The following is a 42705-nucleotide window of genomic DNA, read 5'->3' on the forward strand; positions in this document are numbered from 1 at the left end:
TGCTTACAAAATAGACAATGTAAAATGCTTTGAGCAGATCAAACTTAACTTGATGGAATAAAGTGTTCGCGGTAGGAGATTCAACATAACGACAAGATGTGCATTGACGCGAATGTAAAGCTTTACCTGAACAACTATGATGATGACCACATTTTTTACAGCTAAAACCATTTTCCCATTTAAGATCTGAGAGGTACAACAAGCAATCTTCCGAACTTGAAAAACGCTCTTGAAATTCGAATAAGGATAGGCTTTTGAATCTTTGCTCCATAAGTTTATGTATTTATCCCTTGAATTTACTCATATTATTAATATTTACAAAACGCCTAAGTCGAAAATATTATTTATGAAAAAATTATTTGCAGAATTTTTTGGAACGTTTTGGCTTGTCTTTGGCGGTTGTGGTAGTGCTATTTTTGCCGCGGGTTATCCCGATTTGGGTATTGGTTTTGTAGGTGTGGCTTTAGCCTTTGGACTTACTGTTTTAACAATGGCTTATGCTGTAGGCCACATATCGGGAGCTCACTTTAATCCGGCGGTGTCCTTGGGGTTGTGGGCTGGAGGGAAGTTTTCTTCTAAAGATTTGTTAGGGTACATAGTAGCTCAGGTTATTGGAGCTATTGCTGCAGCGGGGGCGTTATACCTTATTGTCTCAGGAAAGTCAGATTTTGTAGATATAGGTAATTTTGCTGCCAATGGTTATGGCGATTTGTCTCCGGGAGGTTACAGTATGGTTTCTGTTTTAATTGCCGAATTTTTATTAACTATGTTTTTTCTATTGATAATTTTGGGAAGTACTTACCCTAAAGCTCCTAAGGGATTTGCAGGTATTGCCATAGGTCTGGCTTTAACGTTAATTCACTTGATTAGTATTCCTATTTCTAATACTTCTGTAAATCCAGCACGATCTACAAGTCAGGCATTGTTTGCAGGAGGTGATTTTACGGGGCAGTTATGGTTGTTCTGGTTAGCGCCAATCGCTGGGGGACTAGTTGCAGGATTTGTACATAAGGTGCTATTTGATAAAGCGTAGTATGGATTGGCTATAAAAAAAGTGCCCTGTCTTAATTTATAAAACAGGACACTTTTTTAGTTTCTATAGATTTACTTTAAATCAATTTCGGCAACTGAGTTTTCTAAAGAAGCCACGGTATTACCTCCTTTGGGTTCTATGGTGATATTTAAACCAAGTGCATCTTCGGTATAAGGAATAGCCCTAAGTTGTCGATCGGTTTCGCTTAAAATTCCTAAACTAACCATTTTTCCCTGTAGTTCTGCCCATATTTGGTAGCACTGCTCTTTTGGTAGTTGTGGTAATGAAACCACATCGATCATAGAGGTTTTTTCCTTGGGATTAATGTAGGCCACTGTTTTTAAATTCTTGGCTCTGCTATTGCCCTGTATAATATATTTATAGGTCTCCGGATCGTTAAGTTGTTTAAATTGATACATGATATCATCCAACTTTTTGTTGTTCATTTCAATATCATCGCGTAAATCAAAAATTTCGTCAACAACTATTTGGTTTTCCTCAGACAGTTTTTTGTTTTGGTTGTAAAACAAATATGAGGTGCCTGCAAAGAATAGGGCAGCTATACTGGCTGCAATACTGTATTTATACCAAGTTTTATATTTGGTTTTTAAAGTTATAACAGGAGTGTCATCAATTTCTTCTAAAATGTTGTTTAAGACACTTTTGGGCGCTTCAACAGCATTGCTTTTTGCAACCACTTCAAGGTTGTATTGCATGGTGTTGTATGTGTTCTGTACTTCCGGGTATTTTGAAATATAAGTCTCCACCATTTCTGTTTCTTCAGAAGTAGTTTCACCTAATAGATATTTTTCTAATAGGCCAGAATTTAGAAAAGTATTTATTTTCGCATTCATGACATTATTCGGTTAAGGATTGTAAATTTTTTTTAGTTCTCGCAATCCAATTTTTAATCTCGATTTAATAGTGCCTAGAGGAATATCTAATTCTTCACTGGCTTCCTGTTGGGTCATCCCTTCAAAAAAGAGGGCGTTAATCACGATTTGATATTTTTCATCTAAGGTTTTTAGATGTGTTTTAATATCCAAAACATCCTGATTGAGCTCGTTTATTGTTATTTTATATACGGGAGAAACATCTATTTGGACTTCTTTTTCGGTTTTGTTCTTTAGGGAGCGCACTTTGTCTATAGCACTGTTGTAAGCTATGCGGTATAGCCAGGTAAATAATTTGGCCTTGCTTGCATCATATTTTTTAGAGTATCTCCAAACCTTAATAAAAGTTTCTTGGAGTACATCCTGAGCTGTATCTTCATCAGAAATCACTTTTTTTATAACACCATAGAGCGAATCGGCATAATTTTCATATAGCAGTGTTATGGCTTTTTTATTGCCACCTTTTAGTAAACGAACTATTTCTTTTTCTATTGAAGATACCAAGTTTATGTATTTTAAATCATAATTAGCTTCGATTTGTAATCTCCCAAAGTTAGAAATTTCTTTATAATATATTTACTTCGGCCTCAAGAGAGATGTCGAATAAGCGTTTAACTGTGTTTTGGATAAGATTTGAAAGCTTTAATATATCCGTTCCACTTGCATTACCATAATTAACGAGTACCAAGGCTTGGTTTTTATGTACGCCATAGTCCCCAAAATGCTTGCCTTTAAACCCAGCTTTTTCTATTAACCAACCAGCTGGAATTTTTACTTCGACATCGGATACTGGATAACTTGGAATGTCATTGAAGTTTTTATATAATTTTTGAAAATGCGTTTTGCTTATAACCGGATTTTTAAAAAAACTACCACTATTGCCTATAATTTTAGGGTTAGGTAGTTTACTTTCCCTTATTTCAATAACAGCTTTTGAAACATCTTGTATGGTAGGCTTGGTAATATTCATTTCCTCAAGTTTTGCAGAAATGCTGCCATAGCCAATATTTACCTTGTGGTGGCGTTTTGTTAGTTTAAAAGAAACACTTGTTATTATATATTTTCCTTTAGCTTCATTTTTAAAAATAGAATTTCTATAACCAAAATTGCATGCCGTTTTCAAAAATGTTTGAAATGTTTCTGTTTCTAAAGAAAGAGCTTCGCAGGATACAAAACTGTCTTTTAGCTCTACACCGTAGGCTCCTATATTTTGAATAGGGGCTGTTCCAACATTACCGGGAATTAAAGATAAGTTTTCCAACCCGCCAAAATCATGCGCTAGGCACCATTGAACAAAATCATGCCAGTTTTCACCTGCATAGGCTTTAACGATAACAAAATCATCATCTTCTGATACAATCGAAATGCCCTTAATATTAACGTGCATAACCAACATTTCTTGGTCTTTTGTAAGCAAGATGTTGCTACCCCCCCCCAGAATGAGTTTTTCAGGGTAATCTTTGAGGGCTAAAGCCTGTTCTAGATCGTTAATATTGGAAATAGATGTAAAATGCTTTGCGTTTACATCAATGCCAAAGGTATTGTATTGTTTTAAGGATATGTTATGTTTAATTTGCACTAGTCTTTATATACCTTTAATGCTTCTCGTAAAATTTTAACTGCTCTAATCAGGCTTTCTTTATTAAGTACGTAAGCAATTCGTATTTGGTTTATGCCAACTCCTGGGGTAGAATAGAATCCTCCAGCAGGTGCTACCATAATGGTTTCATTATCAATACTAAAGTGTTCTAAAAGCCATTGTGCGAAATCGTCAGAATTTTTAACAGGGAGCTCAGCAATACAGTAAAATGCACCTTTAGGTTTTGCTACTTTTACCCCATCTATTTTTTGTAATTCAGAAATTAGGGTATTTCGTCTGTCCACATATTCTTCAATAACAGCGTCAAAATAACTTTGTGGTGTTTCCAGGGCTGCTTCACTAGCAATTTGTGCTAAAGTTGGAGGACTTAAACGGGCTTGGGCAAATTTTAAGGCTGTTGCTATAACCGTTTTATTTTTAGAAACTAAACAGCCTATTCTGGCACCGCACATACTGTAGCGTTTAGAGACCGAATCGATCATTATTGCATGTTCTTCTAAACCGGCTTCCTGCATAACGGAATAATGTGTGTTGCCGTCGTAAGCAAACTCACGATATACTTCGTCTGCAATTAAAAACAAGTCGTGTTTTTTAACGATTTCTGAAAGCTTTTTAATTTCTTCCTTCGAATATAAGTAACCTGTTGGATTTCCAGGGTTACAGATTAAAATAGCCTTTGTTTTAGGAGTGATTAGTTTTTCGAATGCCTCAATTGGAGGCAATGCAAAATTATCTTCAATTTTGGATATTACAGGAACTACTTTTACCCCTGAAGCTGTTGAAAAACCATTGTAATTTGCATAAAATGGTTCAGGAATTATAATCTCGTCATCAACATCCATAATGCTCCCAAAAGCAAAAAGTAGTGCTTCGCTCCCACCTGTGGTTACTATTATATCATCATGTTTTACTTGTATATCATGATTAAGGTAATAAGAAGCAATCTTTTGTCTATATGCTTCAGAGCCCTCAGATCTGGAGTAAGCTAATACATCTATAGTGCTATCTTTTACTGCCTGTAAAGCAATTTTTGGGGTTTTAATGTCTGGTTGCCCAATGTTTAAATAATATATAGATTTCCCCATTTTTTCAGCTTGTTCCGCATAAGGAACAAGCTTGCGTATTGGAGATTGCGGCATCAATTGCCCTTTTTTGGATATTGTCGGCATCAGTATTAGTTTTAAGTTGCAAAGTTGATAAAAAAAGTTGGTAACTTTATCTTAAATTTTTTCTAAAAAACACTAGAAAACGGGGATTTTATCAGAAAGAGTTGTAACTTCATGTAGTAAAAGTTTTATATTCGTTTATGAAGAAAATCATTGGAGCTATTTTTTTACTTCTCTTATTCGGTAATCTTTCTTTTGCCCAGAACAGGTTTGTTATTCAAAATAAAAAGCAAACCGATAAAATAAGATTTGAATTAATAAATAATTTGGTTGTTATACCTGTTGAAGTTAATGGGGTTACCTTGTCTTTTATATTGGATACAGGAGTAAGTAAACCGATCATTTTTAATTTTTTAAACATGTCGGATACTTTAAAAATTAAGGAAACAGAGCGTATGTCCTTAATGGGGTTGGGTGAAGGAGATTCGATTCAAGTATATAAGTCTAAAAATAATGTTTTTAAGGTTGGAGAAGCTGTTAAGTTAAATCAGGATGTATATGCCGTTATAGATTCTAATTTAAATTTTGGCCCTAGATTGGGAGTATCTGTTCATGGTATTTTAGGATTCGATTTGTTTAAGGATTTAGTAGTCGAAATAAATTATTCAAGGCAATATGTTCGATTGACCGAACCAGAGGCATATCAGTATAAGGTGTGTAGAAATTGTGAAAGATTAAATATTGAATTCTATAATAGTAAGCCCTATGTAAATGCTAAAGTAAAGATCAATAAAAAAACCATACCCGTTACATTGTTAATAGATTCAGGGGGTAGTGATGCATTGTGGCTATTCGAAGACAAAACATTAGGGATAACTTCGGGAGATGTGTTTTTTGAAGATTTTTTAGGGCATGGCTTAAATGGTAGCGTGTATGGGAAACGCTCTAAAATTGAGAGGTTTGCCCTAAACAATTATGCGTTCAAGGATATTAACGTAGCTTATCCAGATTCTGCATATATTAAATTTGCAAGAATGTTTAAGGGGCGCAATGGTAGTATTGGTGGTAGTATATTAAAACGTTTTAATACTACCATAGATTATCGCAATGCCTTGATTACACTAAAAAAAAATGCATCGTTTAAAGAGAAATTCAGCCATAATAAAAGTGGGATTGAGTTAGCGCACAAAGGTGTGCAAATTGTAAAAGAGATTAAATATGATAAAGAAGGAGTAAAGGTAAACGATGATGATAACTACTATAGTATTATTGATTTTAAAAAGAATTATAACATCGTTTTAAAACCATCTTATGAGATAGCAGAGTTAAGGAAAGACTCACCGGCGCATAGGGCAGGTTTAAAAAAAGGGGATGTGGTTATAGCTATTAATGGTAAACGAGCCTACGAGCTTCCGTTGCAAGAATTAATACATATGTTTTATGGCGAGGATGGTAAGCGTATAAAATTGAAAATAGTTAGAGGTGGTAGGGAGACTTTAGTTTTTAACTTTCAGTTAGAAGATGCATTTAAATAAAAAGCCTGAATCCAATTAATGGTTCAGGCTTTACTAGTAAAGTGATTATTGTTTTATTGTTGTACAAGACTTTTTTCTTTCTTTTGTAGTACGCTCTCTTTACTTGGGTCTACAACCAGCCCCTTAATTTTTAAAGCTACAGTTGGTGTTTCTGCATTAGAAATTACTGTTATTGTTTTTCTAATGGGATTAACTCTGTTCGTGTCATATTTTACTTCAATTTCTCCTGTTTCACCAGGTAGAATTGGCCCTTTAGGCTTTTTAGGAACAGTGCAGCCACAACTGGATTTTACATCAGATATAATAAGTGGTGCATCTCCTGTATTGGTAAACTCAAAAACTCTTACGCCATCAGCGCCTTTTTCAATTGTACCGTAGTCGATGGTATCAGTTTTAAACTCGATTTTAGCGACTTTATTTTGCGCATTAACAGATAAACTAATTAATCCGATAAATAAAAGTGTAAATAAATGTTTCATTTTCTTATGTTTTAAATTTTTTAATTGTAAATGCAACTCATACAGTAATATTACCAGATGGATAATGTAATATTGGCTATGTATAATTCATTAAGTTAGGTTAAAATTCAAAGGTAAACATACTTACTTTTTTAGCAATCTGCAAAAATAATAGATGTAATGCAGGAATGTTCCTAAATTATAGGTGTTAAAATTATATGGTGCATTGCTGGAGTTTTAGGTTAATGATTTTAAAATTAAAGAATATTCATTTTTTTTGAAACCCTTTATTGCTTTCACAGAAACAGAAATATAAGTACTTTTGCACTTCAAAACTCAAAAATTGTTCCAAAGTATGCAAGTTCCATCAAAATATGATGCTACTCAGGTAGAAGAAAAATGGTATGAATACTGGATGACCCACAATTATTTTCATTCAGAACCAGATGAAAGAGAACCTTATACAATTGTAATTCCGCCACCTAACGTCACGGGTGTATTACACATGGGACACATGTTAAACAATACCATTCAAGATGTGTTAATTCGTCGTGCGCGATTACAAGGAAAGAATGCGTGTTGGGTACCTGGTACAGATCATGCTTCTATTGCTACAGAAGCCAAAGTTGTCGCTAAATTAAAAGAGCTGGGTATCGATAAGAATAGCTTATCCCGTGAAGCGTTTTTAGAACATGCATGGGAATGGACGCACGAATATGGAGGGGTAATTTTAGAACAACTTAAAAAACTAGGTTGTTCATGCGATTGGGATCGTACCAAGTTTACTATGGACGACGATATGAGTGAAGCTGTAATAAAAGTATTTGTTGATTTGTACAACAAAGGCTTGATTTATAGAGGATATCGTATGGTTAATTGGGATCCGGAAGCAAAAACAACACTGTCTGATGAAGAAGTTGTATACGAAGAGAAGCAAGGCAATCTTTATTATTTAAACTATAAAATAGAAGGTAGCGATGCTATTTTAACCATTGCAACCACACGTCCTGAAACCATTTTTGGAGATACCGCTATATGCATTAACCCTAATGACGAACGTTTTTTTCATCTTAAAGGGAAGAACGCAATTGTACCTATATGCAATCGCGTGGTTCCTATTATAGAAGATGACTATGTCGATATGGAATTTGGTACAGGTTGTTTAAAGGTAACACCTGCCCATGACGAAAATGATAAGGCTTTAGGGGATAAACACAATTTAGAAGTAGTCGATATTTTTAATGACGATGCAACTTTAAATAGCTATGGTTTGCATTACGAGGGACAGGATCGTTTTGAAGTTCGTAAAGCAGTAGCAAAGGAGTTAGAAGAAACAGGTGTTTTAATAAAAACAGAGACACATATAAATAAAGTTGGAACATCGGAGCGTACAAAAGCGGTAATTGAACCAAGATTAAGCGACCAATGGTTCTTAAAAATGGAAGGCTTGGTGAAACCAGCTATCGAAGCGGTTTTGGGTAATAATCCAGAAATTAAATTGTTTCCAAAGAAATTTGAAAACACCTATCGCCATTGGATGGAAAACATTCGAGATTGGAATATATCGCGTCAGTTACTTTGGGGACAACAAATACCAGCTTATTATTATGGTGATGGTAAGGAAGATTTTGTTGTAGCTGAAACTATTGAAACGGCTTTAGAGTTAGCAAAACAAATAACAAATAACCAACAACTAACAAGTAATGATTTAATTCAGGAAACCGATGCCTTAGATACGTGGTTCTCGTCGTGGTTATGGCCTATGAGCGTGTTTGATGGTATTCGTAATCCAGATAACGATGATATAAAATACTATTATCCAACAAACGATTTGGTGACCGGGCCGGATATTTTATTTTTCTGGGTAGCCCGTATGATAATTGCCGGTTACGAATATAAGGACGAAAGACCATTTAATAATGTGTACTTGACAGGGTTGGTACGTGACAAGCAACGTCGAAAAATGAGTAAGTCATTGGGTAATTCACCCGATGCGTTAAAACTTATTAATGATTATGGAGCCGATGGAGTGCGTGTTGGTTTATTGTTAAGTAGCGCAGCAGGTAACGATTTAATGTTTGACGAAGCGCTGTGTCAGCAAGGAAAAGGGTTTGCAAATAAAGTATGGAATGCCTTTAGATTGATTAATGGTTGGGAAGTTGCCGATATAGAACAACCCGAATCATCTAAGATAGCCATCGATTGGTTTGAAGCTAAGTTTCAAAAGACCTTAGGGGTCATTGAAGACCATTACAGTAAGTACCGTATAAGTGATGCACTTATGGAAACCTATAAACTTATATGGAACGATTTCTGCTCATGGTTTTTAGAAATGATTAAACCAGGATTTCAACAGCCTATCGATAAGAAAACATACAGAGCAGTTATAGATGCTTTAGAGAATAACTTGAAACTGTTGCATCCATTTATGCCATTTTTAACAGAAGAAATTTGGCAGCATATTACAGAAAGGAATCCAGAAGAAGCCTTAATAGTAGCCAAGTGGCCAAAAGCGAAGCAAGTAAACGATACATTGATTACAGAATTTGAATTTGCTTCTGAAGTAGTTTCTGGTATACGTACCATCAGAAAACAAAAAAATATAGCCTTTAAGGATGCTATTGGATTTTCTGTAATTAATAATGAAAATACCTCCAGTACTTTTGATGACATTATTGTTAAAATGGGCAACCTTAAGAGTATTGAATACGTATCCGAAGCGGTAGAAGGAGCTTTAACTTTTAGGGTAAAGTCTAACGAGTACTTTGTGCCAATGGTTGGAACAATTGATGTGGAAGCTGAAATTAAAAAAATAACAGAGGAGTTAAGCTATACTGAAGGATTTCTGAAATCTGTACAAAAGAAGTTATCTAATGAACGTTTTGTGTCAGGAGCTCCAGAAAAGGTCGTAGCAAGCGAAAAAAAGAAAGAAGCAGATGCCTTGGCAAAAATTGAAATGCTTAAGGCTAGTTTGGAAAGTTTGAATTAAAGATAATTATTGTAAAGCATATAGATAGGGCGGATTGATATCCGCCTTTTTTATTGAGTAAACTTTTCATAAAAATCGCTAACCCTTATTTATGGTTGTTTCTGTCTTATGAATAGATAATTTTTATGAACAGATAAAAACTATCAATAAAAATTATCGCTAAGAATGTTGTAAATTGTAGGGGCTTATTAACTTAAAACCTCTAAAACAATGGAAAATAACCCGCATTCTAGCAACGGTGTAAATAGTGAAAGTAAATGCCCTTTTAGTGGAGGCGCTCCCAAACAATCTGCGGGAGGCGGAGCCAGAAATCATGATTGGTGGCCAAACAAATTAAATGTAAATATCTTACGCCAACATGCTTCCTTGTCTAACCCAATGGGAGAACAGTTTAATTATGCAGAAGCCTTCAAAACGCTGGACTATAATGCTTTAAAAAAAGACCTTAATGATTTGATGACCGATTCACAGGATTGGTGGCCTGCAGATTTTGGTCATTATGGTGGCTTGTTCATTCGTATGGCTTGGCATAGTGCAGGAACCTATCGTATAGGAGATGGGAGGGGAGGAGCAGGATCTGGACAGCAACGTTATGCTCCGCTTAACAGTTGGCCAGATAATGCCAGTCTTGACAAAGCACGCAGATTATTATGGCCTATTAAGCAGAAGTACGGTAAAAAGATTTCATGGGCAGATCTTATGATTTTGGCAGGAAATGTTGCCCTGGAATCTATGGGATTTAAAACCTTTGGCTTTGGTGCAGGGCGCGAAGATGTTTGGGAGCCAGAAGAAGATGTGTACTGGGGTTCGGAAACTTCTTGGCTGGAAGATAAACGGTATTCCGGGAAAAGAGATCTTGAAGATCCGTTGGCCGCTGTGGTGATGGGACTTATTTATGTAGATCCAGAAGGACCTAATGGCAATGGTGATCCGCTTTCTGCAGCTGTAGATATTAGAGAAACGTTCAAGCGCATGGCAATGAATGATGAAGAAACGGTGGCTCTTATTGCTGGAGGACACACGTTTGGGAAAGCACATGGTGCTGCAGATCCAGGAGTGTATGTTGGGGCAGAACCAGAAGCAGCACCCATTGAGGAACAAGGTTTTGGATGGAAAAATAGTTTTAAATCAGGAAAAGGCCCCGATGCCATTACAGGTGGTCCAGAGGTAACATGGACGCAAACGCCGACAAAATGGAGTAACCACTTTTTTAAGAACCTATTTACTTACGAATGGGAGCTTACTAAAAGCCCTGCAGGAGCAAAACAATGGGTTGCCAAAGATGCTGAAGCTACCATCCCTGATGCTTTCGATAGCTCTAAAAAACATAAACCTACCATGTTAACCACCGATCTGTCTTTGAGGTTTGATCCAGAATATGAAAAAATATCCCGACATTTTTATGAAAACCCTGATGACTTTGCAGATGCTTTTGCGCGTGCTTGGTACAAGCTAACACATCGTGATATGGGACCGCTTTCACGTTACCTTGGTCCCGAAGTGCCAAAAGAAGAATTGCTATGGCAAGATCCGATTCCCGAAGTAGATCATGAGCTGATTAATAGTGATGATATTGCTGATTTAAAAGGAAAAATTTTAAATTCAGGGCTTTCAATATCCGAATTGGTTTCAACCGCTTGGGCTTCAGCATCAACATTTCGTGGCTCAGATAAACGAGGGGGGGCTAATGGAGCACGCATCCGATTAGAGCCTCAAAAAGATTGGGAAGTAAATAATCCCAAGCAATTGGCTAAAGTGTTGCGTGTATTAAAAGGTATTCAGGTGGAGTTCAATAATGGAAAAAAGAAGGTTTCTATTGCTGATCTTATTGTCTTAGGAGGTATAGCTGCTATCGAACAGGCGGCACAACGCGCTGGGTATAATGTAGAAGTGGCATTTAATCCAGGTAGAATGGATGCCTCACAAGAGCAGACAGAAATAGAGTCGTTTGCTTATCTTGAACCCTATGCTGATGGTTTCCGTAATTATCGTAGAACCGAATTTTCAGTTACAACAGAAGCTTTGTTGGTAGATAAGGCGCAGTTGTTAACGTTAACAGCACCAGAAATGACAGTACTTGTTGGAGGAATGCGAGTTCTTGATACTAATTTTGATGGAGCTAACCATGGTGTTTTTACCAAGCAAAAAGAAGTACTTACTAACGATTTCTTTGTAAATCTATTAGATATGGGAATTGAATGGCAAAAGAGTTCTAGTTCTGATGAGCTTTTTGAAGGGCGAGACCGAAAAACGGGTACTCTTAGATGGACTGGGACACGAGCAGATCTTGTATTTGGTTCCAATTCAGAATTGAGAGCACTTGCCGAAGTGTATGCTAGTGATGATGCTAAAGAAAAATTTGTTAACGATTTTGTAAAGGCTTGGGAGAAAGTAATGGATCTTGATAGGTTTGATTTAGCGTGACAGATTACTTTTGTAAATTTTGTGGCAGACGATCTGGAATAGGTCGTCTGTTTTTTCGATTTAAGTTATTATTTTTTGGGATAAGTAAGATTCTTTATAAAAAAAATGCAGGCGTCAGACCTGCATTTAGAACAATATGGGCTTTACTATGTCGGGTTATTTTTTTATAGCAACTAAATGGTTTTTCCAATTAGTAGGTACATTATTCAGCTCATATATATTTAATCCTCCTTCATGAGTTTTGGCAATAGAGGATTGAGATAATGTTTCATTTAAAAACTCCGTGTCTAATTTATACATGGCTCCAGTTGCAGGGTCTACTATTAACAACCCAATTGCTCCACCAATTAGAATATTTCCGAAGTACCATCCGTCTAACTTGAAGTGTACAGGTACGGTTTTTGTGTCATAACCATTTTTTTCAAATTTAACCTGATATCTTGCTTTCGAGAAATAACCGTTACCTGCTTTAAGTTTTAGTGTAGCTGGTGTGTGTCCTTGATATACTTCAACACCTTTTTTGTCTGTAATAGTAATTTTTGCTTCAGAAGGGGGGCTATTTATAGAAATTGGATAGCTGCTTTTGCTAACAATACTGGCGCAGCTTGTGGTTAAGATAATTGTTCCTGTCAATAAAATGGAAGTGATTTTTTGTTTCATTAAGTTTAAAAGTTTTGTTAATCAACCTACTCTTTAAAAAGTTAGGTTGATTTCGATTATATTATTTGCCCATATCAATACACTATGTTTTGGCGAATGTAATAGTAAATTACTTACAACACAATAGGAAAAATGACTTTACATTCTTTTTTCGTACTTAAAAGTTGAAATATCTTTCAAAATATATCAAAAAGATTTATTTCTTTTTCTATTTTAGTAAAATGCAAGAAGATTTCCTACATTATTTATGGAGGCATAAAAAGTTTGAAACAACTAATTTAACGACTACAAGCAACGAAGTGGTTAATGTAATAACTACTGGTGTGCACAATACAAATGCCGGCCCCGATTTTTTTAATGCGCAGTTGCGCATAGGAGAGCAAGTTTGGGCGGGTAATGTAGAGATTCATGTTAAGGCCTCCGATTGGTATTTGCATAATCACGAACAAGATAATGCTTACGACAACGTAATTTTACATGTAGTTTGGGAGCATGATACCGAGATTTTTAGAAAAGACAATACGGTCATTCCAACCTTGGAATTAAAGCACTATGTGCCTATAGGTATATTAAACAAATATAAAAGCTTACTTACTAATAAAAATAAATGGATTAATTGCGAGCAAGATTTTGCATCGGTCGATCATTTTACACTGACCAATTGGTTGGAACGTTTGTATTTTGAGCGTTTGGAAAGAAAATCGGAAACAATAGAAGCGCTTTTAAGATCTTCAAAAAACGATTGGGAAGCCGTTTTGTTTAAAATGTTAGCCAGAAATTTTGGGCTCAAGGTAAACGGAGAAGCCTTCTTTAGTTTGGCTAAATCAGTTGACTTTTCTGTGATTAGAAAAGTTCAGGGTAAGCAGTTTGCTTTAGAGGCTTTGCTATTTGGGCAAGCAGGTTTGTTGGATTTTGATGTTGAAGAAGGCTATTATTTAGAACTTAAGAATGAATATCAGTTTTTAAAACGTAAGTTTAGTTTGAGTAATAGTAAAGTACCAGTACAGTTTTTTAGATTAAGACCGCACAATTTTCCAACCATAAGATTGTCGCAATTAGCCAGTTTGTACCATGAGCATCAGCAACTATTTTCTAAAGTTATGGCACTTCAAGATTTGGATGCATTTTATGAATTGTTTAAGGTCGCTGCTTCATCGTTTTGGAATACACATTATACGTTCCATAAAACATCTAGAACTGCCTCTAAAATATTAACGAAGCCGTTTATGGAGTTACTGTTTATAAATACAATATTGCCGCTTAAATTCTGTTATGCAAAACATAATGGGCAAACAGTTGATGTAGAGATAATTACTGCAGCGAGAAGAATTGCCTCAGAAAAGAATAGTATTGTAGAAGCGTTTAATAATTTAAAGACTGTATCAAGTTCGTCAATGGAATCTCAGGCGCTTATTCAGCTAAAAGAAGCATATTGTTCTAAAAATAAGTGCTTGCAATGTGCCGTAGGCAATGCTTTAATCATTAAATAAAATGCTTAAATTGCAGCATGAATATTTTTTATAAACCATTACTTTTTTTTCAAAAACATGGCTATTATGTTTGTCAGCGTATAGCCGATCGTTTTGGTATTCGCGCAAAAGTGGTAAGAACTTCGTTTATATATTTAACCTTTGTAACCTTAGGATTTGGGTTTGCATTGTATTTATTTATTGCCTTTTGGATGCGTATCAAGGATTTACTTTATACTAAACGCTCATCAGTCTTCGATTTATAAACTATGAATCCATTAATAAAATTTTTTAGGACCAAGATCTATACAGCTGTTCTTTTGCTAGTGATCTTGTTGATAATTGGTGTGGTAGGTTTTAAGTCGATGGACGAAAACTACACTTGGGTTGATTCTCTTTATATGACGGTAATAACAATAACCACTGTCGGATTTCAAGAAGTTCACCCATTGGACGATATGACCAAAGTGTTCACTGTTTTTTTAATTTTAACCAGTGTCTTTATTTTGGGTTATGCCTTGAGCGTGATTACCGAATATATTTTGAGTAAGAATGACTTTGAAGAATTAAAACAAAAAAACATGCAAAAAACGATAGACAGCTTAAAAGGCCATGTCATAATCTGTGGTTATGGTAGAAATGGGAGGCAAGCGGCTACTAAATTATTGGCTTATAGTAGACCTTTTGTAATAATTGAAAAGAATAAAGAATTGCTGGATAAAATAGATGGCGAATTGATGCCTTATGTGTATGGAAATGCCAGTGATGATGAGGTTCTTATACAAGCTGGTGTGGAAAGAGCGTCCTGTTTGATTTCTGCATTGCCCAATGATGCCGATAACTTATTTATTGTACTGTCTACAAGGCAAATAAACAAAGACATAAATATTATTAGTAGAGCTTCTTTAGAAACATCGTACGGCAAGTTAAAGTTGGCAGGAGCCAATAACGTTATATTGCCAGATAAAATAGGTGGGGATCACATGGCCTCTTTAGTTGTCGTTCCTGGGTTGATGGAGTTTGTAGACAATCTGTCTATTGTGGGGAAATCGAATATAAATATAGAAGAGATTCCAGTAGAAAAATTATACACTACCAAAGGCACGAAAACAATTAGGGATTTAGATTTGCGCAAGCGAACAGGTTGTTCCGTTATAGGGTATAAAGATGAAAATGGGGACTATATTGTAAATCCTGAAGCAGAATTAGAATTAGCAGCAAAATCTAAGATTATTGTTTTAGGCCGTCCAGAGCAAATACAGCAGCTTAATTCAGAATTTAATATTAAATAATCAAGTTCTATTTTAACGGTATATGTTTTACAGAATCAATTTTTTTTAGCATCTTGCCGATTTTAAGTACAAATTTTTAATAAAACGTATAAATTTTAGATAATTATGAAGAAATACCTTCTTTCAATATGCACTTTAGTGTTTCCAATTTTAACATTTGCTCAAGAGTCAACATCCGAAAAAATAGATAGAGTTTTTAAAGATTATACAGGTTGGTTTGTAGAAGGTATATTTTACGAAATTCCATTCTCAGAAGAATATAGAATACCATGGGTACTTATTGTTTTAATAGGAGGTGCTATATTTTTTACTGTCTATTTTAAATTTATAAATATTACAGGTTTTAGAACAGCTTTAAAGGTTGTTGAGGGTAAATATGAGGATATAGAGAAGCATGGTGCAGATACATTATATGGAGATCCAACACCTAATGAAGACCATAATATAATAGAAACCCTAAGAGACGATAGTGCGCATGGAGAAGTATCTCACTTTCAGGCATTAACAGCAGCTCTGTCTGCAACAGTAGGATTAGGAAACATTGCAGGTGTAGCGGTAGCTTTATCAATAGGGGGGCCTGGAGCTACGTTTTGGATGATTCTTGCTGGTCTGCTGGGTATGGCTTCAAAGTTTGCAGAATGTACGCTTGGGGTGAAATACAGAGATGTTGGAGAAGACGGTACAGTGTATGGTGGCCCTATGTACTACTTAACAAAAGGGCTTAAGGAAAAAGGAGTAGGTGGTTTTGGAAAAGTGTTGGCCGTACTATTTGCCATTTTTGTTATTGGTGGATCTTTTGGTGGAGGAAATATGTTTCAAGCGAATCAAGCAGCTGCACAGTTCATTAAGTTATTTGAATTTGAAAGTTCCAATGCAGGGATGTATTTTGGAATGGTTATGGCTGTTATTGTAGCTATAGTAATTATTGGAGGAATTAAGCGTATTGCTTCGGTAACAGAAAAAATAGTGCCTTTTATGGCTGGAATTTATGTATTGGCAGCACTTATAATTTTAGGAGCTAACTGGAGTTTAATAGATGATGCGTTCGGTTTAATTTATGAAGGAGCCTTTTCAGGTTTGGGAATAGCAGGAGGTCTTGTTGGTGTTATGATACAAGGAATTCGTCGTGGGGCATTTTCTAATGAAGCTGGTGTAGGGTCGGCAGCAATCGCTCACTCTGCTGTACGTACTAAGTATCCTGCCAGTGAAGGAATTGTTGCTTTATTAGAGCCGTTTGTAGATACCGTTGTAATCTGTACCATGACGGCATTAGTAATTGTTATTACAAATTTTGACGGAAACTTTATGGAATATGGAGTGCCAATTAAAGAAGGGGTAGAGCTAACAGCTGTGGCTTTCGATAGTGTGATACCACATTTTTCGATTGTTTTAACCGTAGCCGTTATTTTGTTTGCTTTTTCAACGATGATATCTTGGTCTTATTATGGTATGCAAGGATGGGTGTTTTTATTTGGAAAAGGAAAAGTGTCCGATCTAGTTTATAAAATCTTATTTTTAGTTTTTGTAGTTGTAGGTTCGTCTATTAGCTTAGGTGCTGTTATTGATTTCTCTGATGCAATGATTTTTGCAATGGTAGTTCCAAACATTATTGGAGTTGTTATTTTAGCGCCGGTAATTAAGCGGGAGTTGAAAAAATACTATGAAGCAATTAATCTAAAACATGATGCTTTAGAGGAAGGGGCAGAAGACCTTAACAAGCATATGTAGGTATTGGCCATGAAACGAGCATTAAGAAATTTTAAAAATTACTTCACAAAAGGAAATGTTTAAAATTTTTAATGAGAGAACGAGTGTAAGGAGTGGTTGCACACGTTCTCAATTTTATAATTACAATAAAATCAATTAATTACTAAAATTTAAACGTGTGAGAAATTTTAAATCCCATTTCGTTTTTTCCAGAGCGCAACGAAATGGGATTTTTTTATTGGTACTTGTTATTGTTGGCTTGCAATGTCTTTGTTTTTATCTGGATTTTTCTTCTAGTTCAATGCATGAAAACGAATATAGCGTTAACTTCCAAAGCTATACCAACGAAGTTGATTCGTTACGGCATGTCAAACAGGTAGACAAGCCTAAAATATATCCCTTTAACCCTAATTTTATAACCGATTACAAAGGCAGTATTTTAGGGATGAGTAATAAAGAAATTGATAGGCTGTTGGCATTTAGAAAAGAAAATAAATGGATCAATTCGGCTAAACAATTTCAAGACGTTACGCACATATCCGATTCGCTTCTAAATACTATGGTGCCGTTTTTTAAGTTTCCAGAATGGGCCGTCAAATCCAAACCTAAAAAAGAGGTTAATTATGAAAGCAGTAGCACAACTAAAACATATGCTCAAAAATTAGATTTGAATACAGCAACATCGCAACAGCTTCAAAAGGTAAATGGCATTGGTAAGGTACTTTCAGAACGGATAGTGAAATACAGAAATGGCTTTATTGGAGGTTTTATAGCCGATGTGCAACTACAGGATGTTTATGGTTTAACGCCGGAAGTTATAGAGAGGATTACAAATGAGTTTACAGTAAAAACACCAAGAAGGATTCAGAAAGTGGCTTTAAATATTGCAACCGTAGAAAATTTGGTAACAATTCAGCATATAGATTATGATTTAGCTTATCAAATTGTAGAGCAAAGACAATTAAGGGAAGGTTACGAGTCTTTGGATGAATTAACAAAAGTTAAGGGCTTTCCTATAAATAAAATCGAGATAATTAAATTATATTTGTCGCTTGATTAAAATAGCAAATTAATTGCTTAGGGCTTCATTGGGTAGTTAGTGGATATAATGAAGGTTCTAAGAGTAAATTAAGCTAAACTAAAACACAAATAAATTTTATTAGATGCGTAGTATGTACTTCACCGAAGAGCATGAACTTTTTAGAAAGAGTCTTCAGGATTTTCTAAAAAAAGAGGTTGTTCCTTATGTTGATGCTTGGGAGAAAACAGGAATAATAGATCGGTTTATTTGGAAGAAGTTTGGAGATATGGGTTATTTTGGAATAGCTTATCCAGAAATTTATGGAGGAACTGATTTAGATTTATTTTATACGGTTATCTTTTTAGAGGAACTTCAAAAGATTAATTCGGGGGGATTTGCTGCGGCTATGTGGGCACATGCTTATTTAGCAATGACGCATCTTAACAAGGAAGGTAACGATAGTATAAAACAACGCTATTTAACACCGAGTATTGCAGGCGATAAAATAGGATGTTTGTGTGTTACCGAACCCTATGGTGGGAGTGATGTAGCAGGTATGCGAACTACGGCTGTAAAAGAAGGTAGTAATTATATAATTAATGGTTCGAAAACATTTATTACTAATGGTGTTTACTGTGATTATATGGTTGTAGCAGCTAAAACAAATCCGGAGTTGGGAAATAAGGGTGTGAGTATATTTGTTGTAGATAAAGAAACACCCGGAGTAACGGCCACTAAACTAGACAAGTTAGGATGGAGGGCTTCCGATACGGCTGAAATAGCTTTTAACAATGTTGTGGTTCCAGAATCGAATCTTATGGGAGAATCAGAGAAAGGTTTCCAGTATATTATGCAGCATTTTGCTCTAGAGCGTTTAATAATGGGAGTTAATGCGCATGCACGGGCCGAATATGCCTTAGACTATGCACAGCAATATATGTCGGAACGTCAAACTTTTGGGAAAGCTATAAATCAATACCAAGCATTACGACATAAGTTTTCGGATCTCTATAGCTTTATGGAAGTTTGTAAGGAGTACAATTATTCGGTAGCTTACAAATTGGATAAAGGGATTTATGCTGTAAAAGAAGCAACTATTTCTAAATTGCAGTCAACTAAAATGGCCGATGAGGTTATTTATGAATGTCTACAGTTTTTGGGCGGTTATGGTTATATGGAGGATTATCCAATGGCTAGACTGTTAAGAGATAGTAGATTAGGGCCTATAGGAGGGGGTACTTCGGAGATACTAAGGGAGATTTTAGCTAAAATTGTTATAGATAAAAAGGAGTACAAACCAGCTACTTAAAATAATTTATAATTCAGAATTTAAAAATTCAAAATTATTTTTATATTTGCAGCCTGAAATTCTAAAAGAGAGGAGGTTAAGACACTATGTTAATAATACCAATTAAAGAAGGAGAAAATATAGATAGAGCGCTAAAGCGTTTTAAACGTAAGTTTGATAAAACTGGTGTGAAACGTCAGTTGCAAACGCGTAAGCAATTTACAAAGCCATCTGTTGAGCGTAGGGCACAAATCCAAAAAGCGCAATACATTCAGACATTAAGAGATGCAGAAGACATATAATATAGTCGTTTCTGTATTTTATAGAATAGATTCCCGCAATTAGCGGGAATTTTTTTTGTGATTAATTTAAAACTCAATAAAACTTTGTACTTTTAGAGACTGTTTAAAATTCGTTTTTGAAATTTGTTATAGGTCATTTTTTTTGCCAATTAAGGCTTTAAAACCGGAGTTTAGCAGCGCTAAATGAGGATTTTCATAACGAAAAGTGGTGAAAAAAGGGGCATAACAAAACCAAAAGGTGGAATTTAAACAGTCTCTTAATGTTATTCCAAATTTAGTAATTTGTCTATCTAATTAATATAGTATGTCTTTTAAGTCTTTTACAGATTATTTGTTACTTGAAAAAAACTACTCAACTTTAACTGTAAAAGCGTATCTAAATGACTTGGAAGATTTTGCCGAATTCGTTTTTAATGAATACGAAATGAAGGAGGTGCAACATGTTAATTATTCTCAAATAAGAACTTGGATCGTGTCATTGGTTGAAAGCTGTCTTTCAAATAGAAGTATTAACAGAAAGGTGTCTGCTCTTAATACATATTATAAGTTCCTTTTAAAAACAGACACTATTAAGTTGAACCCTTTGTCAAAGCACAAGGCTTTAAAAACAAGTAAAAAGGTGCAGGTGCCTTTTTCAGAATCAGAGATAACGACCGTTTTAGATGGTTTTGTAGATGAAGATGATTTTGAAAGCATGCGTAATAAATTAATTGTAGAATTATTTTATTCCACCGGAATCCGTCGTATTGAATTAATACAGTTACAATTAACTAATATCGATTTAGACAATAAATCGTTAAAGGTTTTGGGAAAGAGAAATAAAGAGCGTATTGTACCGTTATTAGAAACAGTTCAGCAAACGATCCGTAAATATTTAAAATTGAGACAAGGATTGAATTCTATTTTGGATGCCGACTATTTGTTTGTTACAAAAAAGGGCGTAAAAATATATGAAACACTTGTGTACAGAATAATAAATGATTATTTTAGTAAAGCATCTTCAAAGGTGAAAAAGAGTCCACATATATTAAGGCACTCTTTTGCAACACATTTGCTTAATCAAGGTGCCGATTTAAATGCAGTTAAAGAGCTTTTAGGGCATGCAAGTTTAGCAGCAACACAAGTATATACGCACAATAGTATTGCTGAGCTCAAAAAAGTATATGTAAACTCGCATCCAAGGAGTAAAAAAAGAGAGTAAATTGCCTCATGGTATGCTCACAAGTCATTAGTATAGAAGAAGTATTTTGATTTAGAGGCAAACGTGATGCATTTGAATTTCTATTAACGAGTAGAAAATTTTGTCTAACCAAAAAACAAGAGTATGAAAGTAAACATGCAATCAGTTAATTTTAATGCAGATCAAAAGCTGATAGATTTTATTCAAAAACGTATGGATAAGTTGGATTTATTTTATGATAAAGTCATCAAATCAGACGTTTACTTAAAAGTTGAAAATACAAGCGATAAAGAGAATAAAATTTTTGAGGCAAGAGTAAGTGTGCCTGGTGATAGTTTTGTGGTAAAAAAACAATGTAAAACCTTTGAAGAAGGGGCAGATATAGCAGCAGCATCTCTAGAAAGGCAGCTAAAAAAGCGAAAAGAGAAATTAAGAGCGCATTTATAGTAAAAAATTCTAAAAAATGTTTTGAATAAAAAAATAAATATATACATTTGCAGTCCGTTAGAAATAGCGGGCTTTTTTTATGTGGAAAAAAGCAAAGAAAAGCCGATATAGCTCAGCTGGCTAGAGCAGCTGATTTGTAATCAGCAGGTCGTGGGTTCGAGTCCCTCTATCGGCTCTTGAAATTTTGAAAAAGTAAGTGTGATAACAATTTATTTGAAGTTAAAAATAACTTTAAAATTAGTGTAGTTTTAATAGCATTTCTTTTTCTTTTTTATAAATACGTTCTTTAAAGAATTGAAAAACAAAAGTTAATTTGGGGAGATACTCAAGCGGCCAACGAGGGCAGACTGTAAATCTGCTGACTATGTCTTCGCAGGTTCGAATCCTGCTCTCCCCACTTTTTAAATTTTGAATTCGTAATTTTGAATTCAAAATGATTTGCGGGAGTAGCTCAGTTGGTAGAGCGTCAGCCTTCCAAGCTGAATGTCGCCGGTTCGAACCCGGTCTCCCGCTCTAAAAAGTTCATTGATTGAAACAGGTTTATTAAAAGTATCCTTGTTTATTAAAAATGATAGGAGTAGGGTGAGAAGTTTATGCTGAGCTTAGTCGAAGTAAAACTGGTATCCCGCTCTAAAAATTTACGAGCTATGAGTTGCGATTTGCGAAGTCGTAAATCAAAATCGGCAATCGTAAATGAAAAGCCGGTGTAGCTCAGGGGTAGAGCGTTTCCTTGGTAAGGAAGAGGTCACGGGTTCAATTCCCGTCATTGGCTCTATTAAAGAAAATAGAATACACTAATATTATTATATAACTAAGATTAAATTATTTTAAAAACATGGCAAAGGCAACTTTCGATCGTTCAAAACCACACTTAAATATTGGTACAATTGGACACGTAGATCACGGTAAAACAACTTTAACTGCTGCTATTACTAAAGTATTAGCTGATGCAGGTTTATCAGAAGCGAGAGATTTTGATCAAATTGATAACGCTCCAGAAGAAAAAGAAAGAGGTATTACAATTAATACATCTCACGTAGAATATCAAACACAGAACCGTCACTATGCTCACGTTGACTGTCCAGGTCACGCGGATTACGTAAAGAACATGGTAACTGGTGCAGCTCAAATGGATGGAGCAATCTTAGTAGTTGCTGCTACTGATGGTCCTATGCCACAAACTCGTGAGCACATCTTATTAGGTCGTCAAGTAGGTATTCCTCGTATCGTTGTTTTCTTAAACAAAGTAGATATGGTTGATGATGAAGAGCTTTTAGAGTTAGTAGATATGGAAGTTAGAGATTTATTAAACTTCTATGAGTACGATGGTGACAATGGTCCTGTAATTTCTGGTTCTGCTTTAGGTGCACTTAACGGTGAACAAAAATGGGTGGATACTGTAATGGAATTAATGGATGCATGTGATAGCTGGATTGAAGAGCCTGTTCGTGATATGGATAAGCCTTTCTTAATGCCAATCGAAGATGTATTCTCTATTACTGGTCGTGGTACTGTTGCAACTGGTAGAATTGAAACTGGTGTTGCTAACACTGGAGATCCTGTAGAAATTATTGGTATGGGAGCTGAGAAATTAACATCTACTATTACTGGTATCGAAATGTTCCGTCAAATATTAGATAGAGGTGAAGCTGGTGATAATGCTGGTATCTTATTAAGAGGTATTGAGAAAACTCAAATCTCAAGAGGTATGGTAATTACTAAGCCAGGTTCTGTAACACCACACAAAAACTTCAAAGCTGAGGTTTATATCTTGAAAAAAGAAGAAGGTGGTCGTCACACGCCTTTCCATAACAACTACCGTCCACAGTTCTACGTACGTACAACTGACGTAACAGGAAACATTTCGCTTCCTGATGGTGTTGAAATGGTTATGCCTGGTGATAACTTAACAATTACTGTAGACTTAATCCAGCCAATCGCAATGAATGTTGGTTTACGTTTCGCGATCCGTGAGGGTGGTAGAACAGTAGGAGCAGGTCAGGTAACTGAAATTTTAGACTAAATTAAGTTTAATGATATAGCTTAAGGTATCCCGTTTATCGGGATGCCTTTTGACTTATATTTACGGGTTTAGCTCAGTTGGTAGAGCACTGGTCTCCAAAACCAGGTGTCGTGAGTTCGAGTCTCGCAACCCGTGCAAATTAAGAACAAAAAGAATGGCAGGAATTGTAAATTATATAAAAGAATCTTTTGGAGAGCTAAAGAACAATGTTACTTGGCCTACATTGGCAGAAGGACAAAGCTTAACTGTTTTAGTTGCTGTTTTTTCAATTATATTTTCTCTTGCTATATGGGGTGTCGATTCTGTCTTCAGCAAAGTCATAGCATTTTACTTTGAGTGGATTAACTAACAGTTAAAAAAGGGTTTTATGTCTGAGGAAAGTGGAAAAAAATGGTATGTTGTTCGAGCTGTAAGTGGTCAAGAACATAAAATTAAGACATATATAGAGAATGAAATTGCTCGTTTAGGTCTTCAAGATTATGTAGATCAAGTATTGGTTCCAACAGAGAAAGTGATTCAAATTCGCAATGGCAAGAAAATAAGCAAAGAGAAAGTTTATTTTCCTGGCTATATTATGATTCAAGCCAATTTAACTGGTGAAGTACCTCATATTATCCGTTCTGTAACGAACGTAATAGGTTTCTTAGGAGAGACTAAAGGGGGAGATCCGGTGCCGTTAAGACAGTCTGAAGTTAACAGAATGTTGGGTAAAGTAGATGAGTTGTCCGTAGAAGAAACTACAAACGTGGCAATACCATTTACTAAAGGAGAAACAGTTAAAGTTATTGATGGGCCATTTAATGGGTTCGATGGTACTATTGAAAATATAAATGAAGAAAAGCGTAAGCTTGAAGTAATGGTGAAGATTTTTGGAAGAAAAACACCATTGGAATTAAGTTATATGCAGGTTGAAAAAGTATAATAATTGTTACACTATATAAATGATGCGTTTTAAAGCTTCCAAAAAAATAAAGCGTGTCAAACTAAATTATTAAAAATGGCAAAAGAATTAGGTAAAGTAGTTAAGTTACAAGTTCGGGGAGGTGCAGCGAATCCGTCGCCACCGGTTGGACCCGCTTTAGGTGCTGCTGGAGTTAACATTATGGAGTTTTGTAAGCAATTTAATGCTAGAACTCAAGATAAAGCTGGTAAAGTATTACCAGTGGTTATCTCTGTTTACAAAGACAAGTCATTTGACTTTGTAATTAAGACTCCTCCAGCTGCAGTACAATTATTAGAAGCGGCCAAGTTGAAGAAAGGTTCAGGAGAACCAAACCGAAAAAAAGTAGCTAAAGTTTCATGGGATCAGATCAAAACTATAGCAGAAGATAAAATGCAAGATTTAAATGCGTTTACTATCGAATCTGCTATGAAGATGGTAGCTGGTACTGCAAGGTCTATGGGTATAACCGTGACTGGAAACGCACCAAATTAATCTATTAAAGACATTAAAGAATGGCAAGATTAACAAAAAAGCAAAAAGAGGCTTTAGCAAAAATAGAAAAGGGAAGAATTTATTCTCTGGATGAAGCATCAGCATTAGTAAAAGAGATTACAAATACAAAATTTGATGCATCTGTAGATATCGCAGTGCGTTTAGGTGTTGATCCTAGAAAAGCAAATCAAATGGTAAGAGGCGTAGTGTCACTTCCTCATGGTACTGGTAAAGATATGAAAGTATTGGCATTGGTAACACCAGATAAGGAAGCTGAGGCTAAAGAAGCTGGAGCAGACTACGTAGGTTTAGACGAATATCTTGATAAGATTAAGAACGGATGGACAGACGTTGACGTAATTATTACCATGCCAAGCGTTATGGGTAAATTAGGACCCCTAGGTAGAATATTAGGACCTCGCGGTTTAATGCCTAACCCCAAAACAGGAACGGTAACTATGGATGTTGCTAAAGCGGTTAGTGAAGTAAAAGCTGGTAAAATTGACTTTAAAGTTGATAAAACCGGAATCGTTCACGCAGCCATAGGAAAAGCATCATTCTCTGCTGAGAAAATTGCAGGTAATGCAAATGAATTATTACAAACATTAATTAAATTAAAACCAACTGCTGCTAAAGGTACTTATGTGAAAAGTATTTTCCTTTCAAGTACAATGAGTCCAAGTGTTGCTGTTGATCCTAAAATTGGTTAATTAGTTAAAAACTTTTATTATGACAAGAGAAGAAAAATCACAAGTAATTGAAGAGTTAACTGCAGAATTAGCTAATAATGCAAATATCTATTTAACAGATATTTCAGGATTAAACGCAGGAACTACTTCAGATTTACGTCGTGCTTGTTTTAAAGCAAACGTAAAATTAGCAGTTGTTAAAAATACATTACTTGAAAAAGCAATGGAAGCATCAGACAGAGAATTTGGTGACCTTCCTACAGTTTTAAAAGGTAATACATCTGTGATGTATTCCGAAACAGGTAACGTACCGGCTAAATTAATTAAGACCTTCCGTAAGAAATCTGAAAAGCCTTTGTTAAAAGGAGCATTTATTGAGGAAGCGGTTTATATTGGTGATGACCAGTTAGACATGTTAGTGGATATCAAATCTAAAGAAGAATTGATAGGTGAAATTGTAGGATTACTACAATCTCCTGCTAAAAATGTTATTTCTGCACTTAAATCAGGTGGAGGAACATTAGCTGGTATCATTAAAACACTATCTGAAAAAGAAGGATAGTATTAAATAGTACGCACTTTTATACAATTATATTACAATTAAAAATTTATTAAAACGATAGAAAAATGGCAGATTTAAAAGATTTCGCAGAACAATTAGTTAACTTAACAGTAAAAGAAGTAAATGAGTTAGCTACTATATTAAAAGATGAGTATGGTATCGAGCCTGCTGCTGCTGCTGTAGCAGTTGCTGCTGGTCCTGCTGCTGCTGGTGAAGCTGAAGAAGCTCAAACAGAATTTGATGTAATCTTAAAAGCAGCTGGTGGTTCTAAATTAGCTGTTGTAAAATTAGTTAAAGAATTGACTGGTTTAGGATTAAAAGAAGCTAAAGAATTAGTTGATGGTGCACCTAGCGCAATTAAAGAAGGTGTTTCTAAAGACGAAGCAGAAGGCTTAAAATCATCATTAGAAGAAGCTGGAGCAGAGGTTGAGCTTAAGTAAGCTTAGCAACCAAACAATACAAAGGTTTAGGTCTGAAGATTAATACTTCAAGACCTAAACCATTTTGCGTATATAACAATAATATACGCCAACATTATTTTTTTTAATCAAAATTCCGTCCATTGATGTTATCAACACAAGCTGAAAGATTAAATTTCTCCTCTATTGTAAATAGAACCGAATATCCAGATTTCTTGGACATTCAGATTAAATCCTTCCAGGATTTTTTCCAATTAGAAACTAAATCTGAAGAAAGAGGTGATGAAGGCCTGTATAACACCTTCATGGAAAACTTCCCAATTACTGATTCTCGTAATCAATTTGTTTTAGAGTTTTTAGATTACTTTGTAGACCCACCACGTTACGCGATTGATGAGTGTATAGAAAGAGGTCTAACTTACAGTGTGCCATTAAAGGCAAGGTTAAAGTTATACTGTACAGATCCCGAACATGAGGATTTCGAAACCATTGTTCAGGATGTGTATTTAGGTACGATACCTTACATGACTCCCAGTGGAACATTTGTGATAAATGGAGCAGAGCGTGTTGTTGTATCGCAGTTGCATCGTTCTCCAGGTGTGTTCTTTGGCCAGTCATTCCATGCTAATGGAACAAAATTATATTCGGCAAGGGTAATTCCTTTTAAAGGATCTTGGATTGAATTTGCAACAGATATCAATCAGGTAATGTATGCTTATATCGATAGAAAGAAAAAGTTACCTGTTACCACGTTGTTTAGAGCTATAGGTTTTGAACGTGATAAAGATATTTTAGAGATTTTTGATTTAGCTGAGGAAGTTAAAGTATCAAAATCTGGATTAAAGAAATGTTTAGGAAGAAAGTTAGCAGCACGTGTACTTAACACATGGCATGAGGATTTTGTTGACGAAGACACAGGAGAAGTAGTATCTATCGAGCGTAACGAGATTATTCTTGATCGTGATACTGTTTTAGACAAAGAAAATATTGAAGAAATTATTGAGGCAGATGTGAAAACCATTCTCTTGCATAAAGAAAGTGCAGAGCAAGGCGATTATGCCATTATTCACAATACGCTTCAAAAAGATCCAACAAACTCAGAAAAAGAGGCTGTTGAGCATATCTATAGACAATTACGTAATGCGGAGCCGCCAGATGAGGAAACTGCACGTGGTATTATAGATAAACTATTCTTTAGTGATCAACGCTACTCTCTAGGAGAAGTTGGTCGTTATAGAATGAATAAAAAATTAGGTCTTGATATTGAAATGGATAAGCAAGTGCTTACCAAGGAAGATATTATTACCATTATAAAATATTTAATAGAGCTTATAAACTCTAAAGCTGAGATCGATGATATCGATCACTTATCAAACCGTCGTGTACGTACAGTAGGTGAACAATTATCGCAACAGTTTGGTGTTGGTTTGGCTCGTATGGCACGTACCATTCGTGAGCGTATGAACGTTCGTGACAATGAAGTGTTCACACCAATCGATTTGATCAATGCTAAGACCTTGTCTTCTGTGATCAATTCATTCTTTGGTACAAACCAGTTATCTCAGTTTATGGATCAAACGAATCCATTAGCAGAGATTACACATAAGCGTCGTTTATCGGCTTTAGGCCCAGGTGGTCTATCCCGTGAAAGAGCTGGTTTTGAGGTACGTGACGTACATTATACACATTATGGTCGCTTATGTCCTATTGAAACGCCTGAAGGACCGAATATTGGATTAATTTCATCACTTTCAGTGTATGCTAAGGTGAACTCTATGGGATTCATAGAAACACCATACCGCCCTGTTGAAAATGGTGTGGTAGACATTAAAGGTGATCCAGTATACTTGAGTGCAGAAGAGGAAGAAGAAAAATTAATTGCACAGGCAACCGTAAAAGTTGATGAGGAAGGGAAAATATTGCATGACAAGGTTATTGCCAGAATGGAAGGTGATTTCCCGGTTATCGAACCAACGTCCATTCATTATACTGATGTAGCACCTAATCAAATTTCATCTATCTCTGCATCGTTAATTCCTTTCTTAGAGCATGATGATGCAAACCGTGCGTTAATGGGATCTAACATGATGCGTCAGGCAGTTCCATTATTACGTCCTGAAGCACCGATTGTAGGTACAGGATTAGAGCGTCAGGTAGCATCAGATTCGCGTGTATTAGTTAATGCCGAAGGAAACGGTGTTGTAGAATATGTTGATTCTAGGGAAATTAGAATTAGATACGATCGTACCGAAGATGAAGCTAAGGTAAGTTTTGATAGCGACCTAAAAATATATCAATTAGTTAAGTTCAGAAAGACAAACCAAGGAACTTCTATTAACTTAAAGCCGATTGTTGAAAAAGGCGATAAAGTTTATAAAGGACAAGTGCTTTGTGAAGGCTATGCAACCCAAAAAGGAGAATTGGCCTTAGGTAGAAATATGAAGGTAGCATTTATGCCTTGGAAAGGATATAACTTTGAGGATGCAATTGTAATTTCTGAAAAAGTAGTTCGCGAAGACATTTTTACATCTATTCATATCGATGAATATTCTTTAGAAGTGCGAGATACAAAATTAGGTAATGAAGAGTTAACAAACGACATTCCTAACGTTTCTGAAGAAGCAACCAAAGAGTTAGACGAGAATGGAATGATTCGCGTTGGAGCAGAAGTAAAACCAGGAGATATTCTTATTGGTAAGATTACACCAAAAGGAGAAAGCGATCCAACACCTGAGGAAAAATTATTGCGTGCAATATTTGGAGACAAAGCAGGTGATGTAAAAGATGCTTCATTAAAAGCTTCACCATCTTTAAATGGTGTTGTTATTGAAAAGAAATTGTTCTCACGTGCTGTAAAAGATAAGCGTAAGAGAGCACAAGATAAAGATGATATCTTAGCGTTAGAAGCACAATACGATAGAAAGTTTGATGATTTAAAAGATGTTTTAATCGAAAAGCTATTCGCTATCGTAAATGGAAAAACTGCTCAAGGTATTTACAATGATTTAGGAGAAGAGGTATTGCCAAAAGGCAAGAAGTTTACACTTAAGATGTTAAATGCTGTCGATGATTATGCGCATTTAGTATCTGGAAAATGGACAACCGATGATCACACAAATCAACTTGTAGCGGATTTAATTCATAATTATAAGATTAAAGAAAACGATTTACAAGGTGCTTTAAGACGTGAAAAGTTCACTATTTCGGTAGGGGATGAATTACCATCTGGAATCATTAAACTTGCCAAAGTTTATATAGCCAAAAAACGTAAACTTAAAGTAGGTGATAAAATGGCGGGTCGTCACGGTAACAAAGGTATTGTTGCACGTATTGTTCGTCAGGAAGATATGCCGTTCCTTGAAGATGGAACACCGGTAGATATCGTTCTAAACCCACTTGGTGTACCATCTCGTATGAACATTGGTCAGATTTATGAAACTGTTTTAGGTTGGGCAGGTCAAAAATTACATCGTACCTTTGCAACACCTATCTTTGATGGTGCTACCATAGACCAAATTAACGAATTAACAGACGAAGCTGCAATTCCTAGATATGGTCATACCCACTTATACGACGGAGGAACAGGAGAGCGTTTCGATCAGCCAGCAACAGTTGGTGTTATCTATATGTTGAAATTAGGACATATGGTTGATGACAAAATGCACGCACGTTCCATTGGACCTTACTCATTAATTACGCAACAACCACTAGGAGGTAAAGCACAATTTGGTGGTCAGCGTTTTGGTGAGATGGAAGTTTGGGCACTTGAGGCGTATGGAGCTTCAAGTACGCTTAGGGAAATTTTAACTGTAAAATCTGATGATGTTATTGGACGTGCCAAAACATACGAAAGTATTGTTAAAGGTGAGCCAATGCCAGATCCAGGGTTACCAGAGTCATTCAATGTATTAATGCATGAATTAAAAGGTCTTGGATTAGACATACGATTAGAGGAGTAAAAAATAGTTGACAGTGACAGTGTCCAGTTGATAGTTTATGTTAACTGAACACTGAGACTGAGACTGAAAACTTAAGAAAATGGCAAGAAAACAAGATAAGAATACAGTAAAGAGATTTAATAAAATCTCCATAGGTTTAGCATCACCTGAGTCTATTTTGGCTGAGTCTAAAGGTGAGGTTTTAAAACCTGAAACTATCAACTATCGAACTCATAAACCAGAAAGAGATGGTTTGTTCTGTGAGCGTATTTTTGGTCCTGTAAAGGATTATGAGTGTGCCTGTGGAAAATATAAGCGTATACGTTACAAAGGCATTGTATGTGATCGATGTGGAGTAGAAGTAACCGAGAAGAAAGTACGTCGTGATCGTGTTGGTCATATTAATTTGGTGGTGCCTGTTGCACACATTTGGTATTTCCGTTCGTTACCAAACAAGATTGGTTACATTTTAGGTTTGCCATCTAAAAAACTGGATATGATTATTTACTACGAACGTTATGTAGTAATTCAACCGGGTATAGCTAAAAATGAAGAAGGAGAACCGTTGCAAAAAATGGATTTCCTTACAGAAGAAGAGTATTTAAATATTTTAGATGCACTTCCTCAGGATAATCAATATTTAGACGATAATGATCCTAATAAGTTCCTTGCAAAGATGGGAGCTGAATGTTTAATTGAATTATTATCTAGAATAGACCTAGAGTCCTTATCATACGAATTACGTCATAAGGCAAATACTGAAACATCAAAACAACGTAAAACTGAAGCTTTAAAACGTTTGCAGGTAGTTGAAGCTTTACGTGAGTCTAACAATAACCGTGAGAACCGTCCAGAATGGATGATTATGAAGGTTGTTCCAGTTATTCCACCAGAATTACGTCCGTTGGTACCATTAGATGGTGGTCGTTTTGCAACATCAGATTTGAATGATTTATACCGTCGTGTAATTATAAGAAACAATCGTTTAAAGCGACTTGTAGAGATTAAAGCTCCAGAAGTTATTTTGCGTAATGAAAAGCGTATGCTACAGGAATCTGTAGATTCGTTATTCGATAATACACGTAAATCGTCTGCAGTTAAAACAGATTCTAACAGGCCTTTAAAATCACTATCAGATTCACTTAAGGGTAAGCAAGGTCGTTTCCGTCAAAATTTATTAGGTAAGCGTGTTGATTATTCTGCACGTTCGGTAATTGTCGTTGGACCAGAATTAAAATTATACGAATGTGGATTGCCAAAAAATATGGCTGCAGAATTATACAAGCCTTTCGTAATTAGAAAATTAATTGAAAGAGGTATTGTAAAGACTGTAAAATCTGCAAAGAAAATTATAGATAAAAGAGAGCCAGTGGTTTGGGATATTTTGGAAAACGTTCTTAAAGGACATCCAGTATTACTAAACCGTGCGCCTACATTACACAGATTGGGTATACAAGCATTCCAGCCAAAACTAATTGAAGGGAAAGCTATTCAATTACACCCATTAGTATGTACGGCCTTCAACGCGGATTTTGATGGTGACCAAATGGCGGTTCACTTACCGTTAGGACCAGAGGCTATTTTGGAATGTCAATTATTAATGTTGGCATCTCACAATATTTTAAACCCGGCCAACGGATCACCGGTAACAGTACCTTCTCAAGATATGGTACTGGGGCTTTATTATATGACCAAACTGCGTAAATCCACACCAGAGCTTGCTGTTAAAGGAGAAGGTTTGGTTTTCTATTCACCAGAAGAAGTTGTTATTGCTTTTAACGAAAAGCGTGTAGATTTAAATGCTTCTGTCAAGGTAAGAACATTAGATATTAATGAAGAAGGAAAACTAGCGCCGACAATTATTGATACTACAGTAGGTCGTGTGTTATTTAATCAAAAAGTACCGCAAGCTGCCGGATTTATTAATGAGGTATTAACAAAGAAATCGCTGAGAGATATTATCGGCAGAATTCTTAAGTTTACTTCAGTACCAGAAACGGCTGATTTCCTTGACGAAATTAGAACATTAGGGTTTAATTTTGCATTTAAAGGAGGATTGTCATTTAGTTTAGGTGATATTATTATTCCGCCGGAAAAACAAGGCATGATAGATAAGGCCAATGGTTTAGTTGATGGGATTACTGGCAACTATAATATGGGACTTATTACCAACAACGAGCGTTATAATCAGGTTATTGATATTTGGACATCAACGAATGCTGAATTGACCGAGTTGTCTATGAAGCGTATTCGTGAAGACCAACAAGGATTTAACTCGGTGTTTATGATGCTTGATTCTGGAGCACGTGGATCGAAAGAACAGATTCGTCAGCTTACAGGTATGCGTGGTTTGATGGCAAAACCTAAAAAATCGAATGCTGGTGGTGGAGAGATTATCGAAAACCCGATTCTTTCTAACTTTAAGGAAGGGCTTTCCATTTTAGAATACTTTATCTCTACACACGGTGCGCGTAAAGGTCTTGCAGATACCGCTCTTAAAACAGCTGATGCAGGTTATTTAACACGTCGTTTGGTAGACGTATCTCAAGACGTTATCATTAATAGTGATGATTGTGGTACGCTAAGAGGTGTTGAAGTTGAACCATTAAAGAAAAATGACGAGGTAGTAGAAACTTTAGAAGAAAGAATTGTTGGACGTGTTTCTTTAAATGATGTATACCATCCACTTACAGATGAGTTGTTAGTTGCTTCTGGACAATTAATTGAAGATGATATAGCTAAAGCTATTGGTGAATCTCCAATAGAAACTTTAGAGGTACGTTCGCCATTAAGTTGTGAGGCTCTTCAAGGTATTTGTGCTAAATGTTACGGTCGTAATTTAGCTACTGGTAAGATGGTGCAAATGGGAGAAGCTGTAGGTGTTGTAGCTGCGCAATCTATTGGAGAACCAGGTACACAGTTAACACTTCGTACATTCCACGTAGGGGGTATTGCAGGTAACATTTCTGAGGAGAATAAATTAGCAGTTAAGTTCAACGGTATTGCCGAAATAGAAGACTTAAAGACTGTTAAGGGACAAGATAGTGAAGGAAATGAGATAGATGTTGTAATTTCCCGTACCTCAGAACTTAAACTTACAGACAAGAAAACAGGTATTACTTTAAGTACCAATAACATTCCTTATGGTTCGACTTTATACATTAAAAATGGAGCTGAATTAAGTAAAGGAGATGTTGTTTGTTCTTGGGATCCATATAATGGTGTAATTATTTCAGAATTTGCTGGTAAAGTAAAATATGAAAATATAGAGCAAGGTGTTACGTATCAAGTAGAAATTGATGAGCAAACAGGATTCCAAGAGAAGGTAATCTCTGAATCTAGAAATAAAAAACTTATACCAACACTCCATATTGAAGACGCTAGCGGTGATACTATACGTTCATACAACTTACCTGTGGGAGCACACTTAATGATTGATGATGGTGATAAGATTACTGTAGGGAAGATTTTGGTTAAGATACCACGTAAGTCTGCTAAAGCGGGCGATATTACGGGAGGTTTACCACGTGTAACAGAGTTGTTTGAAGCACGTAACCCTTCTAACCCAGCAGTTGTAAGTGAAATTGATGGTGTTGTATCTTTCGGAAAGATTAAGCGTGGTAACCGTGAAATTATCGTAGAATCTAAATTAGGTGAAATTAAAAAGTACTTGGTTAAATTATCAAATCAAATTCTTGTACAAGAAAATGATTATGTTAAAGCGGGTATGCCTTTATCTGATGGATCGATTACACCTAATGACATCTTAAATATTAAAGGACCTTCAGCGGTTCAGCAGTATTTGGTGAATGAAGTACAAGAAGTATATCGTTTACAAGGTGTTAAGATTAATGACAAGCACTTTGAGGTTGTTGTTAGGCAAATGATGCGTAAAGTTCGTATTATTGATTCTGGTGATACTATTTTCTTAGAAGATCAATTAGTTCATAAAGCAGATTTCATTAAAGAAAATGATGAAATTTTTGGCATGAAAGTTATCGAAGATGCAGGAGATTCTGCTAAACTCAAAGCAGGTCAGATAATTTCACTAAGAGAATTAAGAGACGAAAACTCGATATTGCGTAGAGAGGATAAGCAATTGGTTGTTGCAAGAGAAGCACAACCGGCAACTGCTACTCCTATATTGCAGGGTATTACGAGAGCGTCACTTCAAACAAAATCATTTATCTCTGCGGCTTCCTTCCAGGAAACTACAAAAGTACTTAATGAGGCAGCAGTAGCAGGTAAAGTAGATCATTTAGAAGGCTTAAAAGAGAATGTTATTGTAGGACACAGAATTCCAGCTGGAACAGGTATGCGTCGTTATAATAATATCATTGTAGGCTCTAAAGAAGAATTTGATGAAATGATGCAAGTAAAGCAAGAGTTAAATTATAATTAGTAATTAACATTCCCGCAATTAGCGGGAATGTTTTTTTATTGTATATTGTAGTTATGGCAGAAGAAAATAATAAACAAAAGCAAGGTCAAATTAACATTGAATTGGATGAAAAGGTAGCCGAAGGGACTTATTCTAATTTGGCTATCATCAATCATTCGGTTTCAGAATTTGTTGTAGACTTTGTAAATATTATGCCAGGAGTACCTAAAAATAAGGTTAAGTCCAGGATTATATTAACGCCTCAGCATGCAAAGCGCTTGTTAAAGGCTTTGGGAGATAATGTAGCTCGATTTGAAAGTGCCCATGGTGAAATTAAGGATTACGAGCAACCACCTATACCTTTGAATTTCGGTCCCACAGGACAGGCATAGTATTAAATGTAGAGCCTAAGAGTTAGGGGCAGGGTTGCTCGAAATACTTCGTTTAGCAACCACCTATACCTTTGAATTTCGGTCCCACAGGACAGGCATAGTATTATGTAGAGCCTAAGAGTTAGGGGTAGGGTTGCTCGAAATACTTCGTTTAGCAACCTATACACTTGAATTTGGACCAATCGGTCAAGCATAAAATAAAAAAGCCCTTTGAAATAATTTCAAAGGGCTTTTTTATTTAGACTAACTAGCCTGTATTTTTTTGTTTAAATGGTATTTTAAAGCACCAGAAGGACAACGTTTAATTTGGTTAATTATGCGTTGGGTTTCTGTATTGTCTAAATTTATCCATGGAATAATTGATTTGCTAAATACATTGGATAGTTCTTTAGCACAAATTCCGGATAGCACACATTTGCAAGGGTCGTAGGTTACAGTAATTTCATCATTACTAAACTCTTTGGCGTTAACTTCCATAACTAATCATTTTGGGGTTACGATTATAATAAAGATAAATGATTATTATAAATAACTCCAATATTATCGATTAAACATAAAAATATCACGGTTACTGCATTGCTTTTTAATGTATTGAGCAAGTGAAAGCTAGCTAATGAAGATTAATTTTAAAATTATTAATTAAATTCAGAAGTAAAATGAAACTTTATGCTTGGATACTTTTGTTGGGTCATTTGCAAAGAAAAAGGTGAATCAGCTAAAAAGACTAACTGTTCTTGTTTATCCTTAGCTAAGAAGCGTTGTTTTACCCTTACAAATTCATTGTATTCTTCAGGTTTGGATCCATTAGGATCTATCCAACAGGCTTTATAAACATTCAAGTTTTCGTATCTACATTTTGCTCCGTATTCGTGTTCCAAACGGTATTGAATCACTTCATACTGTAAGGCACCAACAGTTCCTATCACTTTTCTACCGTTTAATTCTAGCGTAAACAACTGTGCTACACCTTCATCCATTAATTGGTCAATGCCCTTATAAAGTTGTTTTGACTTTAAAGGATCGGCATTATTGATGTATCTAAAATGCTCTGGTGAAAAACTAGGTATACCCTTGTAATTTATAGCTTCTCCTTCGGTAAGTGTATCACCTATTTTAAAGTTCCCTGTATCGTGAAGCCCAACAATGTCTCCAGGATACGATATATCGACAATTTCCTTTTTTTCAGCAAAAAAGGCATTAGGGCTGGAAAACTTTAGTTTTTTATTATGTCGAACATGTAAGTAAGGTGTATTTCTCTTAAATGTACCAGAAACAATTTTAATAAAAGCCAAGCGATCTCTATGGTTAGGATCCATATTGGCGTGGATTTTAAAAACAAAGCCGCTAAACTTATCTTCATTAGGATTTACAATACGTTCTTCACTTTGTTTTGGCCTTGGTTTTGGTGCAATATCGATAAAACAATCCAGTAGTTCGCGAACACCAAAATTATTTAAGGCAGATCCGAAAAAAACAGGTTGTAGGTCTCCATTTAAATAATCTTCTCTATTAAAGGCTGGGTAGATGCCTTCAACAAGTTCGATTTCCTCCCTTAAGGTCTCTGCGGCGGTATTACCAACAAGCGTGTTAAGTTCTGGCGATTGTAAATCGGATATTTCAATAGTTTCTTCAATATCCTTTCTACTGTCACCACTAAAGAGATTGATGTTCCTTTCCCAAATATTATATATCCCCTTAAACTCATAGCCCATACCTATAGGGAAACTTAAGGGCACGACATTTAAACCAAGTTTTTGCTCAATTTCATCTAAAAGGTCAAAGGCGTCTTTACCTTCCCTATCCATTTTGTTAATAAACACAATCATTGGAATGTTACGCATACGACAAACTTCAACCAATTTCTCTGTTTGTTCCTCAACACCTTTGGCAACATCAATAACAACAATAACACTATCTACAGCCGTTAAGGTTCTAAAGGTATCTTCAGCAAAATCTTTATGCCCAGGCGTATCGAGAATGTTAATCTTTATGCCGTTGTATTCAAAAGCTAAAACCGAAGTGGCAACCGATATACCACGTTGGCGCTCAATCTCCATAAAGTCACTAGTGGCCCCTTTTTTTATTTTATTACTTTTTACGGCACCAGCTTCCTGAATGGCACCTCCAAAAAGAAGTAATTTTTCGGTTAAAGTTGTTTTACCGGCATCTGGATGGGAAATGATTCCAAATGTACGTCTGCGTTGTATTTCTTTTATTAAACTCATAAATAATTGTGCAAATGGGTTGCAAAGATACTATTATTAACTGCAATATATATACAAGAGGATGTGGGTTTTTAAATTTGTATCTAGAATAATGAATTTTAAAAATTAACTTGGTATTTTTGTGTCATTATGGAAGAAGAAAAAGTAATCCTTGTTAACGAGAATAACGAACAAATAGGTTTAATGCCTAAAATGGAAGCTCATGAAAAAGCATTGTTGCATCGTGCTTTTTCCGTATTTGTTTTTAATGATAAAAATGAATTAATGCTGCAGCAACGTGCGTTTAACAAGTACCATTCTCCTGGGCTTTGGACCAACACATGCTGTAGCCATCAACGTGATGGAGAAACTAACATTGAAGCAGGAAGAAGACGTTTACGGGAAGAAATGGGGTTTACTGTAGACTTGACAGAGTCAATTTCCTTTATTTATAAGGCACCTTTTGATAATGGCTTAACCGAACATGAATACGATCATGTTTTGTTGGGAAAGTATAACGGCGCTCCTAAAATAAATTTGGATGAAGTGGCAGCTTGGAAATGGATGCCATTAGAAGAAGTTAAAGCAGATATAGCTTTACATCCCGAACTATATACAGAGTGGTTCAAGGTTATTTTTGATAAGTTCTATACGCACATTAATATTGCTTAAAATGGAAGTAACTGTTAGCAGAAAGGCACATTTTAATGCAGCGCACCGGTTGTATAGAAAAGATTGGAGCGATGAAAAAAACAATACAGTTTTTGGTAAATGCAATAACCCTAGTTTTCATGGTCATAACTATGAGTTGATAGTGAGTGTTACGGGTGAGATTGATCCAGAAACAGGTTATGTTATTGATGTGAAAATTCTAAAAGAAATTATTAAAACAGAGGTGGAGGATGCTTTCGATCATAAGAATTTAAATATAGATGTCTTGGAGTTTAAAAATTTAAACCCAACAGCAGAGAACATAGCTGTTGTAATCTATAACAAAATAAAACCTCAATTAGCATCTCATTTAAAATTAGAGATTACACTTTTTGAAACACCCCGCAATTTTGTAAGCTATTCGGGCAATTAAAAAAGAATAAAATATAAATATGAAATGAGCCATAACAAATCTTGATACCCACCGAGATGATTATTGGCGAATTACATCTGACCTATGAAAAACAATAAAATTTAAACAGATGAAATGAGCCATAACAAATCTTGATATTCACCGAGATGATTATTGGCGAATTACATCTGACCCATGAAAAGCAATAAATATAAACAGATGAAAAATACATTATACCCCATTAAGTTCACACCTATTTTAAAAGATAAAATTTGGGGAGGACAAAAGTTGAAGAACTTGTTAAATAAAGAATCAAACTTGCCCAATATTGGTGAGAGCTGGGAAATAAGTGATGTGGAGGGAGATACATCAGTTGTGTCTAATGGCGGTTTGAAAGGACAATCCTTAAAATACCTTCTAGAGAATTTCAAATCAGATTTAATAGGAGAGAAGAACTATAAACAGTTTGGAAATAAATTTCCTTTGTTGATTAAATTTATCGATGCCAGAGAAGATTTATCGATACAGTTACACCCAAATGATAAACTAGCAGCTGAGCGCCATAATTCTTTTGGGAAAACTGAGATGTGGTATACCATGCAAGCCGATGAAGGAGCTAATCTAATTGTAGGGTTTAATCAAAAAATGACGCGAGAAACGTATTTAAAGCATTTAGAAAGCAAAACGCTTACCGATATCTTGAATTTTGACAAGGTGAAAGCAGGAGATACTTATTTTATAGAAGTTGGAAGGGTACATGCTATAGGAGCAGGAGTTATGGTTGCCGAAATACAGCAAACAAGTGATATTACGTATAGAGTATATGATTGGGATCGTGTTGATGACCAAGGGAACGAGCGAGAGTTACACAACGACTTGGCTATCGATGCTTTTGATTTTGATATGGAAGATAATTTTAGAGTAAACTATTCTAAAACAGAAAACCAATCTAATGAAATGGTTAGTTGTCCTTATTTTACAACAAGTTATTTAGAAGTAACAGAAACGCTTAAAAGAGAAAACGATCACGATTCATTTATGATTTATATTTGTGTTGAGGGCGAAGCAGAAATAAAAACAGAAGCAGCTACTGAGAAGATAAAGAAGGGGGAGACACTGTTAATGCCTGCAGCAATAGAGAATTTTGAAATTAGTGCAGCTAGTGCAAAGTTATTAGAGGTTTACGTATAAAAAAATCCCAAGCGTTATACTCGGGAATTTTATTTAGCAAGCTGTTTTGTTTTGCTGAAAAGTATACTTTTCTAAAGGAAAACCAAATAATGCAGTGCAAATGGTTTCATGACGATTAGAAGCTTTTTTAGCTTTTGTTACCATAATATTTACCAAATATCCGTTAGCATCTTGCTTTACTAATTGAGTTTGTATGGTAAGATTGTCGTTTAAAAATGCGTTTTTATGCATTTTAAATTTGTAGTCGGTAAACTCAGGAATAGCATGTAAATAAAATTCTTTAACGGGCATCAATGCAGCCGCTTTAATTCTATTGTATAATATATTCGGAAGCAAGAACCCGTTTGGATTGCTTACTTTTTTTGTTACTGTAAAAGTTGTGTTTATATGTGTTATCGTGTTCATTGTTTTAAGTTTTAGGGGTATTGAAAAAGATGGATAGGCCTGTAGTTGTAGTACGTGTTAAATAAGACGTAGTAGCAATTGTAAAAACTAATAAAGCGTTGAAGGATGTTAAGTTTGAAGGATTTCATTGTTTTCATGATTTTAAAAATTTAATTGTTAAATAAAAAAAAGGTGCTTTTTTTAAAAAGCACCTTTTCTGTTTATAGTTGTAATATATTTTACATTTATTCAAGATGCATAAAGGGATGTTTAGTTTTAAACATAACAAGAATTGCCGATTTCCACTGTTGCGAAATACGGTTGCAATTTTGTTTATATAAGACCTTTAATACATTCATAGGTGTAAAACTAGGAATTAATTTTTTATTTAGCTAATATTTAAATTAATTATGCCTAATTATATTTAGGATTAATGTAATTTTGTCGCAAATAAAATACAATTTAGTTATGGCAAATAAAAGAGACCTTAAGAAAGACATTAATTATGTATTAGGTGATATTATTGAGGCAGTTTATGTTTGGGAATATACAAATACAGATAAAGATACCAAAGCGAGTTCGGCTATTATAGATGAGGCTATCGAAACTTTTGACGATTTAATTGCTAAGGTTAACAATAGAAGTGTAGAGGATAAAAAGGCTCATTTTAAGGCAATTAATCAGGAACTTGAAGTTAAAGGAAAAGAACTAATTGAAAAGGTTAATAAATTAGGTTAATTTTTTTAGGCAGTTTTTTTGCAAATATTGTTTTTCATTTTATATTTGCGCCCGATTAAAGTGCCGATGTAGCTCAGCTGGCTAGAGCAGCTGATTTGTAATCAGCAGGTCGTGGGTTCGAGTCCCTCCATCGGCTCTAAAAGCAAAAAAGTCCAGTTTTTATTAGCTGGACTTTTTTTATGAAAAAGAAGTATCAAGTCGATAATACTACTAGGTGCCTTTGTCTTTTTATTATTATGGAAAAGTTATCCTATTTACTTTTTATGGCATCAATATAAGATTGCAATTCTTGTCCGTATTTAGAAGCCTTTATTTTGGGAGTTAAAGAGTTGTTAATTGTGTCAAGATAGTTAACTTTAGCATCATAAATTTCTGTAAGTGCTAAATATGGAGCCACTTCACTGTCTTTGTTGTTAATAGCGAAATTTACAGTGTATAAATATTTGCGTTTTGTAAGGTTGTTAAATAAACTGCCAATGTTGTTTATTTTACTGGAATCACCATTTTTCTGAGCTTCTAAGTTTTCTTTTATTAAATCTAGGTTTTTACTGTTTAATCGTGCTATAATCGCTTGGTATTCTTCTAGAGTTTCTTGTTGGCTACATCCTTTAATTTTAGCATCGTAATTAAAGTTTTTTAATGTCGTATTAACTTCTGTGATACCTTTATCGGCAAAAAACACAATGCGGTTGTCTTCATTACTGTTCTTGTCTAAGTACAAAAAGAACACTTCAGGGGATTCTATGGCACTGTGCAATTCAAATGTTGGATCGCCATTAATGTGAAGTGAGTCGATTGTTATAAGTGTGGAATCTTGTATTTTCTTGAGGTATACTGTTCCTTTTTTTAGTCCTTTTATGCTACCCTTAACGGTTAAGTCGTGTTGGGTTTTAGAACATGATGCGATAACGATTACAGCGAAAGCTAATATTAATTTTTTCATCTTCAATCTACTTTTTAAGAACGCAAATATGCTAATAAAAATTGAGAATTATCCGGTTGTTGAAGCTAATTCCATTAAAATGGTACATGCAATTGCGGAAATAGTACCTATGGCATATCCAAATACAGCAAGTAGCACACCTACTGTTGCCAATGAAGGGTGGAAAGCCGAAGCAACGATTGGGGCAGAAGCAGCACCTCCAACATTAGCTTGACTGCCAACAGCTAAGAAAAAATAGGGTGCTTTAATAAGTTTAGCTATTAAAATCAATAGTCCGGCATGAATGCTCATCCAAACAATCCCGATAGCTATTAAGCCTACATTGTCGAAGATGAGTTTTAAATCCATTTTCATACCTATGGATGCTACCAATATGTATATGAATATACTACCAATTTTGCTAGCACCAGTTCCTTCGTAGTTTCTAGCTTTAGTATAGGATAGTAATATGGCAATTATGGTCGCAATACTTATCATCCAAAAGAAACTAGACTCTAGAAATGTGAACATGTTTCTGGTTGTAGCATTTTCGATAGAAGCAATATTTTCGCTAAAGAAGGGAGTAATATAGCCAGAAAACAGGTGTGCTATGCTTACAGCTCCAAAGGCTATGGCAAGCATAATCATATAATCTGTTAATGAAGGATGTTTTTTGATGCCTTCAGTAAATGATGAAACCTTTTCTTTTAAATCTTCAATAGACTTAGTATCTGCTTTTAACCATTTGTTGATCCTTTGTCGTTTTCCGATACCTATCAATAAAATGGCCATCCATATATTGGCCACAATAACTAAGTGTTCATGTGGTCTGTAAGACCAAATAACTAAGTGTTCATGTGGTCTGTAAGACCAAACAAGAACACCGTGTTGACTGAACCGGTTTTGGTCGGTTAGCCTACTATGGGGATTGCCTTGTTTTTTGTGAAGGCTTCTTCGGGA

At 35.3% G+C, this 42705-nt stretch carries 39 protein-coding genes and 6 tRNA genes; 33 read left to right on the plus strand and 12 right to left on the minus strand.

What is annotated here, in order from left to right:
- The coding region (locus JF259_RS15620; protein ID WP_199116646.1) for a transposase at window positions 1-271 on the minus strand (271 nt) is incomplete at its 3' end.
- A gap of 75 nt (window positions 272-346) precedes the next feature.
- Here JF259_RS15620 and aqpZ point away from each other — a divergent pair.
- Window positions 347-1033 (plus strand): aquaporin Z, encoded by a 687-nt coding sequence (aqpZ, locus tag JF259_RS15625; protein ID WP_199116647.1) that lies wholly within the window; start codon window positions 347-349, stop codon window positions 1031-1033.
- Between the two features lie 71 nt (window positions 1034-1104).
- On the opposite strand, the gene JF259_RS15630 is transcribed toward aqpZ, so the two are convergent.
- From JF259_RS15630 to JF259_RS15645, 4 genes are all read right to left on the minus strand, one after another.
- Complete coding sequence (locus JF259_RS15630; RefSeq protein WP_199116648.1) at window positions 1105-1887, minus strand: anti-sigma factor; 783 nt, start codon at window positions 1885-1887, stop codon at window positions 1105-1107.
- 12 nt (window positions 1888-1899) lie between these two features.
- Window positions 1900-2430 carry an RNA polymerase sigma factor gene (locus JF259_RS15635; protein WP_199116649.1) on the minus strand — a complete coding sequence of 177 codons (531 nt, stop codon included), beginning with the start codon at window positions 2428-2430 and terminating at the stop codon, window positions 1900-1902.
- A 61-nt stretch (window positions 2431-2491) separates the two neighbouring features.
- Window positions 2492-3505: a UDP-N-acetylmuramate dehydrogenase gene (murB, locus tag JF259_RS15640; RefSeq protein WP_199116650.1), complete on the minus strand. Its 1014-nt coding sequence runs from the start codon at window positions 3503-3505 to the stop codon at window positions 2492-2494.
- A complete protein-coding gene (locus tag JF259_RS15645) occupies window positions 3505-4695 on the minus strand; it encodes a pyridoxal phosphate-dependent aminotransferase (RefSeq protein WP_199116651.1) in 1191 nt (396 codons plus the stop codon). Before JF259_RS15645 ends, murB begins: the two co-directional genes overlap by 1 nt.
- Window positions 4696-4832: 137 nt before the next feature.
- On the opposite strand from JF259_RS15645, the gene JF259_RS15650 reads away from it, so the two are divergent.
- Window positions 4833-6167 carry an aspartyl protease family protein gene (locus tag JF259_RS15650; RefSeq protein WP_199116652.1) on the plus strand — a complete coding sequence of 445 codons (1335 nt, stop codon included), beginning with the start codon at window positions 4833-4835 and terminating at the stop codon, window positions 6165-6167.
- A gap of 53 nt (window positions 6168-6220) precedes the next feature.
- On the opposite strand, the gene JF259_RS15655 is transcribed toward JF259_RS15650, so the two are convergent.
- Complete coding sequence (locus tag JF259_RS15655) at window positions 6221-6646, minus strand: DUF1573 domain-containing protein (RefSeq protein WP_199116653.1); 426 nt, start codon at window positions 6644-6646, stop codon at window positions 6221-6223.
- A gap of 334 nt (window positions 6647-6980) precedes the next feature.
- Here JF259_RS15655 and JF259_RS15660 point away from each other — a divergent pair, with 334 nt between their 5' ends.
- Both JF259_RS15660 and katG read left to right on the plus strand, forming a co-directional pair.
- Window positions 6981-9614 (plus strand): valine--tRNA ligase, encoded by a 2634-nt coding sequence (locus tag JF259_RS15660; RefSeq protein WP_199116654.1) that lies wholly within the window; start codon window positions 6981-6983, stop codon window positions 9612-9614.
- A 210-nt stretch (window positions 9615-9824) separates the two neighbouring features.
- Complete coding sequence (katG, locus tag JF259_RS15665; RefSeq protein ID WP_199116655.1) at window positions 9825-12038, plus strand: catalase/peroxidase HPI; 2214 nt, start codon at window positions 9825-9827, stop codon at window positions 12036-12038.
- Between the two features lie 156 nt (window positions 12039-12194).
- On the opposite strand, the gene JF259_RS15670 is transcribed toward katG, so the two are convergent.
- On the minus strand, window positions 12195-12698 hold the full coding sequence (locus JF259_RS15670) for a peptidase associated/transthyretin-like domain-containing protein (protein ID WP_199116656.1): 504 nt from the start codon (window positions 12696-12698) through the stop codon (window positions 12195-12197).
- A 164-nt stretch (window positions 12699-12862) separates the two neighbouring features.
- Between JF259_RS15670 and JF259_RS15675 the strand changes: the two genes are divergently transcribed.
- The 24 genes from JF259_RS15675 to JF259_RS15790 all read left to right on the plus strand — a co-directional run bounded on the left by JF259_RS15675 (window position 12863) and on the right by JF259_RS15790 (window position 35243).
- A complete protein-coding gene (locus JF259_RS15675; RefSeq protein WP_317192098.1) occupies window positions 12863-14188 on the plus strand; it encodes a DUF2851 family protein in 1326 nt (441 codons plus the stop codon).
- 17 nt (window positions 14189-14205) lie between these two features.
- On the plus strand, window positions 14206-14433 hold the full coding sequence (locus JF259_RS15680; protein ID WP_199116657.1) for a PspC domain-containing protein: 228 nt from the start codon (window positions 14206-14208) through the stop codon (window positions 14431-14433).
- Window positions 14434-14436: 3 nt separating this feature from the next.
- The gene (locus tag JF259_RS15685; protein WP_199116658.1) at window positions 14437-15459 is read left to right on the plus strand and encodes a potassium channel family protein; all 1023 of its coding nucleotides are present in this window, start codon (window positions 14437-14439) and stop codon (window positions 15457-15459) included.
- 105 nt (window positions 15460-15564) lie between these two features.
- A complete protein-coding gene (locus tag JF259_RS15690; protein ID WP_199116659.1) occupies window positions 15565-17187 on the plus strand; it encodes an alanine/glycine:cation symporter family protein in 1623 nt (540 codons plus the stop codon).
- A 157-nt stretch (window positions 17188-17344) separates the two neighbouring features.
- Window positions 17345-18226: a ComEA family DNA-binding protein gene (locus JF259_RS15695; protein WP_317192100.1), complete on the plus strand. Its 882-nt coding sequence runs from the start codon at window positions 17345-17347 to the stop codon at window positions 18224-18226.
- A gap of 103 nt (window positions 18227-18329) precedes the next feature.
- A complete protein-coding gene (locus JF259_RS15700; RefSeq protein ID WP_199116660.1) occupies window positions 18330-19496 on the plus strand; it encodes an acyl-CoA dehydrogenase family protein in 1167 nt (388 codons plus the stop codon).
- Window positions 19497-19582: 86 nt separating this feature from the next.
- Complete coding sequence (gene rpsU, locus JF259_RS15705) at window positions 19583-19777, plus strand: 30S ribosomal protein S21 (RefSeq protein ID WP_199116661.1); 195 nt, start codon at window positions 19583-19585, stop codon at window positions 19775-19777.
- A 304-nt stretch (window positions 19778-20081) separates the two neighbouring features.
- Window positions 20082-20978 (plus strand): tyrosine-type recombinase/integrase, encoded by an 897-nt coding sequence (locus tag JF259_RS15710; protein ID WP_199116662.1) that lies wholly within the window; start codon window positions 20082-20084, stop codon window positions 20976-20978.
- Window positions 20979-21101: 123 nt separating this feature from the next.
- On the plus strand, window positions 21102-21404 hold the full coding sequence (gene hpf / locus JF259_RS15715; protein ID WP_199116663.1) for a ribosome hibernation-promoting factor, HPF/YfiA family: 303 nt from the start codon (window positions 21102-21104) through the stop codon (window positions 21402-21404).
- Between the two features lie 101 nt (window positions 21405-21505).
- Window positions 21506-21579 (plus strand) — tRNA-Thr (locus JF259_RS15720).
- 140 nt (window positions 21580-21719) lie between these two features.
- Window positions 21720-21801: transfer RNA gene (locus JF259_RS15725), tRNA-Tyr, on the plus strand.
- Window positions 21802-21844: 43 nt separating this feature from the next.
- Window positions 21845-21917: transfer RNA gene (locus JF259_RS15730), tRNA-Gly, on the plus strand.
- Window positions 21918-22104: 187 nt separating this feature from the next.
- Window positions 22105-22176, plus strand: a tRNA-Thr gene (locus JF259_RS15735).
- A 63-nt stretch (window positions 22177-22239) separates the two neighbouring features.
- Window positions 22240-23427, plus strand: coding sequence for an elongation factor Tu (gene tuf, locus JF259_RS15740; protein WP_199116664.1), 1188 nt, complete (start codon window positions 22240-22242; stop codon window positions 23425-23427).
- A gap of 62 nt (window positions 23428-23489) precedes the next feature.
- A tRNA-Trp gene (locus tag JF259_RS15745) sits at window positions 23490-23562 on the plus strand.
- 19 nt (window positions 23563-23581) lie between these two features.
- A complete protein-coding gene (secE, locus tag JF259_RS15750; protein ID WP_199116665.1) occupies window positions 23582-23776 on the plus strand; it encodes a preprotein translocase subunit SecE in 195 nt (64 codons plus the stop codon).
- Between the two features lie 18 nt (window positions 23777-23794).
- A complete protein-coding gene (gene nusG / locus JF259_RS15755) occupies window positions 23795-24349 on the plus strand; it encodes a transcription termination/antitermination protein NusG (RefSeq protein ID WP_199116666.1) in 555 nt (184 codons plus the stop codon).
- 75 nt (window positions 24350-24424) lie between these two features.
- Window positions 24425-24862, plus strand: coding sequence for a 50S ribosomal protein L11 (gene rplK, locus JF259_RS15760; protein ID WP_199116667.1), 438 nt, complete (start codon window positions 24425-24427; stop codon window positions 24860-24862).
- Between the two features lie 20 nt (window positions 24863-24882).
- Complete coding sequence (rplA, locus tag JF259_RS15765) at window positions 24883-25572, plus strand: 50S ribosomal protein L1 (protein ID WP_199116668.1); 690 nt, start codon at window positions 24883-24885, stop codon at window positions 25570-25572.
- A gap of 19 nt (window positions 25573-25591) precedes the next feature.
- On the plus strand, window positions 25592-26113 hold the full coding sequence (rplJ, locus tag JF259_RS15770; protein ID WP_199116669.1) for a 50S ribosomal protein L10: 522 nt from the start codon (window positions 25592-25594) through the stop codon (window positions 26111-26113).
- Window positions 26114-26178: 65 nt separating this feature from the next.
- The gene (rplL, locus tag JF259_RS15775) at window positions 26179-26553 is read left to right on the plus strand and encodes a 50S ribosomal protein L7/L12 (protein WP_199116670.1); all 375 of its coding nucleotides are present in this window, start codon (window positions 26179-26181) and stop codon (window positions 26551-26553) included.
- Window positions 26554-26678: 125 nt separating this feature from the next.
- Window positions 26679-30491: a DNA-directed RNA polymerase subunit beta gene (gene rpoB, locus JF259_RS15780; RefSeq protein WP_199116684.1), complete on the plus strand. Its 3813-nt coding sequence runs from the start codon at window positions 26679-26681 to the stop codon at window positions 30489-30491.
- 79 nt (window positions 30492-30570) lie between these two features.
- A complete protein-coding gene (gene rpoC, locus JF259_RS15785; protein ID WP_199116671.1) occupies window positions 30571-34872 on the plus strand; it encodes a DNA-directed RNA polymerase subunit beta' in 4302 nt (1433 codons plus the stop codon).
- 53 nt (window positions 34873-34925) lie between these two features.
- Window positions 34926-35243 carry a DUF3467 domain-containing protein gene (locus tag JF259_RS15790; protein WP_199116672.1) on the plus strand — a complete coding sequence of 106 codons (318 nt, stop codon included), beginning with the start codon at window positions 34926-34928 and terminating at the stop codon, window positions 35241-35243.
- A gap of 243 nt (window positions 35244-35486) precedes the next feature.
- Here JF259_RS15790 and JF259_RS15795 read toward each other — a convergent pair whose 3' ends face one another.
- Window positions 35487-35720: a (4Fe-4S)-binding protein gene (locus tag JF259_RS15795; protein WP_199116673.1), complete on the minus strand. Its 234-nt coding sequence runs from the start codon at window positions 35718-35720 to the stop codon at window positions 35487-35489.
- A 158-nt stretch (window positions 35721-35878) separates the two neighbouring features.
- A complete protein-coding gene (locus tag JF259_RS15800; protein ID WP_199116674.1) occupies window positions 35879-37468 on the minus strand; it encodes a peptide chain release factor 3 in 1590 nt (529 codons plus the stop codon).
- Between the two features lie 129 nt (window positions 37469-37597).
- Between JF259_RS15800 and idi the strand changes: the two genes are divergently transcribed.
- From idi to JF259_RS15815, 3 genes are all read left to right on the plus strand, one after another.
- Window positions 37598-38119, plus strand: coding sequence for an isopentenyl-diphosphate Delta-isomerase (idi, locus tag JF259_RS15805; protein ID WP_199116675.1), 522 nt, complete (start codon window positions 37598-37600; stop codon window positions 38117-38119).
- A 1-nt stretch (window position 38120) separates the two neighbouring features.
- Entirely contained in the window at window positions 38121-38531 is a 411-nt protein-coding gene (locus JF259_RS15810) for a 6-pyruvoyl trahydropterin synthase family protein (protein WP_199116676.1), read from the plus strand.
- Between the two features lie 198 nt (window positions 38532-38729).
- A complete protein-coding gene (locus JF259_RS15815; protein ID WP_199116677.1) occupies window positions 38730-39701 on the plus strand; it encodes a type I phosphomannose isomerase catalytic subunit in 972 nt (323 codons plus the stop codon).
- A 33-nt stretch (window positions 39702-39734) separates the two neighbouring features.
- Here JF259_RS15815 and JF259_RS15820 read toward each other — a convergent pair whose 3' ends face one another.
- On the minus strand, window positions 39735-40106 hold the full coding sequence (locus JF259_RS15820; protein WP_199116678.1) for a hypothetical protein: 372 nt from the start codon (window positions 40104-40106) through the stop codon (window positions 39735-39737).
- Window positions 40107-40553: 447 nt separating this feature from the next.
- Between JF259_RS15820 and JF259_RS15825 the strand changes: the two genes are divergently transcribed.
- Together JF259_RS15825 and JF259_RS15830 are read left to right on the plus strand one after the other, a co-directional pair.
- A complete protein-coding gene (locus tag JF259_RS15825) occupies window positions 40554-40823 on the plus strand; it encodes a hypothetical protein (RefSeq protein WP_199116679.1) in 270 nt (89 codons plus the stop codon).
- A gap of 62 nt (window positions 40824-40885) precedes the next feature.
- Window positions 40886-40959: transfer RNA gene (locus JF259_RS15830), tRNA-Thr, on the plus strand.
- Window positions 40960-41073: 114 nt separating this feature from the next.
- Here JF259_RS15830 and JF259_RS15835 read toward each other — a convergent pair.
- Together JF259_RS15835 and JF259_RS15840 are read right to left on the minus strand one after the other, a co-directional pair.
- Window positions 41074-41766 carry a DUF4369 domain-containing protein gene (locus tag JF259_RS15835; RefSeq protein WP_199116680.1) on the minus strand — a complete coding sequence of 231 codons (693 nt, stop codon included), beginning with the start codon at window positions 41764-41766 and terminating at the stop codon, window positions 41074-41076.
- A 48-nt stretch (window positions 41767-41814) separates the two neighbouring features.
- Window positions 41815-42705 (minus strand): DUF819 family protein (locus tag JF259_RS15840; protein WP_199116681.1); only part of this gene is annotated, 891 nt, incomplete at its 5' end.

It is taken from the genome of Snuella sedimenti (assembly GCF_016428595.1).
Lineage (GTDB): Bacteria > Bacteroidota > Bacteroidia > Flavobacteriales > Flavobacteriaceae > Snuella > Snuella sedimenti.

Bases quoted from the DNA above. Each gene is read 5' to 3' on its own strand.
- aqpZ (WP_199116647.1), top strand. From the start codon at position 347: ATGAAAAAATTATTTGCAGAATTTTTTGGAACGTTTTGGCTTGTCTTT.
- JF259_RS15630 (WP_199116648.1), bottom strand. From the start codon at position 1,887: ATGAATGCGAAAATAAATACTTTTCTAAATTCTGGCCTATTAGAAAAA.
- JF259_RS15645 (WP_199116651.1), bottom strand. From the start codon at position 4,695: ATGCCGACAATATCCAAAAAAGGGCAATTGATGCCGCAATCTCCAATA.
- JF259_RS15650 (WP_199116652.1), top strand. From the start codon at position 4,833: ATGAAGAAAATCATTGGAGCTATTTTTTTACTTCTCTTATTCGGTAAT.
- JF259_RS15655 (WP_199116653.1), bottom strand. From the start codon at position 6,646: ATGAAACATTTATTTACACTTTTATTTATCGGATTAATTAGTTTATCT.
- JF259_RS15660 (WP_199116654.1), top strand. From the start codon at position 6,981: ATGCAAGTTCCATCAAAATATGATGCTACTCAGGTAGAAGAAAAATGG.
- katG (WP_199116655.1), top strand. From the start codon at position 9,825: ATGGAAAATAACCCGCATTCTAGCAACGGTGTAAATAGTGAAAGTAAA.
- JF259_RS15670 (WP_199116656.1), bottom strand. From the start codon at position 12,698: ATGAAACAAAAAATCACTTCCATTTTATTGACAGGAACAATTATCTTA.
- JF259_RS15680 (WP_199116657.1), top strand. From the start codon at position 14,206: ATGAATATTTTTTATAAACCATTACTTTTTTTTCAAAAACATGGCTAT.
- JF259_RS15685 (WP_199116658.1), top strand. From the start codon at position 14,437: ATGAATCCATTAATAAAATTTTTTAGGACCAAGATCTATACAGCTGTT.
- JF259_RS15690 (WP_199116659.1), top strand. From the start codon at position 15,565: ATGAAGAAATACCTTCTTTCAATATGCACTTTAGTGTTTCCAATTTTA.
- JF259_RS15700 (WP_199116660.1), top strand. From the start codon at position 18,330: ATGCGTAGTATGTACTTCACCGAAGAGCATGAACTTTTTAGAAAGAGT.
- rpsU (WP_199116661.1), top strand. From the start codon at position 19,583: ATGTTAATAATACCAATTAAAGAAGGAGAAAATATAGATAGAGCGCTA.
- JF259_RS15710 (WP_199116662.1), top strand. From the start codon at position 20,082: ATGTCTTTTAAGTCTTTTACAGATTATTTGTTACTTGAAAAAAACTAC.
- hpf (WP_199116663.1), top strand. From the start codon at position 21,102: ATGAAAGTAAACATGCAATCAGTTAATTTTAATGCAGATCAAAAGCTG.
- tuf (WP_199116664.1), top strand. From the start codon at position 22,240: ATGGCAAAGGCAACTTTCGATCGTTCAAAACCACACTTAAATATTGGT.
- secE (WP_199116665.1), top strand. From the start codon at position 23,582: ATGGCAGGAATTGTAAATTATATAAAAGAATCTTTTGGAGAGCTAAAG.
- nusG (WP_199116666.1), top strand. From the start codon at position 23,795: ATGTCTGAGGAAAGTGGAAAAAAATGGTATGTTGTTCGAGCTGTAAGT.
- rplK (WP_199116667.1), top strand. From the start codon at position 24,425: ATGGCAAAAGAATTAGGTAAAGTAGTTAAGTTACAAGTTCGGGGAGGT.
- rplA (WP_199116668.1), top strand. From the start codon at position 24,883: ATGGCAAGATTAACAAAAAAGCAAAAAGAGGCTTTAGCAAAAATAGAA.
- rplJ (WP_199116669.1), top strand. From the start codon at position 25,592: ATGACAAGAGAAGAAAAATCACAAGTAATTGAAGAGTTAACTGCAGAA.
- rplL (WP_199116670.1), top strand. From the start codon at position 26,179: ATGGCAGATTTAAAAGATTTCGCAGAACAATTAGTTAACTTAACAGTA.
- rpoB (WP_199116684.1), top strand. From the start codon at position 26,679: ATGTTATCAACACAAGCTGAAAGATTAAATTTCTCCTCTATTGTAAAT.
- rpoC (WP_199116671.1), top strand. From the start codon at position 30,571: ATGGCAAGAAAACAAGATAAGAATACAGTAAAGAGATTTAATAAAATC.
- JF259_RS15790 (WP_199116672.1), top strand. From the start codon at position 34,926: ATGGCAGAAGAAAATAATAAACAAAAGCAAGGTCAAATTAACATTGAA.
- JF259_RS15795 (WP_199116673.1), bottom strand. From the start codon at position 35,720: ATGGAAGTTAACGCCAAAGAGTTTAGTAATGATGAAATTACTGTAACC.
- JF259_RS15800 (WP_199116674.1), bottom strand. From the start codon at position 37,468: ATGAGTTTAATAAAAGAAATACAACGCAGACGTACATTTGGAATCATT.
- idi (WP_199116675.1), top strand. From the start codon at position 37,598: ATGGAAGAAGAAAAAGTAATCCTTGTTAACGAGAATAACGAACAAATA.
- JF259_RS15810 (WP_199116676.1), top strand. From the start codon at position 38,121: ATGGAAGTAACTGTTAGCAGAAAGGCACATTTTAATGCAGCGCACCGG.
- JF259_RS15815 (WP_199116677.1), top strand. From the start codon at position 38,730: ATGAAAAATACATTATACCCCATTAAGTTCACACCTATTTTAAAAGAT.
- JF259_RS15820 (WP_199116678.1), bottom strand. From the start codon at position 40,106: ATGAACACGATAACACATATAAACACAACTTTTACAGTAACAAAAAAA.
- JF259_RS15825 (WP_199116679.1), top strand. From the start codon at position 40,554: ATGGCAAATAAAAGAGACCTTAAGAAAGACATTAATTATGTATTAGGT.
- JF259_RS15835 (WP_199116680.1), bottom strand. From the start codon at position 41,766: ATGAAAAAATTAATATTAGCTTTCGCTGTAATCGTTATCGCATCATGT.